The 57,671-nt window shown below is 73.9% G+C and carries 48 protein-coding genes (1 of these 48 cut by a window edge); 25 read left to right on the top strand and 23 right to left on the bottom strand.

The window, feature by feature from the left end:
- Positions 1–195: 195 nt before the first annotated feature.
- Complete coding sequence (locus C892_RS0122010; RefSeq protein WP_017558949.1) at positions 196–957, top strand: SIR2 family NAD-dependent protein deacylase; 762 nt, start codon at positions 196–198, stop codon at positions 955–957.
- 170 nt (positions 958–1,127) lie between these two features.
- Here the strand turns inward: C892_RS0122010 and C892_RS32815 are convergent, their stop codons facing one another.
- Positions 1,128–1,229 carry a hypothetical protein gene (locus C892_RS32815; RefSeq protein ID WP_394296683.1) on the bottom strand — a complete coding sequence of 34 codons (102 nt, stop codon included), beginning with the start codon at positions 1,227–1,229 and terminating at the stop codon, positions 1,128–1,130.
- Positions 1,230–1,703: 474 nt separating this feature from the next.
- Between C892_RS32815 and C892_RS0122015 the strand changes: the two genes are divergently transcribed.
- Positions 1,704–2,987, top strand: coding sequence for an MFS transporter (locus tag C892_RS0122015; RefSeq protein ID WP_017558950.1), 1,284 nt, complete (start codon positions 1,704–1,706; stop codon positions 2,985–2,987).
- A gap of 115 nt (positions 2,988–3,102) precedes the next feature.
- Here C892_RS0122015 and C892_RS0122020 read toward each other — a convergent pair whose 3' ends face one another.
- Both C892_RS0122020 and C892_RS0122025 read right to left on the bottom strand, forming a co-directional pair.
- Positions 3,103–3,768, bottom strand: a complete 666-nt coding sequence (locus tag C892_RS0122020; RefSeq protein WP_017558951.1) for a TetR/AcrR family transcriptional regulator — start codon at positions 3,766–3,768, stop codon at positions 3,103–3,105.
- A 237-nt stretch (positions 3,769–4,005) separates the two neighbouring features.
- Positions 4,006–4,560 carry a PadR family transcriptional regulator gene (locus C892_RS0122025; protein WP_017558952.1) on the bottom strand — a complete coding sequence of 185 codons (555 nt, stop codon included), beginning with the start codon at positions 4,558–4,560 and terminating at the stop codon, positions 4,006–4,008.
- Positions 4,561–4,674: 114 nt separating this feature from the next.
- Here C892_RS0122025 and C892_RS0122030 point away from each other — a divergent pair, with 114 nt between their 5' ends.
- The 6 genes from C892_RS0122030 (at position 4,675) to C892_RS0122055 (ending at position 9,772) form a co-directional block, all read left to right on the top strand.
- Complete coding sequence (locus C892_RS0122030) at positions 4,675–5,172, top strand: hypothetical protein (RefSeq protein ID WP_017558953.1); 498 nt, start codon at positions 4,675–4,677, stop codon at positions 5,170–5,172.
- 181 nt (positions 5,173–5,353) lie between these two features.
- Positions 5,354–5,437, top strand: a complete 84-nt coding sequence (locus C892_RS32820) for a cittilin family RiPP precursor (RefSeq protein ID WP_394296684.1) — start codon at positions 5,354–5,356, stop codon at positions 5,435–5,437.
- A gap of 125 nt (positions 5,438–5,562) precedes the next feature.
- Positions 5,563–6,882 carry a cytochrome P450 gene (locus C892_RS0122040; RefSeq protein WP_017558954.1) on the top strand — a complete coding sequence of 440 codons (1,320 nt, stop codon included), beginning with the start codon at positions 5,563–5,565 and terminating at the stop codon, positions 6,880–6,882.
- Positions 6,870–7,511, top strand: coding sequence for a sulfotransferase family protein (locus C892_RS0122045; RefSeq protein WP_017558955.1), 642 nt, complete (start codon positions 6,870–6,872; stop codon positions 7,509–7,511). The genes C892_RS0122040 and C892_RS0122045 overlap by 13 nt, the downstream gene beginning before the upstream one ends.
- Positions 7,512–7,645: 134 nt before the next feature.
- The gene (locus C892_RS0122050; RefSeq protein WP_017558956.1) at positions 7,646–8,773 is read left to right on the top strand and encodes a hypothetical protein; all 1,128 of its coding nucleotides are present in this window, start codon (positions 7,646–7,648) and stop codon (positions 8,771–8,773) included.
- 819 nt (positions 8,774–9,592) lie between these two features.
- A complete protein-coding gene (locus C892_RS0122055; protein WP_017558957.1) occupies positions 9,593–9,772 on the top strand; it encodes a DUF1918 domain-containing protein in 180 nt (59 codons plus the stop codon).
- A gap of 89 nt (positions 9,773–9,861) precedes the next feature.
- On the opposite strand, the gene C892_RS0122060 is transcribed toward C892_RS0122055, so the two are convergent.
- Positions 9,862–10,338: a nucleoside deaminase gene (locus C892_RS0122060; RefSeq protein ID WP_017558958.1), complete on the bottom strand. Its 477-nt coding sequence runs from the start codon at positions 10,336–10,338 to the stop codon at positions 9,862–9,864.
- Between the two features lie 322 nt (positions 10,339–10,660).
- Here C892_RS0122060 and C892_RS0122065 point away from each other — a divergent pair, with 322 nt between their 5' ends.
- Entirely contained in the window at positions 10,661–11,398 is a 738-nt protein-coding gene (locus tag C892_RS0122065; protein WP_017541697.1) for a DUF6882 domain-containing protein, read from the top strand.
- A gap of 73 nt (positions 11,399–11,471) precedes the next feature.
- On the opposite strand, the gene C892_RS0122070 is transcribed toward C892_RS0122065, so the two are convergent.
- Positions 11,472–12,470, bottom strand: coding sequence for a DUF2207 domain-containing protein (locus C892_RS0122070; protein ID WP_017558959.1), 999 nt, complete (start codon positions 12,468–12,470; stop codon positions 11,472–11,474).
- Positions 12,471–12,575: 105 nt separating this feature from the next.
- Complete coding sequence (locus C892_RS0122075) at positions 12,576–15,890, bottom strand: NACHT domain-containing protein (protein WP_017558960.1); 3,315 nt, start codon at positions 15,888–15,890, stop codon at positions 12,576–12,578.
- A 198-nt stretch (positions 15,891–16,088) separates the two neighbouring features.
- On the opposite strand from C892_RS0122075, the gene C892_RS0122080 reads away from it, so the two are divergent.
- Complete coding sequence (locus C892_RS0122080; RefSeq protein WP_017541700.1) at positions 16,089–16,487, top strand: VOC family protein; 399 nt, start codon at positions 16,089–16,091, stop codon at positions 16,485–16,487.
- A 156-nt stretch (positions 16,488–16,643) separates the two neighbouring features.
- Here C892_RS0122080 and C892_RS0122085 read toward each other — a convergent pair whose 3' ends face one another.
- Positions 16,644–17,315 (bottom strand): uracil-DNA glycosylase, encoded by a 672-nt coding sequence (locus tag C892_RS0122085; protein WP_017558961.1) that lies wholly within the window; start codon positions 17,313–17,315, stop codon positions 16,644–16,646.
- A 441-nt stretch (positions 17,316–17,756) separates the two neighbouring features.
- Between C892_RS0122085 and C892_RS0122090 the strand changes: the two genes are divergently transcribed.
- Positions 17,757–18,590: a DsbA family protein gene (locus tag C892_RS0122090; RefSeq protein ID WP_017558962.1), complete on the top strand. Its 834-nt coding sequence runs from the start codon at positions 17,757–17,759 to the stop codon at positions 18,588–18,590.
- 101 nt (positions 18,591–18,691) lie between these two features.
- Here the strand turns inward: C892_RS0122090 and C892_RS0122095 are convergent, their stop codons facing one another.
- From C892_RS0122095 to yczE, 4 genes are all read right to left on the bottom strand, one after another.
- On the bottom strand, positions 18,692–19,015 hold the full coding sequence (locus C892_RS0122095) for a hypothetical protein (RefSeq protein WP_017541703.1): 324 nt from the start codon (positions 19,013–19,015) through the stop codon (positions 18,692–18,694).
- A gap of 166 nt (positions 19,016–19,181) precedes the next feature.
- Positions 19,182–19,886: an MgtC/SapB family protein gene (locus C892_RS0122100; protein ID WP_017541704.1), complete on the bottom strand. Its 705-nt coding sequence runs from the start codon at positions 19,884–19,886 to the stop codon at positions 19,182–19,184.
- A 112-nt stretch (positions 19,887–19,998) separates the two neighbouring features.
- A complete protein-coding gene (locus C892_RS0122105) occupies positions 19,999–21,789 on the bottom strand; it encodes a glycoside hydrolase family 15 protein (protein ID WP_017541705.1) in 1,791 nt (596 codons plus the stop codon).
- A 324-nt stretch (positions 21,790–22,113) separates the two neighbouring features.
- Positions 22,114–22,779, bottom strand: coding sequence for a membrane protein YczE (gene yczE, locus C892_RS0122110; RefSeq protein WP_017558963.1), 666 nt, complete (start codon positions 22,777–22,779; stop codon positions 22,114–22,116).
- Positions 22,780–22,843: 64 nt separating this feature from the next.
- Between yczE and yczR the strand changes: the two genes are divergently transcribed.
- Together yczR and C892_RS0122120 are read left to right on the top strand one after the other, a co-directional pair.
- Positions 22,844–24,271, top strand: a complete 1,428-nt coding sequence (gene yczR / locus C892_RS0122115; RefSeq protein WP_017558964.1) for a MocR-like transcription factor YczR — start codon at positions 22,844–22,846, stop codon at positions 24,269–24,271.
- A gap of 199 nt (positions 24,272–24,470) precedes the next feature.
- Positions 24,471–26,330: an AMP-dependent synthetase/ligase gene (locus C892_RS0122120; protein WP_017558965.1), complete on the top strand. Its 1,860-nt coding sequence runs from the start codon at positions 24,471–24,473 to the stop codon at positions 26,328–26,330.
- A gap of 81 nt (positions 26,331–26,411) precedes the next feature.
- Here the strand turns inward: C892_RS0122120 and C892_RS0122125 are convergent, their stop codons facing one another.
- Entirely contained in the window at positions 26,412–27,239 is an 828-nt protein-coding gene (locus tag C892_RS0122125; protein WP_017541709.1) for an alpha/beta hydrolase, read from the bottom strand.
- A 419-nt stretch (positions 27,240–27,658) separates the two neighbouring features.
- Between C892_RS0122125 and moaA the strand changes: the two genes are divergently transcribed.
- The 3 genes from moaA (at position 27,659) to mobA (ending at position 30,631) form a co-directional block, all read left to right on the top strand.
- The gene (moaA, locus tag C892_RS0122130; protein ID WP_026124555.1) at positions 27,659–28,648 is read left to right on the top strand and encodes a GTP 3',8-cyclase MoaA; all 990 of its coding nucleotides are present in this window, start codon (positions 27,659–27,661) and stop codon (positions 28,646–28,648) included.
- 144 nt (positions 28,649–28,792) lie between these two features.
- Positions 28,793–29,980, top strand: a complete 1,188-nt coding sequence (locus C892_RS0122135; RefSeq protein ID WP_017558967.1) for an RtcB family protein — start codon at positions 28,793–28,795, stop codon at positions 29,978–29,980.
- Between the two features lie 57 nt (positions 29,981–30,037).
- Positions 30,038–30,631 (top strand): molybdenum cofactor guanylyltransferase, encoded by a 594-nt coding sequence (gene mobA, locus C892_RS0122140; protein ID WP_017558968.1) that lies wholly within the window; start codon positions 30,038–30,040, stop codon positions 30,629–30,631.
- A gap of 60 nt (positions 30,632–30,691) precedes the next feature.
- Here the strand turns inward: mobA and C892_RS31910 are convergent, their stop codons facing one another.
- Positions 30,692–30,916, bottom strand: coding sequence for a hypothetical protein (locus C892_RS31910; protein ID WP_152513448.1), 225 nt, complete (start codon positions 30,914–30,916; stop codon positions 30,692–30,694).
- Between the two features lie 453 nt (positions 30,917–31,369).
- Between C892_RS31910 and C892_RS0122150 the strand changes: the two genes are divergently transcribed.
- Positions 31,370–31,588 (top strand): dodecin, encoded by a 219-nt coding sequence (locus C892_RS0122150; protein ID WP_017558969.1) that lies wholly within the window; start codon positions 31,370–31,372, stop codon positions 31,586–31,588.
- A 42-nt stretch (positions 31,589–31,630) separates the two neighbouring features.
- On the opposite strand, the gene C892_RS0122155 is transcribed toward C892_RS0122150, so the two are convergent.
- The 5 genes from C892_RS0122155 to C892_RS0122175 form a co-directional block, all read right to left on the bottom strand.
- Positions 31,631–33,037, bottom strand: coding sequence for a metallopeptidase TldD-related protein (locus C892_RS0122155; RefSeq protein WP_017558970.1), 1,407 nt, complete (start codon positions 33,035–33,037; stop codon positions 31,631–31,633).
- The gene (locus C892_RS0122160; RefSeq protein ID WP_193374801.1) at positions 33,034–34,521 is read right to left on the bottom strand and encodes a TldD/PmbA family protein; all 1,488 of its coding nucleotides are present in this window, start codon (positions 34,519–34,521) and stop codon (positions 33,034–33,036) included. The genes C892_RS0122155 and C892_RS0122160 overlap by 4 nt, the downstream gene beginning before the upstream one ends.
- 85 nt (positions 34,522–34,606) lie before the next feature.
- Positions 34,607–35,461 carry a VldE C-terminal domain-containing protein gene (locus C892_RS0122165; RefSeq protein ID WP_017558971.1) on the bottom strand — a complete coding sequence of 285 codons (855 nt, stop codon included), beginning with the start codon at positions 35,459–35,461 and terminating at the stop codon, positions 34,607–34,609.
- A 215-nt stretch (positions 35,462–35,676) separates the two neighbouring features.
- The gene (locus tag C892_RS0122170; RefSeq protein ID WP_017558972.1) at positions 35,677–36,447 is read right to left on the bottom strand and encodes a hypothetical protein; all 771 of its coding nucleotides are present in this window, start codon (positions 36,445–36,447) and stop codon (positions 35,677–35,679) included.
- A gap of 1,856 nt (positions 36,448–38,303) precedes the next feature.
- Positions 38,304–39,857: an LCP family protein gene (locus C892_RS0122175; RefSeq protein ID WP_017558973.1), complete on the bottom strand. Its 1,554-nt coding sequence runs from the start codon at positions 39,855–39,857 to the stop codon at positions 38,304–38,306.
- A 368-nt stretch (positions 39,858–40,225) separates the two neighbouring features.
- On the opposite strand from C892_RS0122175, the gene C892_RS0122180 reads away from it, so the two are divergent.
- The 3 genes from C892_RS0122180 (at position 40,226) to C892_RS0122190 (ending at position 43,025) form a co-directional block, all read left to right on the top strand.
- Complete coding sequence (locus C892_RS0122180) at positions 40,226–41,161, top strand: Lrp/AsnC family transcriptional regulator (protein ID WP_017539266.1); 936 nt, start codon at positions 40,226–40,228, stop codon at positions 41,159–41,161.
- Entirely contained in the window at positions 41,158–42,057 is a 900-nt protein-coding gene (gene folP, locus C892_RS0122185; protein ID WP_017558974.1) for a dihydropteroate synthase, read from the top strand. Before C892_RS0122180 ends, folP begins: the two co-directional genes overlap by 4 nt.
- Positions 42,058–42,350: 293 nt before the next feature.
- Positions 42,351–43,025 carry an RraA family protein gene (locus C892_RS0122190; RefSeq protein WP_239647482.1) on the top strand — a complete coding sequence of 225 codons (675 nt, stop codon included), beginning with the start codon at positions 42,351–42,353 and terminating at the stop codon, positions 43,023–43,025.
- Between the two features lie 585 nt (positions 43,026–43,610).
- Here the strand turns inward: C892_RS0122190 and C892_RS0122195 are convergent.
- Entirely contained in the window at positions 43,611–44,285 is a 675-nt protein-coding gene (locus C892_RS0122195; RefSeq protein WP_017558976.1) for a FadR/GntR family transcriptional regulator, read from the bottom strand.
- Positions 44,286–44,440: 155 nt separating this feature from the next.
- On the opposite strand from C892_RS0122195, the gene C892_RS0122200 reads away from it, so the two are divergent.
- Positions 44,441–45,715, top strand: a complete 1,275-nt coding sequence (locus C892_RS0122200; protein WP_017558977.1) for an MFS transporter — start codon at positions 44,441–44,443, stop codon at positions 45,713–45,715.
- A gap of 26 nt (positions 45,716–45,741) precedes the next feature.
- Here C892_RS0122200 and C892_RS0122205 read toward each other — a convergent pair whose 3' ends face one another.
- Both C892_RS0122205 and aceA read right to left on the bottom strand, forming a co-directional pair.
- A complete protein-coding gene (locus C892_RS0122205; protein WP_017558978.1) occupies positions 45,742–46,617 on the bottom strand; it encodes a CPBP family intramembrane glutamic endopeptidase in 876 nt (291 codons plus the stop codon).
- 198 nt (positions 46,618–46,815) lie between these two features.
- Positions 46,816–48,114 (bottom strand): isocitrate lyase, encoded by a 1,299-nt coding sequence (gene aceA, locus C892_RS0122210; RefSeq protein ID WP_017539260.1) that lies wholly within the window; start codon positions 48,112–48,114, stop codon positions 46,816–46,818.
- A 214-nt stretch (positions 48,115–48,328) separates the two neighbouring features.
- On the opposite strand from aceA, the gene C892_RS0122215 reads away from it, so the two are divergent.
- The gene (locus tag C892_RS0122215) at positions 48,329–49,765 is read left to right on the top strand and encodes a type II toxin-antitoxin system RelB family anti-toxin (RefSeq protein ID WP_017539259.1); all 1,437 of its coding nucleotides are present in this window, start codon (positions 48,329–48,331) and stop codon (positions 49,763–49,765) included.
- 254 nt (positions 49,766–50,019) lie between these two features.
- Positions 50,020–51,252, top strand: a complete 1,233-nt coding sequence (locus C892_RS0122220) for an acyl-CoA dehydrogenase family protein (protein ID WP_017558979.1) — start codon at positions 50,020–50,022, stop codon at positions 51,250–51,252.
- 245 nt (positions 51,253–51,497) lie between these two features.
- Here the strand turns inward: C892_RS0122220 and C892_RS30135 are convergent, their stop codons facing one another.
- A complete protein-coding gene (locus tag C892_RS30135; RefSeq protein ID WP_051060587.1) occupies positions 51,498–54,587 on the bottom strand; it encodes a serine/threonine-protein kinase in 3,090 nt (1,029 codons plus the stop codon).
- 422 nt (positions 54,588–55,009) lie between these two features.
- Here C892_RS30135 and C892_RS0122230 point away from each other — a divergent pair, with 422 nt between their 5' ends.
- Complete coding sequence (locus C892_RS0122230; RefSeq protein ID WP_017558980.1) at positions 55,010–56,185, top strand: acyltransferase; 1,176 nt, start codon at positions 55,010–55,012, stop codon at positions 56,183–56,185.
- Positions 56,186–56,287: 102 nt separating this feature from the next.
- The gene (locus C892_RS0122235; protein WP_017558981.1) at positions 56,288–57,139 is read left to right on the top strand and encodes an SAM-dependent methyltransferase; all 852 of its coding nucleotides are present in this window, start codon (positions 56,288–56,290) and stop codon (positions 57,137–57,139) included.
- Between the two features lie 42 nt (positions 57,140–57,181).
- Here the strand turns inward: C892_RS0122235 and C892_RS0122240 are convergent, their stop codons facing one another.
- On the bottom strand, positions 57,182–57,671 hold the 3' portion of the coding sequence (locus C892_RS0122240; RefSeq protein ID WP_017539254.1) for a LuxR C-terminal-related transcriptional regulator. It continues 149 nt past the right edge of the window; the window shows 490 of its 639 coding nt (coding positions 150–639); its start codon lies off the right edge, out of view; its stop codon occupies positions 57,182–57,184.

A 57,671-nucleotide genomic window follows, 5' to 3' on the forward strand; every position in this document is an offset into this window, starting at 1 on the left:
GAGGCCGGCGGTGAGACGAGCGGTGAGGCGTCCGGAAGCTCTGCCGTGTCGGGGGTGAGGGCGGTCAGGGAATCCCGCACCGGCGGTCGCCGGGGCGGTGGAGCGGTGGCAGAATGGGCGCCGCCTCGGCGGCGGCCCCTCCACACGACCGCCGTTCGGGCGTCCCCGGCGTCAATCGGAAAGCGGTGGAGACCCATGGCCGACGGACCGACCCTCGCGGCGGCTGAGGCGATGATGAGCGGGGCCGAGCGGGTCGCCGTGCTCACCGGCGCGGGGATCTCCACCGACTCCGGGATCCCCGACTTCCGGGGCCCGCAGGGGGTCTGGACCAAGGACCCCGCCACGGCCGCGATGTTCGACTACGACACCTACATGTCCGACGCCGACGTCCGCCGCAAGGTGTGGCTCATGCGCCGCGACCACCCGGCCTGGGACGCCGAACCCAACGCCGCCCACCGCGCGCTGGCCGACCTCGCCGGATCGGGGCGCCTCAGCGGTCTGATCACCCAGAACATCGACGGCCTGCACCAGGCGGCGGGCGTCCCCGACGACCAGGTCGTCGAGGTCCACGGGACCATGCACCGGGTCGTCTGCACGGCCTGCGGCCTGCGGACCCCCGCCCCCGAGGTCCTGGAGCGCCTGGACGAGGAGTCCGACCCGCACTGCCTGGAGTGCGGAGGGATCCAGAAGTCGGACACCATCTCCTTCGGACAGAGGCTCGATCCGGACGTGATCGAGGAGGCGGCGAAGGCCGCCGAGGACGCCGAGGTCTTCGTCGCCGTCGGCACCTCGCTGACCGTCCATCCGGCCGCGGGCCTGTGCGACGTCGCCCTGAGCGCCGGTGCGACCCTGATCGTCGTCAACGCAGAGCCGACCCCCTATGACGAGGCGGCCTCCGCGGTCCTCCGGGACCCGATCGGCGAGGTGGTCCCGGCACTGGTGCACGCCACCACCTGAGGCCGTCGGGTCGGTCGGAACCCGCGGCGACCTCTGCGGACACGGCTCGGACGACCGGCCGAGCGCACTCGGCGTCCGTCCGGACGACGAGGTTCCCTGTCCGCCCCAGGGCGCGGCCGTTCGTGGGGCCCGGCCGTGCACGACGGCCCGCCCCGGACCGTCGGCGCCGGTCACGTACCGGCCCGGCACAGGATGGTCCTCAGCGCCGGGACCAGTCCCTCCTCAACGGTCGGGGCCGACGTCCTCCAGGCGATGAACCCGTCCGGGCGCACGAGGGGCGCGCCTTCGGCAGGGATCCCGTACAGCGAACCCCAACCGCCCCCGCGGGTCGGTCAGCGCGGCCCCTGAGCCGGGGCGCCCACCACCTCGGCGCGGAGCGGCACGCCCAGCGGCCAGGCGGCGCGTCGCCGCCCCCTCGCGCAACCATGCCCACCACCACGCGGTCGGGGGTGCGGTAGACCAGCAGCCACTCGGGCGGGACGGGCTCGGCCTCGGTTCCGTGGGCCAAGTGCGGGGACTGGCGCGCCATGGCGGACCTTGCGATCGGTCGTGAACGCTGTTCGCGGCAAGGGGGCGTGCGCACCGGCGCGTGGGAGGGGCGCAGGGGCGGGAGAGAAATAAATATACGCGTAGACAAAGTCGTCCCGCGTCACTAGCATCGGGCGGGTTCCGGAGACCTCCCTGGGAAGGGGCCTGCACCATGACAATCGCGCGACCGGCCGGCGGCGCCGGGAACGGAGTCCGCCATGGCCACTAGTCCGAAGGCCGCCGACCGCCCGAAACTCGCCGAGCAGCGGGCGATCGTGCTGGTGTGCCTGGCCGTCTTCGGCCTGATGACCGGGCAGCAGATGGTCAACCCGATCCTCGCCCCGCTCGCCCGGGAGCTGGGCTTCAGCGAGCTGGCGCTGGGGTTCGTGATGTTCGTCGGGGCGTCCGGTGTGGTGCTGGCCGGGTCGTTCTGGGGGCGCCGGGCGGTGGCCTGGGGGCACCGCACCGTCCTGCTCATCTCTCTGGTGGGGGCGACGGTGGGCCTCCTGGCGTTCGCGGTCGTCGCCCACATCGGCCTGACCGGCGCCCTCTCGGTGCCCGTGCTTTACGTGCTGGTCATCCTCACGCGCGGGGTCGTGTTCGGCCTGGCCTGGGCGGCGACCCCGGTCACCGCGCAGTCCTATGTGGCCGAGATGACCTCCGGCGAGGACGAGCGGGTCCGGGGCATGTCCATCTTCGGTGCGGCGCAGGGCATCGGCCTGGCGGTCGGGCCCGCCGTCGGGGGCCTGCTGAGCGTCGCCGGGCTGGTGCCCCCGATGTACGCGGCCCCGGCCGTCCTGGTCGTGATCACCGTCGTGGTCGCGGTCAGCGTGCCCCGGCCGCAGGTACGCCGGGAGGTCCCCGAGCCCGTCCGGATCAGTCCGTTCGACGGCCGCATGTGGCCCTTCCTCACCATCGGGTTCGGGCTGTACCTCGCCATGACCATCGTCCTGATGACGGCCGGGTTCCTGCTGCAGGACCGGCTGGGCCTCACGGCGAACGAGACCGGGACGGTGACCGGAATGGTCACGCTGGCGGGCGCGGCGATGATCGTCCTCGTCCAGGCCGTGGCCGTGCATCGGCTGGGCTGGGCGCCGCTGCGCCTCATGCGGACGGGGGCCGTCCTCATGACCGTCGGCATGCTCGTCGTGGCGGTCGCGCCGACCGGCCCGCTGATCGCCGCCGGCGTCGCCCTGCTCGGGGCCGGACTCGGCTTCGGGATGCCCGGCATCATGTCCGCACCGAGCCTGCTGGCCCCGCGGGAGGCCCAGGCGGGCGTGGCCGGGCTGGTCAACGCGACGGTCGCACTGACCTTCATGTTCGGCCCCCTGGTGGGCAACGCCCTGTACGAACTCGGCGACACCGTCCCCTACATCGCCGGCACCGTGATGCTGGCGGCCGTGGTCGTGTTCACCCTGTTCCACCGCGGCGTCCGCCAGGTGGAGGACGCCTCCTCCGCCCCGGAGCCCGCCGCACGGACCGCCGCCCCCGAGGAACGGTAGCGCCCCTCCCTGTCCCGCCTCGGCTCGCGTGTGTGAAGCGACGCTGAGCCGCTGCAACGGGGCGAGGGGCGGCCGCCGGTCAGGCGAGGCCGGGGAGCGGAGGGGACAAGGGGGGTCAGGCGCGGCGGAGCAGCCCGTCGACCACCGCTTCGAGGCCCTGGCGGTAGGTGTCCCGGCCGGTGAGCTCGGCCCAGCGGTCGGCGAGGGACGCCAGCCGCGGATAGGCGTCCCCCGACAGGGCGGCGAACTCACGGTCGCGGTGGGAGGGGCGGTCGCTCTCGGCCCGCCTGCGATCGCGGGTCACCCGGATCAGTAGCTCGCCCACGGTGTAGTACCAGATGACGCGGTAGGCGTCGACGGCCTGGTCGGGGGTGAGGCCGCATTCGACGGCGGCGTCCACGATCGCCTCGACGATCCACAGCGCGGAGACGGCCATGAGGTCGTCCGTGGCGACGACCTCGATGATCCAGGGGCACTCGGCGAGCACGTCGTGCAACAGTTCGGCCGCGGCGACCATCCGGTCGCGCGGATCCCCGGGAAGCTCCGGGCGCGGTATGCCGCGGGCATGCGCCTCCAAGAGCAGCAGCAGCAGGTCGTCCTTGTCGCGCACATGGTGGTAGAGCGCCATCGGCGTGCTGTCGAGCTCCTTGGCCAGGCGCCGCATCGACAGGCCGTCGGGGCCTTCGGCCGCGAGCAGGCGCTGCGCGGCGGAGATGATCGCCTCCTGCGACAGCCGGGGCGGACGCCCGATGCGTCCGGTGCGCTTCGATCGGGGGTGCATCCGTCCATTTTCCTCCACGTCAGGGCCGACGCTACCGCTTCCCGCGCGGTGTGGGCCGGAAGCCGGTCGCCTCTCGCCGGGCAGGTCCGGTCCCCATGGTGAACGGGCCGGGATTCGGCCTGGCGGCGTTTCGGTACGGCGGGTCCGTGGCCCTTCGGTGATCGTGCGGTCGACAACCGACCGGGGCCTGACCGGGGGCGGCGGCGCGCGCACCGGGCGCCGGACCGGGGCGCGGGGTCACCCCTTCCGGGGGCCGCCGGTGATCTCCTCGGGAAGGTCGTCGAACCAGGCCAGCACCGCGCGTTCGTAGTGGATGCCGAAGCTCAGCGTCGCGGCCGCGTACGGGTCGGACATGCCCTCGGCCTGCCCCTCGTACTCGGCGAGGCGCTCGGCGTGCAGCGCGCGGTGGTGCTCGACGGCCGCGGTGAGGTGGTCGCGCGGGATGTGCCGGCCGAGGGTGAGCATGAGCAGCAGGGGGAAGCGCACCGCCTCTTCGCCCGGCATCGCCGCGCTCCAGTCGGCGAAGGCCGTGCGGCCCGCCTCGGTGATCGCATAGGGGCGCCGGTCCCGCTTCCCGCGCTCGCCCTCTTCGACCAGCCCGGCCCGGGCCATCGTGGACAGCTCCCGGTAGACCTGGCTGCGCGTGATGGACCAGAAGTCGCCCATCAGCTGCTCGGCGGCGGCGACCAGGTCCCAGCCGGTCATCGGCCGCTCGTGCAGGAAGCCCAGGAGCGAGGCGGCCGTGTTGTTCAGCCCGTGCGGCGCGTCCTTGGCCGTCCGGCGTCCGTTCATGCGACACCCCCTTGACAGTCCACTGTGTCAGGTCCACTCTGAGGTAGCAACAGTCCACAGTGGACTGTCGCGGGAGGCCGTGCCCGCCCGCCCTTCCACCGTGCCGGGGGTCCCATGCACACGTTCCTGCTCGTCCTCCACATCGCCGCCGGCACCGTCGGCCTGGCGGCCGCCCTCACCGCCCTGACCGCGCGCAAGCGCCGCGGTCCGCACACCGTCGCCGGCCGCGTCTTCGGCGCGACCGTCGTGGCGGTGGCGGTGACCACCTACGCGCTCCTGCCGTTCGCGCCCGCGATGTGGTGGCTCGGCATCATCGCGACGGCCACCCTCGCAGCCGGGGCGGCCGGGGTGTACCTGGCCTGGCGCAGACCGGTGTGCGGCTGGTACAGGGCCCACCTCGTGCTGATGATGTCCACGGTCATCGCCTATGCGACGCCGGTCGCGGTGCAGTTCTCCGACGGCGCCGTCCTCGCCTGGGTCCTCCCCACCCTCGTGGGGTCCCCGCTGGTCGTCTACCGCTCGATGGTCGCCGCCGGCACGGTGCGCCCCCGGCACCGGGCGCTGATGCCCTGGCGCCGGTCCCCCGAGCGGCGGCCGGTCGCGGGTGCGTGAGGGGCCGGAGGCCGTCCACGAGGACAGGGGGACGCCGGACAGGCGATGCTCACCTCGCCGCCATGGCCGCGGGCGCGCCCTCCCGCGTAGGTTGTCCGCGTCGCCCGGGCGTGACGACCGCCCGAACGGCGACCGACGTCCGGATGACAAGGGAGTCCGGGCCCGAGCGAAGAGGTGTTCCGTGAAGAGAGTCGCCTACCGCGTCGCAGCCGCCCTCGGAATCGTCGACAAGCAGCGCCTCACCCGGCCCTACATCTACTACTGATCCCTCCTCACCTTCCGCTGAACCGCGGCGCGCGGGCGAGCCCGGCCCGCGCGCTCTCCGACCCCCGCGGCACGCGCCCCGCACGCACCCCGCGCTCCGTGCACCGGCCCGCAGCAGGAGGTGGGATGCCCGCCCCGCCCACACCTTCCGCACCGTCCCCGCACGACCGCCGCCCGCCGGGCCCCTCACGCGCAAGCGGCGCCGCCAACGCCGCCGACTTCGCCGTCGACCCCCTGGGGTTCCTGACCCGCTGCGCACACGAGTACGGGGACACCGTCGCGCTCACCCCGACGAACGTCCTGCTGGCCCACCCCGATGACGTCGGCCGCGTGCTGGTCGACCGCGACCGGGCCCTGGTCAAGGTGCGGCCCGGGGAGCGCCGACGGGGCGGAACCGGCTTCCCGCTGGCCATGATGAACAGCGAGGGCGAGGACTGGGAGCGCAAACGGCGCCGCCTGCAGCCCGCCTTCCGCAGCGAACGGCTGGACGGCCTCCGGGCCTGCGCCCGGGACGCCGCCGCCCGCACGGCCGACTCCTGGACCGAGGGCCAGACCGTCGACGTCCACGAGGAGATGTCCCGGCTGGCGATGCGGGTCGGAGCCGTGCACATCACCGGGCGCCCCCTCGGCGCCGACGCCGACGCGCTCGCCGACGCCGTGGCCGCCGTCATGCGCCTCACCGCCGGCGCCGTCCGGCTGCCGGCGTGGATGCCCACGCCGGTCAACCTCTCCCTGCGCCGCGCCATGCGGGCGCTGGACTCCTCCCTGCGGCGGATCGTCGGGGAGCACGAGCCCGACGGCGGCGCCACGGCCCTCGGCAGGCTCGTCGAACAGCGGCCCCGCGCGCCCTTCGCCGAGATCCGGGACGAGCTGGCCACCCTGCTGATGTCGGGGTACGAGACCACCGCCGACGCCCTGACCTGGCTGGTGCACTGCCTGGGCACCGCCCCCGAGGCCGACGCCGGCCTGGCGCGCTCCGCGCGCGGGGCGGGCGCCGACGGCTACGCCGCCGCGGCCGCCAAGGAGGCGATGCGCCTGTACCCGCCCGCGTGGGTGATCAGCAGAGTCGCGGTGCGGCCCGTCGAGTTCGGCGGGTACCGGCTCCCGGAGGGGACGGTGATCGGCCTGAGCCAGTGGGTCACCCACCGCGACGCGCGCTGGTTCCCCGAGCCCGACCGCTTCCGCCCCGAACGGTGGCTGGACGGCGCCGGACCCGCCCGCCGCTATGCCTACTTCCCCTTCGGTGCCGGGGCGCGCGGGTGCCTGGGCGCGTCCATGGCCCTGAGCGAGATCGAGGAGATCGCCATTGAACTGCGCGCCCGGGTGCGCTTCGAACCGGTCGACCCCGACGGGGTGCGGCCCCGCGCCGCCCTGGCTCTGCAGCCCAGAGGCGTGTGGGCCCGCGTGCGCAAGGAGCGTCCGGGAGGAGCGCGATGGTCGGGGTGATCGGCGCCGGGTTCGGCAGAACCGGGACGATGTCCCTGCACACCGCCCTGGCGCAGCTCGGATTCGGGCCCGTCTTCCACATGGGGGAGCTCTACGACCGCCCGGAGCGCCTGGGGGCCTGGCGTGATGCCGCGGCCGGGCGCGAATCGGTGGGCCGCGCCGTTGCGGGCTACGCCTCGACGCTCGGCTGGCCCGGCTGCGCCTTCGTCGGCGATCTGGTGCGCGCCTTTCCCCGGGCGCGTGTGGTCCTGACCGATCGCGATCCCGAGGCCTGGTACCGCAGCGCCTACCGCACTCTGTACCTGAGCCGGTTCGACGAGCAGGGGAGGCGGCGCCGCCTGGAAGGCGACACTGCACAGGTCGCCGCCTTCGCCGAAGAGCTCATCTGGGACGGCGCCTTCCACGGCCGTTTCGAGGAGCGATCCCACGCGCTGTCCGTCTTCTCCGAGCACCGGGAGCGCGTGATCGCCGCCGTTCCCGAGGACCGCCTGCTGGTGTTCCGGGCCGAGGAGGGATGGGGGCCGCTGTGCTCCTTCCTCGGAGTGCCGGTGCCCGGGACCCCCTACCCCCGGAGCAACGACGCCGCCGACTTCCACGCGCGCGTGCGGCGGCGCATCGGCCGCCGATAGAAGACGCCAGGGGGCGGGAACACCGACGAACCGGCGGATTCGGCCCGATTTTCTCACCGGCCGCGCCAACGCGTCCGGCGTGACGGGCGTCATACGTGATGATACGTATCGCCCATTGAGCGGAGAGTGAAGGAATGGCGGATTCGACCCCCCAGGTCACCAAGGCACGGCGTGCGGGGACGGCGGGGGCGGTGGCCGCCACCGCCCTGGCCGCCACCGCACTGGCGGGTCCGGCCCACGCCGACGCGGCCCAGTGGCGCCAGGTCCACGGGGCGCCCGAGGACGGCGGCTCGTTCACCGCGGTCGCGGCGGCGGGCCCCGACGCGGTGTGGGCATTCGGCGACGACAGCGCCCAGGGCCCCGGCGCCACCCGGATCCACCGGTGGGACGGCACCGAGTGGACCCCGGAGGACGTCCCCGAGGGCGCGACCGTCGAGCCGGACACCGCCGACGCGGTCGGCGGCCAGGTGTGGGCGGCCGGCACCACCCCCGGCGGGCAGGCCGTGGTCCTGCACCGCGACGGCGGCTCCTGGACCGCCCCGCGGATCGACCCCGCCCTGCACCCCACCGATCTGGCGGCCGCCGACACCGATGCGGTGTGGATGCTGTCCCGGCCGGTGGACGGCTACGACCGCGCGGTGTTCTTCGACGGCGAGATCTGGCGCGACTACCCGGCCCCTTCGGTGTCCCAGGCGGTGGCGGCCGCAGGGCCGGACGCGGTGTTCGCGGTCGGCTCCCGGGACGACGGGCAGCCCGGCGCCGAGCGGTGGGACGGCGAGCGGTGGAGCCCCATGGAGGTCCCGGAGGTGGACCTGCCCTCCGGCGAGTCCGACGCGGTCTTCACCGACGTCCTCGCCCGCTCGGCCGACGACGTCGTCGCGGTGGGCCACCTGTTCTGGAAGGACGGCGAGGACATGAACCACCACCGGCCGCTCGTCGGGCGCTACGACGGCAGGGAGTGGACGGTGGAGACCGGCGGGGAGCCCGGGTCCTACACCGCGGTGGCCGACGCCGGAGACGGCGGCCTGTGGGTGGTGGACCGCGGGTGGAACCCGGTGATGGTGCACATCGCCGCCGACGGCACCACCACCGGGCAGCCGCTGTCGGACGAGAAGTACGACCTGTCGATGGCCGCCGTGGACACCGTCCCCGGCGGGGGAGCCGTGGCCGCCGGGACCGCCTTCGAGCAGGGCGACCCGGACGTGTTCACCGACCACGGCTTCGTTTACGGTACCGGCTCCTGGAGCGCAGCAGGGGAGTGACGTTCCCCTGTTCAGGAGCAAGGGCCCGCTCCTGAGAGGGGCGGGCCTCCTGATTCGCCGTCGGTGGCGGACGGGGGAGGTGCCCGCCATCCGATACCGGCGCCGCAGGCGTCGTCCGGGAGGAGATCTCCGGGTGCGGTTCGACCGGCCGCAAGGACGGTCCTCTTCATGTCCCCGGAACGGCCGCGCACGTCCGTGCCGGACACGTTGTGGTCTTCGACGGCGATTCCCCCCGGGGCCAGGCGGGTCGGAGATCCTCGGGTCCTGCTCGCCCAGGCTCCGCCGGTAGATTCCCAGGGCGCGGTGGCAGTGCTCCGGGGACGGCTCTAGGCCCAGGCAGGGGGGCGGGCGGGGGCAGGTCGGCGATGGGCGGCCCTGAGGAGAGGAGCTCGCGGATGTTGCGCACCCGCCGCCGAGGCGGTGGGACCCGACGAGCCCCTGCTGCTCGTAGTACCGCAGTACCGCAGCGACCCGCGGCTGAACCCGATACGGGCCGAAGGGTCTCCGGTCTTCACCGAATCGACGTACATACCTGGGGGCCCTGGGAGTTGACACGGGTGTCAGATTCAACCCCGGGCCGCGCGCATGTGGCGTGGGGCACATCCTGGGTAGGGGAGGGGCACCGGTCGGCCGAACGGTGACCCCTGACGAACCCCGTCGGGAGTTCCCAGGGGCCCGGGCGCCGGATACTCTTCGCCGCACGGCGCCGGCGTGTGACGGCGCCCGACAGTGCGTGACGGTGCGCGCCGAGCGGGAGGAGTGCGCCGTGCGTGCAGCGCGCGGTGCCCGGCGAAGCACGGCAGAGGCGGAGGTTCCCGTATGCAGGCCAACGTCGGCGACAGGATCCTTATCCAGGGCAAGACCGTCGGACAGGCGGGACAGGCCGGCGAGATCATCGAAGTGCGCGGCTCCGAGGGCGAACCGCCCTACCTCGTCCGCTTCGAGGACGGGCACGAGAGTCTCATCTTCCCCGGCCCGGACTGCATGATCGAGGACTGACGGCCTCCAGGAGCGGATCGGGCGGCGCTGGAGCGGGTTCCCTGCCCTCGCGGCACGGGAACCCGCCCGACCCCGAGCCTCAGGCGGCCTCAGGCGCGTCCGTGGTAGCGCAGGTGCAGCCGGTGCACCCGCTCGGAGAGCTCGGGGGAGGGCCCTTCCACGGCCACTCCGGGCGCGACCTCCCGGATGGGCAGCGGCCGGACCGGGGGAGCGGGGAGGCCGAGTCCGGACAGCCACCCGGTGAGCTGCTCGCTCGAGGAGGCGTAGACGATCCGCCCCAGCCCCACCCACGCGTGCGCGGCCGAGCACATCGGGCAGTGTTCACCGGAGGTGTAGACGGTCGCGGCGGGGCGGTCCTCAGGCCGCATCCTCTCGGCGGCCCAGCGCGCGAGGGCGAACTCCGGATGGCGGGTGCTGTCGCCGCCGGCGATGCGGTTGCGGTCCTCGGCCAGGACGACGCCGTCGCCGGACACCAGGACCGACCCGAACGGCTCGTCTCCGGCGTCCAGTGCCTCTTCGGCCAGGTCCACACAGCGGCGCAGGTGCCCGAGGTCGGTGGCGTCCATGGATGACCGCCTCTCGTCAGGGGCCGCTCGGTGCGGCCCGATTGCCAGAACAGCAGGAGAACAGCGATAGGGACAGGGAGTCAGGGGGCATTCTGCCGCAGAAGGCGGCGTCGGTGCCGGACGGCGGCCCCGACGGCGGGAACGGGTCACGGCGGACGTGGGGCGGAATCAGGGGCGGACGCGGAGCTCCGGACCGGACACAGGGCCCCGGACACAGGGCCCCGATCGCGGAGCCGCGGTCCAGCCGCGGTCGCAGGGCGGCGGGCATCACGGGCGGGATGTCCGATTCGACGCTGTCACAGGCGCCCCCTAGTCTCGCGGCGTGTCGAAATCCTCGTCTCCTTCCTTCGCCGACCTCCTCGACGACGCGGCCTTCCTCTCCCTGGAGCACCAGCTGCGGCTGGAGGACGTGGTCGGGCAGCACGACTGGCACGTCGACCTGCAGCAGCCGCGGTTCCGGTTCACCGGGGCCCAGGAGCTGGCCTGCACCGGGGTGCACCTGCTGGGCAGCGCCGCCCCGGGCCCCGGCTCCTGGCTCTGGGCCTGGGCCAACCCGTCCGGCTACCCCGAGGCGGTCACCGCGCTGAGCGCGGCCGTGCGCGACTTCGGCCGCGAGCACGGGATCCCCGAGCTGGCCGAGCCCGAGGTGCCGTTCGGGGCGCTCCCGGGGGCGCCCGACCACCCACGGGTGGTCGCCGCCCTGATGACCGAGGCCGCGAAGGCCGTCGCGGGCCGCTGGACCTCCTACACCGCCGAGGTCGGCTCGGGGACGCACGCCTCGTTCATGATCGAGCACCCCGACTTCGCGCTCCCGGCCGCGGAGGGCCCACGGGTCATGCGGGTGATCCAGGAGGGCCTGTCCGGGCTCCCGCTGCGCGACGTGCGGCGCGCCCTGTACTCCTACGGCGTGCGGCGCGGGCTCACCGCCGAGTTCGACCCGTCGGGGAGCCGGCTCGACCTCTCGGGGACGGCCTTCCAGGCCACCGTCGGCTTCGACGAGCAGGGCCGGGTGTCGACCATCGACGGCAAGATGTCGGGCGGTGAGGCGGAGCAGGCCTGACGGCCCGCCCGCCGGAACCGCCCCCTGAAGCCGCTCGGCGAACGTGCATGCGGCCCCGGGGTGGCGGCGGGGGTCAGTCCCCGCCGCCACCCCCTCCTCCGTCGCCCGCACCGCCGTCTCCGTCCCCGCCTCCTCCGATGCCGCCGTGGCCCCAGGTGCCGCCGCCACCGCCCACGTGCGAGCGGCCGCCGAAGACGATGAAGGCCAGGGCCAGGCCGACCGCGCCCAGCCCGAAGGCGTAGAGCGGCCACAGCCCGTCCAGGGAGGAGTCGGCCTCCTGCAGGGTGGGCAGCTCCGTGTCGACGGCGCTCTCGGGCAGCACCAGGTCGACGCTCATCGCCTGCCCCGGACGCACCTCGTCCTGGGTGAACGACGCGCCCGCGCCGCCGGTGTCGGAGGAGGAGCAGGGGGAGGTGCTGCCGAGCACCCCGGCGTAGCAGTCGACGCCCTCGGGCCGTTCGGGCAGGTCGATCTCCACGGTGACGTCCCGGACCGGGAGCGACCACTCGCTGCCGACCGCGTTGAGGAACAGGCGGGGACTGTCGTCGTCCCGGCGGACCATCACGCTCTCGTAGGTATAGGCGACGGCGAAGGTGCGGGTACCGCTGAAGGGTTCGTCGCGCTCGCCGATGACGACCTCCGTCGCGTTGTTCCGCTCGTCGACCTCGATGGAGCGCACACCGTCGGTGTCCACCACCTGCACATCGCGCAGCCCGAGGTCGATCTCCCGTGAGCCGGCGATGCTCCCCCGGTGCGGGAGCCGTCGGCGCACGGGTGAGCCGTCGTCGCCGAAGTCGTAGGTCAGGCGCTCGGTGATGCGGACGGCCGCGTCCCGGCCGACGCGCACGTCCACGTCCAAGGCGACGATGGAGCGCTCTCCAGAGGCGCCGTCGGCCGCGTTCTCGTCCGAGGCCAGCGCCGGGGCGGCGGGCAGCGATGCGAACGAGGCGACCACGGCCCCGCACAGGGCGGTGGCGGTGACCGCCCGACGCGCGGAGCGCCGGGAGGCCGGGGCCGCGGCGGGTGCGAGGGGAGGGACACCGGTACGGACACGGGGGAGAGTGGAGTCCATGCCTCCTTAGATGCCCGGAAAGGCGTCCAGGTTGCGTGCTCCGCAGGCACCATCTCCCCGTGCTCCGTGTCGCGGCCTGGTAGCGCCCGGAAGCACGCCCCGGCGCTACCAGGCCCCGGAGTTGGCGTTCATGCCCGAGTACGACCTCTCGCTCTCGGGGAATCTGCTGCTGAAGCGGCGTGAGTCTCTTCTCCCTGGCCTTACCCACCTATTGCGCTGCGGCTCCTGGTCGGATTCACCTCGGTCCTGGTTGTGTTCTGCGTTCGCGATCAGCTGACGGCAGTCTTCCCTGAATGCCGGTCCTCCGATGTGCGAATCGAGCCTTTCGAAGACCAGGTTCAACTCCTCTGGTGCGAGCCTCGGTCCGGGGACCACGGAACGAACGTTCTCAAGGAATTGATGGACGATGTGGGAGAGGGCTCCCGGAAACTCCGTCTCCAGCGAAAGCCTGCCAGACGCGTCGGCGTCGAGGTCTTCGGCGGCCTGCTGCAACGTCAAGAGCTCAATGCGGCCCAGCTCCTGCGTCGAGAGGAGCCTCTGGTAGGCGTTCAGGCGTCCGAACCCGTCGTCCCCGACCGGTTCTAGGCGGAGACGCAGGACGTCATGGGTCTCGCTCCACGTCCGTATGGACTCCTCCGGGTCCGCGTACCAGTTCAGCGCCTCTTCGTTCACGTGTCTGAGCAGCGGCGTCAGCATCAGCATCATGCGTGCCGCCGTTCCGTTCGCGCGAACGGCGATGCCTCGCAGAAGCTTGGACGTCACCCCGTCGTACGGGACCGTGATCCCGTACGGATCGATGATGTCGAGATCTCCCGGACCTTCGGGGCTGATCTCGAAGCCCAGGCACTCCCCGACGACCACCGGTTCGCCGCGCTCACGCTCCAACGTGCTCGTCGTCGCGCGCGTCAGGTCGCCCATGTGCCGGATGCGGACCGTGTCCACGAACCCGTGCCACTCCTCGTCCATGAGCCCGCGCCAGTACGTCGCCGCTCTCCGCCAGCCGTGCCAGGGCATCCGGTCCTCCTCCGGGAACAGCTCTGCCAGGTCCAGCTCCTCGCCGCAGCATGCCAGCAGCACCACGAGGTTCATCGAGTAGGCGGCCTGCCGGTACATGACCGTCGCGCGCCAGGGCTCGTACCCCTCGAACTCCTGGGAGGGGCGTGCGTAGGGCGCCTCGTGGAAGAGCATCAGCAGCAGGTCGATGTACTCCGAGCGCTCGCCCGGCTCTTCCCTGAAACGCTGTTCCAAGAGGTCGTCCAGGAACTCCACCACCGCCGCCCGCGAGGTGAACGCCGCATAGGAGGTGATGGCGTACAGCTCCCCGTGGTCCAGCGGACGCGAAGTCCGTCGCCGTCTGGAGCGCTTCCGCTCCTCCCGCCGGTCCTCGACCAGCCCCTCCAGCACGGCGGCCAGGTACCGCGCCACGAGATACTCGCCGAACGTGGCGTGCAGGAACTCGTAGACGCTCGCCGTGCGGTCCCGGGCCTCCGCACGCGACTCGTGGACGAAGAAGAACCGCCCGAGCACCTGGTCCGCGTCGCTCAGCGCGCCGTGGAGACCGGTCTCCTCAGGACGGAGGCCGGCGTCCGGGAACAGCGCTTCCAGGTCCTTGTCCAGCTCCTCCGAGGAGATGGTCTGGCGGTGCCGGGTGAACATGGCCAGCGCCACGACCTCCAGGCGGCGCAGTTCGCCTTCCACGGCCTGGTGCGCCTCGTCGTCGGTGAGGTTGGACCGGTGCTTGTCCACCTCCCGGTCGGCGAACATGCGCAGCAGTTCCTCGTACAGGGCCGAGCGCGACAGCGCCCCCTCCTTGCCCTGGAGGGCGTTGGTGTCCGAGTCGTAGATGAGCAGCATCATCAGCAGCAGCGGCTGCTCGGCCAGCTCGCGGTAGGCCAGCACCGACTCCAGCGGGGTCGGGGACAGGCCGCGCGCCGCGAGGGACTGCTCGTGCGCGTCGTTCCAGATCTCCAGCATCCGCCCGATCTGCGCGCTGCTGAACGGTTCGAGTTTGATCACCGGGCAGCCCTCCGGGACCCGCATGCGGTCGGCGACCACCGTCCGGCTGGTGACGATCACCGCCACCGGCTGCCCCAGGGCCTCCTGGCGCCGCTGGAACTCCTGCACCTGCTCCAGGTAGTCCGACCGGTCCACCCCGGTGGCCTGCAGGAGCTCGTCGAACCCGTCGAGGATCACGACCGGGAGCGCGCCGTCGGCGCCGTCGGCCAGGTCCCGCCAGGACACCCCGGTGTGCAGGGACGCGCGCAGGCCGTCGTCGATCTGGTCGTGGATCGGCGCGTTCGCCCGCACCCCGCGCAGCTCCACGCGGACCGCCAGGAAGTCCGAGGGCGGCAGCTGCGCGGCGATCATCTCGGTCAGCTTGGACTTGCCCGCCCCCGGGTGGCCGAGGACGGTGATCGGGTACCGCGTGGCCACCCTCTGCGTCAGCAGACCGGCGAGGACGAGCTGCACGTCGTCGTGCGCGCCGGCGTGCTGCCGCCACCACTGCTCCGACGACAGCTTCGCCTCCACGACGTTCCACGTGAACCTCCCCCGGGGAGAGAGGTAGGCCTCGGCGGACGTGGGCACCCCGGCCCCCGGGGCGGCCGTGCGCAGGATCGGGCGGTCGAGCACCGCCCGGTAGAGCGCGGCCAGCTCCTCCCGCCGCCGCCCGGGGGCGGGGCCGGAGGAGACCTGCTCCAGGATGCCGCGCAGCGCGGCCAGGCCGGTCTCGATCCGCTCCACGCCCGCGTCGGTGCGCCGCTGGGCCTGCATCTGGGCCCAGATACGCACCTCGGGGACGTCCGCGGCGAGCCCGAGGAGGCTGTCGGCGTACCCGGCGGCCGTCTTCGGCGCGATCGCGTCGACGTCCAGCCGGGAGCGCACCGCCTCGCGCCCGGCCTCGTCCAGCGCTGCGAACGCCTCGGTCCCCTCCACGTGGGCGCGCAGGGAGCGGACGGTCCGCCGGTGGGGCCCGTAGGCCAGGAGGGACGCGCTCTCCTCGGACACCGCCAGCACGCCGTCCTCCATCCGCAGGACGTCCCCGTCCAAGGGGCGCACGCCGTCGGCGATCTCCAGCTGGGACTCACGGGTGAGCCGCAGGTCCTTCAGGGACAGCGGGCAGTCGGGGGTGTCCAGGACCTCGTCCACCGCAGAGAAGAACGCCTCGACCGCGATGATCTTCAGGGCGGCCTCGATCCGCTCCATCCGGGTCATCCGGTCGACGCCGGTGATCTTCTCGCGCAGCGGCCGCAGCGCCTCGCGCCCCTTCTTGACCAGCTCGCTGCGCACCCCGAACAGGTCCGGGACGCCCAGCGCCCCCAGTCCCCCGTCGACGAGCTTCTCGGCGAAGTCCAGGATGGCGGGCTCGTCCTTGCCGAGGACCTTCAGCGCGTCCGCGTAGCTGAGCTGCCTTTTGGCCATGGGGGGTGGTCTCTCCTCGCGTTCGGGCGGCGGCCGGGCCGGGGGCGGCCGAGCGCGGGGGCGCTCGGCGGGGGCCCGAATCCGGTTCCGTCCTCGTGTCCGGTGATGCGAGGATGCCACGGAAAAGCCCTGAGCCGCAGGGGCTGCGGGCGCCGCCGGGCCCCGGCGCCCGGCGGCGCGACACTCCCCGGAGGCCGGATGACGTCCTATATCCGCTCGGTCACCTTCGATTGCGCCGATCCGTACACCCTGGCCCGCTTCTGGGCCGAGGCCGTCGGCGGGGAGGTGCACCCCGACGGCGTCCCCGGCGGGGACGAGGCGTTCGTGGCCGGCGCCGACGGGCGCCCCGAACTGCTCTTCCTGCGGGTTCCCGAGGGCAAGTCCGCCAAGAACCGGGTCCACCTGGACCTGGGACCGCGCGGCACCCGGCGCGACGAGGAGATGCGGCGCCTGGTCGGCCTGGGCGCGACGGTCCTGCAGGACCTGCGGCGGGAGGGCGGGGCCGGGTTCTGGCTCATGGCCGACCCCGAGGGCAACGAGTTCTGCATCGAGATCAGCGACGAGGAGATCCCCGAGGTCACCGGCCGCGAGGCGTGAACAGGCGGCCGGGGCGGCGTGGGACGGTGCCCCGGAGGAGCAGGACCGCAAGGGCGGAACGATGGGGCGGGCCGATAGGACGGACCGCTCCGCCCCGCCCTGCGGGCGCCGCTCCGGGCGGCCGCCCGCTCGCCGGAGGGCATCCGCGGAACGGCCCTAGGGCAGGCGCCAGTCCACCGGGTCCGCGCCCTGCTCCTGAAGCATCGCGTTGGCCCGGCTGAAGGGGCGCGAGCCGAAGAAGCCGTTCTTGGCCGACATCGGGCTGGGGTGGGTCGACTCCACGCACGGCACGTCCGGCATCAGCGGCCGCAGGTTGCGGGCGTCGCGGCCCCACAGGATCGCCACCATCGGCGTGTTCCGCGCCGCGAGCGCGCGGATGGCCTGGTCGGTGACCTCCTCCCAGCCCTTGCCCCGGTGCGAGGCGGGCTTGCGCGGCATCACCGTCAGCGCCCTGTTCAGCAGCAGCACACCCTGCTTGGTCCACGGCGTGAGGTCGCCGTTGCTCGGCATCGGCAGCCCCAGGTCGTCGGCGTACTCCTGGAAGATGTTGCGCAGGCTGCCCGGCAGGCGGACGTCGGGGGCCACGGCGAAGCTCAGCCCGATGGCGTGTCCGGGGGTGGGGTAGGGGTCCTGGCCCACGATCAGCACGCGCACGTCCTCGAAGGGCTGCTGGAAGGCGCGCAGCACGTGCTCCCCGGAAGGCAGGTAGGTGCGCCCGGCGGCCACCTCCTGGCGCAGGAAGTCGCCCATCTCCTCGATCTTCCCCGCAACCGGCTCCAGGGCTTGGGCCCAGCCCTTGTCCATGATCTCGTTCAGCGGTCGTCCCATGACGACAAACCTAGCGACGCCCAGGGACCGAATCGGACGGATCCGCCGAACTCCCGGGGGATCCTGCGCTCCCGCCGGAGCCGCGTCGCCGGCCGGGCGGAGCGGTTATCGTGTCCACGCGGCCCCAGCGGGCCGCTCCCAGCGACCCCGGAGCATTGCGAGCAGCACGTGAACCAGCAGCCCGACGGCGACCGGCCCCCTCGGCATCCGCAGCACGGACCTGCTCCGGCCGGCCCACCCCAGGGACCCCCGCCGGGACCGGTGGGCCGCCCCGTCCCCGGGCCTCCGGGCGGCCCGCCTCAGGGGCCGCCTCCGGGAACGCCTTACGGCCCGCCGCCCGGGTACCCGGGACAGCCCGCGCATTTCGGCGCGCCTTACGGCCCGGGGCCCGGTGGGCCCCCGCAGCCGCCGTACCCGCCGCAGGGGCACCCCGGAGGCCCGGTGCCCTATCCGCAGCCCGGTCCGGGCGGGCCGCCGCCCAAGAAGTCCACGGCCGGCCTGGTCATCGGACTCGTGGCGGGTGGCCTGGTGCTCGTGCTCGTGGCCGCCGTCGGCGGCTTCCTCCTCCTGCGCGGCGGGGGCCAGGGCCCGTCCGGCACCGGGGCGCCCGAAGGCGCGGGGCCGGGGGTGTCGCCCGACGGGCTGCAGGTCCTGCAGGACGACGGCAGCCTCGTGCACGCCGACCCCGGCGCCGAGGCCCCCGTGGTGGAGGTCTACATCGACTTCCAGTGCCCGGCCTGCCGGGAGTTCCACACCGAGCGGCAGGGCCTGCTGGAGGAGATGGGCGAGTCCGGCGAGGCGATCGTGCACTACCGGCCCGTCAGCGTCTTCGCCAAGCGCGGGGGCGTCCTGGCGGAGAACTCGGTCCGGGCCGGGGCCGCGGCGATCGTCGCCGCCGAGTACGGGCACTACCTGGAGTACCAGGACCTGCTGTTCGAGCGGCAGCCCGCCGAGGGCGAGGAGGGGTTCACCCCTGAGGAGCTGGCCGGCCTGGGCGCGCAGGCGGGCATCGACGACCCGGGGTTCCCCGACCGCCTCCAGGAGGAGATGGACGCCGCCGACGCCGAGGTGAACGGCCCCGGCGCGGGGAGCGGCGCCGCGTACGCCCTGATCAAGGCGACCGACGGCGTGATGAACAGGTACGGCGGCGCGGACGCTTTCGCCGGCACTCCGGGGGTCTACATCAACGGCGAGTCCGTCGACCCGTACACCGCCGACCTGCGGGCCCGCATTCTCGACGCCGATCCCGGCGAGGTCACCACCGCCCCGCGGTAGCGGGCGCGGTACCGGCCCGGTCGGACGGTGCGGCCGACGGTCGGGGGCGCCCGCGAGGGGACGGCGCCCCGGACCGCCCACGGGTTGCGCCCCGCCCCCGTTCACAGGGCCCGGATCTGGGTGATCTGCAGGACCCGGACCGTGAAGTGGGAGACGGCGCTGCCGCCGTGGACGTAGACGCGGTAGCAGTCCTCCCCGGACCGGGTGATGATGCGCCCCCGCGGCGAGAGCGGCCCCGGGAGAGCGTGCGTGCGGGCCAGCTCCAGCGCCGCCGCCCGGGCGGCGTCCCGGTCCTCATAGGTCCAGTGGAGCGTCTCGGCCACGACGCGCTCGCCCCGGCCCAGCGACTCCTCGACCACGGCCAGCCAGCGGCCCGCGCGCTCGGGCCGGTCCTCCCGGCCGTCCTGCCGCGTCGTCGGATGCATGCCCGTGCCTCCTGCCCCCGCTCGCGCCCGGCACCGTGACGGACCACTGTGGCAGGCCGTCCCGAACGAGCGTGATCCTTACCCTGAACGCCGCATGGCGGAAGGGTCCGCCCAGGTCAAAGGCGTCTCCCCGGGCGGATCCGGGCGCCGCGGGGCGCACCGCGGCTCACCCCTCCACGTCGTCCGGGTCGGCGGTGTGCACCGACACCACCCCCTCCAGCCCGGCGAGCGCCGCGGTGAGGCCGGACACCTCGCCCCGCCCGACCAGGGTCAGCACCAGCCCGATGAGGGCGCCGCCGTCGTCGCCGCGCCGGGTGCGCACGTCGTGCACGTCGAACCCGCGCGCGGTCGCCTCGGCCAGGATCCCGCGCAGCGCCCCGTGCCGGTCCCGGTACTCGATCTCGAACACCGTGGTGTCCGGCGCCGACCGGGTGAGGCGCCGGGTCAGGACGGGGTAGCCGTAGGCGACCAGGAAGTGCACGGCGGTCACCGCGGCGGCCAGCAGCCACAGCCCCGCCCCGGCGGCGGTGCCCACGGCCGCGACCACCCACACGGTGGCGGCCGTGGTCAGGCCGCGCACCACGTCCCGGCGGACGAAGATCAGCCCCGCGCCGATGAAGCCCACGCCCGACACGATCTGCGCCGCCAGCCGGGAGGGGTCCAGCGCGACGTCGTCCCGGTCCAGTACGTCGCCGAAGCCCCACTTGCTCACCAGCATGAACAGGGCCGCGCCGATGCCCACCAGGGTGTGCGTGCGCAGCCCGGCGCTCTTGTTGCGCAACTGGCGTTCGAGGCCGATGAGGGAGCACAGCACCAGCGCCGTGAGCAGGGCGAGGAGCTGCTCCCAGCCTTGGTCGGACACGTCGAGCATGGGGGTGCACTACCCGCACAGGGGCGAGCACCACCCCAGCGCGCCCCCAAACACGGGTCAGGCGCGCACCCCGCGGGGCGCGCGCCCGACCGTGTTCTGGAGGCGTCCCGCCTCAGCGGCAGCGCCGCAGCCCGTCGTGCTTGGACAGGTTGAGCGCGGTGGTCACCATCGGCACGTGGCTGAAGGCCTGCGGGAAGTTGCCGACCTGCCGCCCGGCCTTGGGATCCCACTCCTCGGCCAGCAGGCCCACATCGTTGCGGAGCGAGAGCAGCCGCTCGAACAGCTCCCGTGCGTCGGCCTCGCGCCCGATGCGCAGCAGCGCGTTGGCCATCCAGAAGCTGCACGCCAGGAACGCGCCCTCGTCCCCGGGGAGCTTGTCGGCGGTTCCGGCGCGGTCGGTGCGGTAGCGCATGACGAACCCGTCGACCATCAGGTCGTCGCGGACGGCCTCGATGGTGCCGATCACGCGCGGATCGTCGTAGGGCAGGAATCCCAGCTCGGGGATGAGCAGGAGCGCGGCGTCCAGCTCCTTGCTGCCGTAGTACTGGGTGAAGGTGTTGCGGTCGGCGTCGAAGCCGTACTCGCACACCTCGGCGTGGATGGTGTCGCGCAGGGCCCGCCAGCGCTCGATGGGCCCCTCCATGCCGAACTCCTCGACCGTGCGCACGGCGCGGTCGGCGGCGACCCAGGCCATCACCTTGGAGTGCACGAAGTGCTGGCGCGGACCGCGCACCTCCCACAGACCCTCGTCGGGCTCCTGCCAGCACCACTCCAGGAAGTTCACCAGGGAGCGCTGCATGCCCCACACGTGCTCCTCGCGCGGCAGCCCGGAGCGGCGGGCCAGGTGCAGCACGTCCATGACCTCGCCGTAGACGTCGAGCTGGTACTGGTGCACGGCGGCGTTGCCGATGCGCACCGGGCGCGAGCCCTCGTAGCCGGGCAGCCAGTCGGCCTCCCACTCGGCCAGCCGCCGCTCGCCGCGGATGCCGTACATGATCTGCATCTGCTGGGGCTCGCCGGCCACGGCGCGCACCAGCCACTCGCGCCAGGCCTCTGCCTCGTCGGTGTAGCCGCTGCGGATCAGCGCCTCAAGGGTGATGGTGGCGTCCCGCAGCCAGCAGTAGCGGTAGTCCCAGTTGCGGATCCCGCCGATCTCCTCGGGCAGGGAGGTGGTGGGCGCGGCGACGATGCCGCCGGTGGGGGCGAAGGTGAGCGCCTTGAGCGTGATCAGCGAGCGCACCACCGCCTCGCGGTAGATCCCGTCGTAGCTGCACCGGCCCACCCAGCCGCGCCAGAAGCGCTCGGTGCGCGAGAGCGACTTCTCGGCGTCGAGGTGCTCGGACTCCTCCACGTGGGAGGGGTGCCAGGTCATCACGAACGGGACCCGCTGCCCGGCGGTGACGGTGAACTCGGCGTCGTGGGCGAAGTTGTGCCCGTCCAGGGGGACGGCGGTGCTGATCCACACCGAGTCCGGCCCGGCGACGGCGGCCAGCTCCGAGCCGCTGCGGCGCACCCACGGCACCACGTTCCCGTAGTCGAAGCGCAGCCGCAGCGCGGTGGACATGCGCACGGTGCCGCTGACCCCCTCGACGATGCGCACCAGGTGGGGGGCGCCGCCGCGCGGCGGCATGAAGTCGATGACCCGGACCGTGCCCTCGCCGGTCTCCCACTCGGTCTCCAGGACGAGCGTCTCGGGCCGGTAGCGGCGGCGGGTGGCGGTGGAAGGGCCGCCGGCGGGCCCGATCCGCCAGTTGCCGTTCTGCTCGTCGCCGAGGAGTGCGCTGAAGCAGGCGGGGGAGTCGAAGTGCGGGAGGCAGAGCCAGTCCACGGAGCCGTCGCGCCCCACCAGTGCGGCCGTCTGCATGTCGCCGATCAGCGCATAGTCCTCGATCCAGCCGGACACGCGGCTCACCCCCTGGTGTGTAATGAAGATCACATCCTGCGCGGACGTACCGTATCCGACTCCGAAGGGGGTCGGGGGCGCTTGACCGGAGCCTCGGTCACCTCTGCCCTCCGCCGGGTCCGCGGCGGACGGGGCCACCTCCCCCTCGGTGCCGGGGGACGGGTCTTCACCGGTGTTCCTGCAACGCTACTGCGCCAGGCCCCCCGTGCCCCGGTCCCGCGCGGGGCGTGGGCCGGGGGGTCGGCACGGGGACGGGACCGATGATCCGCGCCGTCACCGTCCGTCCGGGACAGCGTACCGGCGCCGAAGCGCCCCCGGGAGCTTTCATTCGCAATGGGATCCGGGGCATTGGCGTTCGGGCACTTGCATGCGCGGGATGCACACCTGGGCCAGCGGGCCGATGGCCAGGGCGAAGAGGAGCGTGCCCGGCCCCACGGTCCCGCCGAGCAGGGCGCCGGCGGCGACGACGGCCACCTCGATCCCGGTGCGCGCCGCGCGCAGGGACAGGCCGCGCTCGGCGAGCCCGGTCATCAGGCCGTCGCGCGGCCCGGGGCCCAGCCGGGCGCCGATGTAGCAACCGGTGGCCGCCCCTGTGACCGCGGTGCCGACGGCCAGGTAGGCGATGCGCAGCGGCAGCGTGTGCGGGTCGGGCAGCCACAGCAGGGTCAGGTCGACCGAGAGCCCTACGAGCACCACGTTGCTCACCGTGCCCAGGCCCGGGCGCTGGCGCAGCGGGATCCACAGCAGCATCAGCAGCGCGCCCACGATGATGCTCCAGGTGCCCACGCTCAGGCCGGTGCGCAGGGCCAGGCCCTGGTGGAGCACGTCCCAGGGCGTGGCCCCCAGGTCGGCCGCGAGCAGCAGGGCGCCGCCGACGCCGTACAGGTGCAGGCCGACCAGGAGCCGGACCAGCCGTTGCGGCCGGGGCGGCGGGACCAGGGCGGCGAGCAGGGCGGCGGGCGGGCGCGGGGAGTGGAGAGAACGGGGCATGTGCGTAATATTGGCCCCATGCATTACGCGAGTAACAGTGCCAATTCACGAAAGTGGACCGGCCATGGCCGGTGAGCGGCGGATCAACGGGCGGCTATTGGCCCGACTGGTCGGTGACGGGGCCCAGGGGCGGCCCTACTACCTGGCGGTGGGACGGGCCATCGGCGGCCTCATCCTGGACGGCCGGGTGCCCACCCACACCCGGCTGCCGGCCGAGCGCGACCTGGCCGCCGCGCTGGGGGTCAGCCGCAACACCGTCACCGCCGCCTACTCCTGGCTGCGCGACAACGGCTACCTGGACAGCCGGCAGGGCGCCGGCAGCTGGACGGTGCTGCCCGAGTCCGGCGGCAGCGGGGGCGCCCCCTTCGTCCCCCAGGCCGAGCACATCGACCTGGGCGTGGCCGCCTCGCCCGCGGTCGACGGCCTCCAGGACGCCGCCCGCCAGGCCGTGGAGCAGCTCTCCGCGCACGTGGGCAAGCTCGGCTACACCCCGCGCGGCCTGCCCGAGCTGCGGCACGCCATCGCCCGGCGGTACGTCGAGCGGGGCCTGCCCACCACGCCCGACCAGATCTTCGTCACCAACGGGGCCCAGCACGGCGTCGCGCTGCTGACCGACCTGCTGGTGGAGCCGGGCGACACGATGCTGGTGGAGTCGCCCACCTACCCGCACGCCCTGGAGTGCGCCCGGCGCGCCGAGGCCCGCATCCGCACGCTCGCGGTGACCTCCGACGGCTGGGACATGGAGTCGGCCGCCGACGCCTTCCGCCAGTGGCGCCCCAAGGCCGCCTACCTCATCCCGGACTTCCAGAACCCCACCGGCGCCCTGATGGACGACGACGAGCGCGCGGTGATGGTGCGCGAGGCCAAGCGCGCGGGGAGCTCGATCATCGTCGACGAGACCGTGGCCGAACTCGCCATCGACTCCGGGGACCAGCCCGCACCCATGGCCGCCTACGACACCGACGGCAGGGTGTTCACCGTGGGATCGGTCTCCAAGCTGCTGTGGGGCGGGTTGCGCGTGGGGTGGGTGCGCACCACGCCGCCGATGGTGGAGCGCCTCATGGCGGCGCGCCAGCGCGTGGACATCAGCAGCCCGCTCATCGACCAGCTCATCGTCACCCGGCTGCTGGCCGACGTCACCCGCATCCGGGCCGAGCGCAGCACCGGGCTCCGCCGCGGCCGCGACGCTCTGGTGTCCCTCCTGCGCGAACGCCTGCCGGGGTGGAGGTTCACCACGCCCAGTGGAGGACTGGTGCTGTGGGTCACCCTGCCCCAGCCCATCGCGGGCGCGCTGTGCGAGGCCGCGCTCCGGCACGGGGTCCACCCGGCGGCGGGTCCGGTCTTCGGCACGGAGGGGACGCTGGAGCGCTATGTGCGGCTGGCCTACACCCAGCCCCCCGAGGTGCTGGAGGAGGTGGTCGACCGGCTCTTCGAGGCCTACGGCGAGGCCATGGCGCGCCCGGCCCCGGTGCACGGGGAGCTGTACCTGTGACCGCTCGTCCGTGATCCGCGCGTGAACCGTGCCCGAGGCGCCCGAGGCGCCCGAGGCGCCCGACGGGTTCGGCCCTCCCGCCTCGCCCGCCCCGTCGGCGTCACAGGATCATCCGCGGTCTTGCCCTTGTTCGCCTAACCGTGTTCGGATATGCGGGCGGGGGTGACGTGCATCACGTTCGAGAGGCGGGAGGGCGGCTGTGGACGTAGAGCAGACCCTGCGCGAGCGCGCGGAGGTGGAGGCCGAGATCAAGGGCCGGACCCTGGTGGACTGGCTGCGGCACACGGCGGAGGAGGAGGGCGAGGCTCCCGCCCTCTCCGACCGCGTCGGCGACGGCTGGAGGACCCTCACCTGGGCGCAGTACCGCAATGCGGCCCTGGAGGCCGCGGCGGCCTTCATCGGGGCCGGGATCGGGCCGGGCGAGGTGGTGGCCCTCATGCTGCCCAACCGGTCCGAGCACCTCATCGCGGACATGGGCGCCGTGCACGCCGGCGCGGTGCCCTTCACCGTGTACGCGACCTTCGCCCCCGAACAGGTCGCCTTCGTGGCCCAGGACTGCGGCGTGCGCATGGCGGTCCTGGAGGGCGCGCAGGAGCTGGAGCGGTGGCGAACGGCCCTGGACCGCCTGGAGAGCCTGCACACGGTCGTGCTGCTGGACCCGGACGCGGTTCCGGACGCCCCCGGGGACGGCCGCAGGTACGTCTCCTGGGCCGACTTCACCGCCGAGGGCGCGCGCCTGCACGCGGCCGAGCCCGGCCGGGTCGAAGAGCGCGCCGCGGCCCTGACCCCCGGCGACAACGCGACCCTGCTGTACACCTCGGGCACCACCGGCAACCCCAAGGGCGTGTTCGAGACGCACCACCAGGTCCTGTTCCAGTGCGTCATCACCCTGAGGGCCAACGCCACACCGCACCGGGCGGTCAGCATCTCCTACCTGCCCATGGCCCACATCGCCGAGCGCGTGCTGAGCGCCTACCTGCCCATCAGGGTGGCCGGGCACCTGTACTTCTGCCCGGAGCTCCCGCGCCTGGGCGAGTACCTGGCACTGGTCCGGCCGCACGGGCTGTTCGGGGTGCCCCGGGTGTGGGAGAAGCTCCAGTCCGGCCTCACCGCCGCCCTGGCGGCCGCCCCCGAGGACCGGCGCAAGGCGGTCGAGGAGGCCTCGGGGATCGCCCGCGCCTACATGGAGCAGGGACAGTACGGGCGCGAGCGCGAGCCCGGACTGGCCGAGCGGTTCGCCGAGGCCGACGCCCAGGTGCTCGCGCCCATCCGCGCGCTGATCGGGCTGGACCGCGTCGTCTACTGCGTCACCGCCGCCGCCCCCATGCCCGAGGAGACCGTGCGCTTCTTCAGCGGCCTGGGGGTGCTCATCCGGGACGTGTACGGGATGACCGAGAACTGCGGGGCCGTGACCGTCAACCGGCCGGACCGGTACCGGTTCGGGAGCGTGGGCGTGCCCTCCGACGGCATGGAGGTGCGCACGGCCGAGGACGGAGAGATCCTCGTGCGCGGCCCCGTCAACGCGTCGGGCTACCACAACCGGCCCGAGGAGAGCGCCGCGCTCGTCGACGGCGACGGGTGGCTGCACACCGGCGACGTGGGCAGCATCGACCAGGACGGCTTCGTCTACGTGGTGGACCGCAAGAAGGAACTGTTCATCACCTCGGGAGGGGAGAACATCGCCCCGGCCTCCATCGAGAGCCGCCTCAAGGAGCACCCCCTGGTCGGCCAGGCGCTGGCCTACGGCGACCGGCGCCCCTACCCGGTCGCGCTGCTCACGCTCGACCCCGAGGTCGCCCCCGGCTGGGCGGCGGCCCGCGGGATCGAAGGCGCGGACCCGGCCGTCCTGGCCCGGGACCCGCGCATCCTGGAGGAGGTCGGCCGGGCCGTCGAGGCGGCCAACGAGGGCCTGGCCCAGGTGCAGAAGGTCAAGCGCTGGCGGCTGCTCGCCGACGAGTGGAGCGTGGAGAGCGAGGAGCTGACGCCCTCGCTCAAGCTCAAGCGGCGCGTCATCCACCGCAAGTTCGCCGACGCCATCGACGGGCTCTACGGCGACTGAGTCCCGCCCCGCGAGCGGGGCCGTCGACACCGCCCCCGCGCTGCGCCGACGGTCCCCTCCGGTGCAGCGCGGGGGTCGGGCTCACGCCTGTGGGGCGAAGCGCGCGGCGAAGCGCGCGACCTCCTCCAGGGCCGTCTCCCGGTCGGTCTCGTTGAAGACCTCGTGCTGGGCGCCGGGCAGGATGCGCGCCGTGACGTCGTCCCCGGCCAGGGTGAGGATCCCCTCCGCCGTGCCGTCGACCGGGACGATGCGGTCGTCCGCCCCGTGGATCCACAGCAGCGGCAGCGTGCCGATGCTCCCGTCCGCCGCGGCCCTCTTGAGCTCGGTGGCGATCGCCTCCAGCGTGGGCCGCTTGAAGGGGCCGTGCCAGACCAGCTCGTCGGCGGCGTAGGCCTCGCCCACCGCCGGGTCCCGCGACAGCGCCGCCGGGTCGATCGGCACGTCCGGGATCTCCTCGTGGGCCAGCAGCGCGGGCACGAAGTCGCAGCGGCCCAGCAGCGGCCCCGACAGCGCCAGCGCGGTGAGCTCCCCGGGGTGGGCCTGGGCGTACCGCGCGGCGATCAGCCCGCCCATCGAGTGGCCCACCATCACCAGCGGCAGGCGCGCGTAGGCGCTGCGGGCCTGGGTGACGAGCCGGTGCACGTCCTCCACCGCGCCCGCGAAGTCCTCGATGAGCACGCGCTCGCCCTCCGAGCGCCCGTGCCCGCGGTGGTCGAGCCCGTAGACCGCGGCGCCCCGGGCGCACAGGTACTCGGCCACGTGCTCGTAGCGGCCGATGTGCTCGCCGTAGCCGTGCACCAGGACCGCCAGCCAGGCGGGTTCGGCGCCGCCGGCCGCCCAGGCCCGCGCGTGCAGCCGCTGCGCCCCTCCAGGCCCGCCGGGCAGGCCCCACTCACGCGATACGACCATCGAGGCTCCTTCCGTTGTCGTCCCCCGAAGGTAGCGTGCGGCGTGCGGGTGGACACGGGGGCGGGTGGTGCCGCCGCTCCGGGCCGCGCGGAGGTGCCCGCCGGTCCGGGGCGGGCGTGGTGCACTCGTGGGAGGGCGCCCGAGGGCGGCTGTGGCATCGGCCGAATCTCGGGCGCGGGGGAGAGGAGGTTTTGTGCCGGGAGACGGAAAACCGACCGAAACCCGGCCGGAAAACGTCCCGAAGTGGACGGAGTTGCGCAAGAACGGCCCGTCCGGCACCACGGGACGAACCACGCGTCTTTTAGGGTGGCGTGTGTCGGGAAGCACCAAGGTGATGCGGTCCCGGCCCCCACAGTGCCGCACACCGCCGCGGGCGGTCACCCGACCGGTCCCCGCGACGAACATGGGAGGTGACGCCCGTGCTGGCTGATTCCTACGGGAGAGTGGCCACCGACCTGAGGGTCTCCCTCACCGACCGGTGCAATCTTCGCTGCACGTACTGCATGCCTCCGGAGGGGCTCGAATGGCTGCCCAAACCGGAGCTGCTCACCGACGACGAACTCCACCGCCTGATCCGTATCGGTGTCACGATGCTGGGGATCACGGAAGTCCGTTTCACCGGGGGCGAGCCGCTCCTGCGGCGCGGGCTCCCCGGCATCATCGCCGCCGCCACGTCCCTGGAGCCCCGGCCCACGACCGCGCTGACCACCAACGGCATCGGCCTGGCCCGGACGGCCCCGGCCCTGGCCGAGGCGGGCCTGGACCGGGTCAACGTCTCCCTGGACACCCTCCGGCCGGACGTCTTCGAACAACTGGCCCGGCGCCGCCGCCTGCCCGACGTGCTGGACGGGCTCGAGGCCGCGGCCGAGGCCGGGCTGACGCCGGTCAAGGTCAACGCCGTCCTCATGCGCGGAGTCAACGACGACGAGGCGCCCGACCTGCTCGCCTACTGCCTGGAGCGCGGCTATGAGCTGCGGTTCATCGAGCAGATGCCGCTGGACGCCCAGCACGGCTGGCGGCGCGACACCATGATCACCGCCGACGAGATCCTCGGCCTGCTCGGCACCCGCTACGACCTGGCGCCCGACGAGGCGGAGGAGCGCGGCAGCGCCCCGGCGGAGCGGTTCACGGTCGACGGCGGCCCGGCCACCGTCGGCGTCATCGGCTCGGTCACCCGGCCCTTCTGCGGTGCCTGCGACCGGGTCCGGCTCACCGCCGACGGCCAGATCCGCAACTGCCTGTTCGCCCGAGAGGAGTCCGACCTGCGCCCGCTGCTGCGCGACGGCGGCACCGACGCCGAGATCGCCGAGCGCTGGCGCGCGGCGGTCGCCCGCAAGATGCCCGGCCACGGCATCGACGACACAGGCTTCCTCCAGCCCGCGCGCCCCATGTCGGCGATCGGGGGCTGAGCCCGGGGCGGACCGGTCCCGGGGGCGGGCGCGCACGGAAATCCCGTTGCCGCGGCGGGCCCGCCCCTGGTCTGATCTCCAGGCGTCCGGGCCCCGCGGGGCCCGGACGGACCGACCCGCCCGACAGGAGGAGGATGAGGAGCCGTGCCCTACACGGAGGCGCCCGGTGCGCGCGTGCCCATTCGGATGTGGACCGATCCGGAGCGCGTCGAACCGGCCGCCATGGACCAGCTCCGCAACGTCACCCGCATGCCCTGGGTGCACGGACTGGCGGTGATGCCCGACGTGCACTACGGCAAGGGGGCCACCGTCGGCTCGGTGATCGCGATGCGCGACGCCGTCTCCCCGGCGGCCGTGGGCGTGGACATCGGCTGCGGGATGACCGCGGTCAAGACCTCGCTCACGGCCGAGGAGCTGCCCGACGACCTGCGCCGGCTGCGCTCGGACCTGGAGGCGGCCGTCCCGGTCGGCTTCGCGATGCACCGGGCTCCGGTGGACGTGCGGCGCGTGCACGGCCTCGCCTCCGCTGGCTGGGTCCGGCTCTGGGACCGCTTCGACGACCTCACCCCGGCCGTGCACTCCCGCCGGAGCCGCGCCGAGCGCCAGATGGGCACTCTGGGCGGCGGCAACCACTTCCTGGAGGTCTGCCTCGACGACGCGGGCTCCGTGTGGGCCGTGCTGCACTCCGGCTCGCGCAACATCGGCAAGGAGCTGGCCGAGCACCACATCGGGAAGGCCCGCCGGCTCCCGCACAACCAGGACCTGCCCGACCGCGACCTGGCGGTGTTCGTCTCGGGAACCCCGGAGATGGACGCCTACCGCCGCGACCTGTTCTGGGCGCAGGAGTACGCGCGCCGCAACCGCGACGTCATGATGGGCCTGGCCTGCGACGTGCTGCGCCGGTCCTTCCCCGGCGTGCGGTTCGAGCCGTGGATCTCCTGCCACCACAACTACGTCGCCGAGGAGCGCTACGACGGCGTCGACGTCCTGGTCACCCGCAAGGGCGCGATCCGCGCCGCCGCCGGCGACCTCGGCATCATCCCGGGCAGCATGGCCACCGGCACCTACATCGTGCGCGGGCTGGGCAACGAGTCCTCGTTCAACTCCGCCTCGCACGGGGCGGGGCGGAGGATGAGCCGTAACAAGGCCCGCAAGACCTTCAGCGAGGCCGACCTGGCCGAGCAGACCCGCGGCGTCGAGTGCCGCAAGGACACCGGCGTCGTGGACGAGATCCCCGGCGCCTACAAGGACATCGAGGAAGTGGTCTCGGCCCAGACCGACCTCGTCGAGGTCGTGGCGCACCTGCGGCAGGTGGTGTGCGTCAAGGGCTGAGCAGGCGGTAAGGGCTGAGCAGGCGGCCCGGCGGCCGCGAGACCGAGGGGAGGGGCCGTGGAGCGGCTCGAGGGCTGTGACAGCGTCATCCTGGCCGGCGGCCGCGCGCGCCGCATGGGCGGCGCCGACAAGCCCGGCCTGGAGGCCGGGGGAGCCACCCTGCTGGAGCGGGTGGCCGCGGCGGCCCCCGGGCGCGTGGTGGTCGTGGGGCCGCCCCGGGAGCGGCCCCGGGCCGAGTACGTGCGCGAGGACCCGCCCGGGGCCGGCCCGGTGCCCGCGCTGCGCGCAGGCGCGGCGCGGGTCGCGGAGCCCTGGACGGCCGTCCTGGCCGGGGACCTGCCGTTCCTGCGCCCCGAGGACGTCTCGGCGCTGCGGGCGGCGGCCCGGGGGCGGCACGGGGCCGTCATGGTCGACGCCGACGGCCGCGAGCAGTGGCTGCTGGGCGTCTGGCGCACCGAGAGGCTGCGCGCGGCCCTGGAGGCCTACCCGGGGGCGTCCCTGCGGGGCCTGTTCTCCTCCCCGGGCGACGTCCGGGCGTTCGACTTCGCCCGGGTGCCGCTCGGGGAGGGCGCCGAGCTGGCCGCCTTCGACTGCGACACCCCCGAGGAACTGGACCGCGCCCGGGAGCTGCTGCGGCGCCGGTCGCCCTGACCGCCGGGACGCGGCCCGCACCGGGACGGGCCGACAGGACAGGGGTGCCAGGACGGGGGGTCAGCCCTCGAACTCCTCGAAGGGCACCGTCTCGCGCAGGAAGCCGCGCACGTCGAGGAATTCGGCCAGGTACGCACGGTGCTCGCCGCAGGCGAGCCAGGTCTTGCGGCGGTCCGGGGTGTGCACCTTGGGGTTGTTCCACACCAGCACCCACTGCGCCGGTTCGCGGCACGCCCTCCGCGAGCAGACGGGCGGTTCGGCGGCTGCGGGGTCGCTCGGGCTCAACGGCGGTGCTTCCTGGTCGCTTCGGCGGCCCGGCCGGTCGGACGCCGCGGTGCGGCGCCGGCCGGGGAGAGAAAAAGGCGACGCCGGGTGGCTACGGGGGCAAACCACCCGACGTCGCGCGCGGTGTTCCGACGGGGGCTCGAAACACCGGCCCAGCGCTCCGACGGGGGACCGAAGCGCTGTCCCCCAATGTACACCGCCGCTCCCGGGGGTACGTCAAGACTCAGTTACGACGTGATCTCGGGAGAGTCCCGCGGACCTGCTGTTTCTCCAACTAATGGCGAATTATCCGGAACGGGACCAATGGTGGAGGGGCGGAACCCGTAAAGGGTCGGGAAAGCGGCGGCGAAGACGGGATTGCCCGTTCGGCCCCCCGGGAAGGGAGCCGGGGAATGTGCGATGGAACACACTCGCCGGGTCCCGAGGGGACGCGGCGGAGGCGGGAGGAAGGCCATGAGCGAGCACACCTACCGGGTCACCGAGATCGTCGGCACCTCGCACGAAGGCGTCGACCAGGCCATACGCAACGGCATCGAGCGGGCCGGGCAGACCCTGCGCGGCCTGGACTGGTTCGAGGTCACCCAGGTGCGCGGCCACCTGGAGGACGGACGCATCGCCCACTACCAGGTGGGGCTCAAGCTGGGCTTCCGCCTGGAGGGGAACCAGGAGTGAACGGGGCGCGGGGAGCGGATGCGACCGCTCCCCGCGCGGCCCTCACGAGGCCCTGCTGACCGTCGACATGTTGAAGTCGGGGATTCGCAGCGGAGGCATCGCCGTGCGGGGGAAAATGCTCCCGGCCTCCCTGGACAGCGCGGGAACCGACGCCCCGGCCTCAGTGGCGCGCCGCAGCAGACCCAGGGGCGACTCGTTGAACCGGAAGTTGTTCACCGCCCCGGTGACCCGCCCGTCCTCCACCAGGTACACGCCGTCGCGCGTCAGCCCGGTCTGCAGCATCGTCTGCGGGTCCACCGAGCGGATGTACCACAGGCAGGTCAGCAGCAGCCCGCGCTCGGTGCGCTCCACCATCTCCTGCACGCCGTCCGTCGCCCCCGGCATCTCCAGCGCCAGGTTGTCGATGAAGCCCGTCGCCTTCATACCGGTCGTGCGGGCCGTCGCCCGCGTCTGGCCCAGCGCGCGCAGCACGCCCTCGGAGATCCACTCGGTGCGGCGCAGGGGCATTCCGTTGTCGAAGGCGCTGACGTCGCGCCCGGGACTGCCGGTGACGGTGAAGGGCGCGCACTCCAGGCCCGGGTACCGCGGATCGCTCAGCAGGTCCAGCGGCAGTCCGGCGATGCGCTCGCCGAGGCGCGTCCCGCCCCCGCCGTCGGAGGACGACAAGGCCGAGCGCCCCTCGTAGGCGTCGCGCGCACCGGAGTCGAAGTACAGCGGCACCATCATGTCGGCCACCGCCTCGGGCGGCATGACCACCTCGTGGCGCCCGGCCGGCAGGTCCACCTGGCGCGAGGCCCACTCGGCCCGCCGCGCCAGCTCGGCGTCGAGCGCCTCGGGGTCCACGTCGGTGAAGTCCCGCGTGCCCCGCCCGACCCAGGCCGAGCGCGGGTCGGCGCCCTCGCCCCGGGTGTTCATCTCGATGGTGCCCTCGGGCTGGTCGTGGCGGAGCCGGAGCCCGGTCGAGGACCCCAGGTAGGTGGTGACCATGCTGTGCTGGGCGAAGCCGTAGTGCAGCCGCCCCGACCCGCCGGAGGCGCCGAACACGCGCCCCAGGCCGCGGGCCGTCTCGGTGAACACCTCCACGCCGGTGGCCGCCGGGGGCGCGTCCCAGTCGCCGCCCGAGCCCGCCTCGCCCGGCCCGACCAGCGGGACGGCCTCCTCGGTGGGGATGGCCGAGGAGGCGGCGGCCTCGGCGGCGCGCACCAGCTCCTCCAGCTCCTCGTCGCGCAGGCCGCCGCGCTCGACCACGCCGACCTGGGTGCCGCCGGGGCCCTCGGCCACCGCCACCACCGTCACCGACCGCGAGCGGGCGGCGCCGTTGGTGGTCAGCGAGCCGCCCGCCCAGCGCAGGTCGGTCCGGCTGCGCTCGCGGACCAGCACCATGCACGCGTGCGCGCGGGACAGCCCCAGGGCGCGCTCGACGAGGTCCTGCGGGGTGGACGTGGTCACTCTCCTGCCTCCTGCACGGTGTTGAGGACGCGGACGCCGGTGAAGGCCGCCGCCGGGCAGCCGTGGCTGACCGCCGCCACCTGGCCGGGCTGTCCCTTGCCGCAGCGGAAGGTGCCGCCCAGCACGTAGGTGGAGGGCCCGCCCACGGCGGCCATCGCGTTCCAGAAGTCGGTGGTGGTGGCCTGGTAGGCGACGTCGCGCAGCATGCCGTCCAGGCGCCCGTTGCGGATCCGGTAGAAGCGCTGCCCGGTGAACTGGAAGTTGTACCGCTGCATGTCGATGGACCAGCTGCGGTCGCCGACGATGTACACGCCGTCCTCCACGCCGGCGATGAGCCCCTCGGTGCTGGGGCCCTCGGGGTCGGGGGCCAGCGACACGTTGGCCATCCGCTGGATCGGCATGGTGGAGGGGGAGTCGGCGAAGGCGCACCCGTTGGAGGGGCCCTGGCCGGTCAGCCGGGAGATGCGGCGGTCGCGCTGGTAGCCGGCCAGCACCCCGTCGCGGATCAGGTCGAAGGAGCAGGCGGCCACCCCCTCGTCGTCGTAGCCGACGGTGGCCAGGCCGTGTTCGGCCGTCCGGTCGCCCCTCACCTGCATCGACGGCGCCCCGTAGCGCAGGGTGCCCAGGTGGTCGGGGGTGGCGAAGGAGGTGCCGGCGTAGGCGGCCTCGTAGCCGAGCGCGCGGTCGAGCTCGGTGGCGTGGCCGATGCTCTCGTGGATGGTCAGCCACAGCTGCGAGGGGTCGACCACCAGGTCGTACAGGCCGGGCTCGACCGACGGCGCGCGCAGCTTCTCCTCCAGCAGCGCGGGCAGCGCGTGCAGCTCGGCCTCGACCCGGGAGGTGTACTCCCAGCCGCGGCCCGCCGGGGGCGAGAGCGTGCGCATGCTGTCCATGAGTCCGCCCCGGTGGGCGAACACCTCCACCTCGGGGGCGATGCGCACCCGCTGCTGGGTGGTGGAGGTCCCGGCGCTGTCGGCGTAGAACTTCTGCTCCTTGGCCTGGAGCAGCGTGGCGTCCACGTGGTCGACCCGGTGGTCCTCCTGCAGGCGGCGGGACCAGCTCGACAGCATCGAGGCCTGCTGGCGCACGGTGACGGCGAAGGGGTCGCTCTCGTAGGAGGAGACCCACACCTTGTCGGCGTGGACGGGTTCGGGGGCGAGTTCGATGCGCTCGGCCGTCAGCGGGGCGGCGACGCGGGCCATGCCCACGGCGCGCTCGGCGGCCTCGGCGGCGGCGCCGGGTTCGAGGACGTCGCCGGAGGCGAAGCCCCACACGCCGTCGTGCACCACGCGCACGGCGAAGCCCAGGGTGTCGGAGTCGGCGGCGGTGTCGACCGAGCCGTCGGAGAGCGACAGCACCCGGCCGCGCACCCGTTCCAGGCGGAAGTCGGCATGCTCGGCGCCGAGCGCGCCGGCCCGCTCGAGGGCGGCGTCGGCGAGCTCGCGCAGGGGCAGTGCGAGGAAGTCCGAATCGATGTCAGGCACGCCGGACAACCTACTCGGCGGGCCCACCCGCCGACCAGGGGCCGCACCAGGGGCTCCGCGCCGGGGCGGGGGCGCTCCGCCCCCCTCACCCGCCGCGCTGGACGTCGACGTGCACGTGGTCCAGGTGGCGCAGGATCTCGTTGTCGGGGTCGGGCGAGCGGTAGTCCCACCAGCCCCCGGCCGAGCCGCGTGCGTTCCAGATCTTGTCGTCGAAGATCACGTTGGCCACGTGCAGCTCCTCGGCGTGGGCGACCAGCCAGTGCGCCAGCAGCCACCCTTCGCGGCGGTTCTCCTCGTTCACGGGCCGGTAGAACACGTCGATGGCGCGGCCGTCGTAGTGGGCCGAGTCGCCGCCGTGGCCGCTGTCCACCCCGCCGGGCTCGTAGCCGCCCAGGCTCTGCTCACCGAAGACCTCGCCCATGGCCTCCAGGACGTTCTCGGCGCGCGGGGTCAGGCCCGACTCGGCCAGATCCTCGCGCTCGAGGCCCGAAGCGGGGGAGGCGCGGCAGGTCAGGCTGGGGCCGGCGTCGTCCGGCGGCCCCTCGGCGAGGCGCTCCAGGGCCGCCGGGTCGATCCCGGAGGTGTCCGGCGCCTCGGCGCCGCGCGCGCTGAGCGCGACGGCGGTGGTGGCCAGCTGCGCCTCCTCGGCCGTCAGGCCGACGCTGCCGTCCTCGGTGTGCACGGCGCACTCGGGACCCCAGGGGAGTGCTGTGCGGTCCTTCCCGGCTGCGTCCAGGAGCCTGGGCGCGGCCAGCGCCAGACCGCCGGCCAGCAGCGCCAGAACGGCGAGGCCGATCAGGAGGCGGACGAGGCAGCCGCCGCGCCTGCGCCTGTGCGGCCGGGCGCCGCCGGTTCCGCGACCGGCGCCGGTGTCCCGGGGCCGTGGGGCGGAGGGGGAACGGGGGTCGTCGGAGGCGCCTTGACGGGGATCGGTGCTCACGGCCCGTATGACGACCGGACCCAGGGGATGGTTCCTGAACGGCGCCGTGATGCGGCCTGTGCGGACGACGCAGGGAGGCCACGCCGCGGGAGACCAAGCACGGAGACGACGCCGGGACAGGAGCCGACCGGGGCGGCGACCCTGCGGACCCTGCGGTCGTCCGGCGATGAGGCCGGGGGAGACGCCGGGGCATGGTGACGGGGGACGGGGTCGGCTCAGGCGAAGGCCGACCAGGCCGCGTAGGCGCCGCCCCCGATCAGCACGAAGGCCCAGACGCGGTCCATGTTCACCCAGCGAAGCCGCATGGCGTGCACGCCCAGGAAGTCGTAGGCGATGAGGGCGACCACGCCCGCGGCGGCGAACATGGCGAGCGTATGGATCCCCGTGGCGAACAGGCCGACGGCGGTCGCGTCGAGCAGGCTCCAGGAGGCGTCCGCGGCCCCGGCCGCACCCGTCTCGGCGACGGTGCCGCCCTGATCCGCGGAGGCCGCCTGCCCGGCGGCGGCCGCGTCGGCGCTCGGCCCGGCCGAAGCGTGGGCGTGCCCGGCCGCACCGTGCCGGTGCCCGGTCCCGGAGCCGCCCTCGGCGATCTCGCCCGCCAGCACAGGAAGCACCATCAGGCCCGCACCGTGCATGGACGCCATGAAGAAGGACCACGCCCCGATCTGCGGCAGGGACATGCGCACGTCGGCCCAGTGGAAGTGCCGCCGCGCCAGCAGCGTCCACAGGCCGGCCGCGACGAGCAGGGCGCCGCCGACCACGGTGAACCAGTGGGAGGCGGTCATCGACCCGGTGACGGTGATGACCACCGCGACCGCCGCGATGGAGGCCGCGTGGCCCAGCGCCAGCGGCGGCAGCGACCGCAGCAGCGCCGCCCTGCTGCCCTCTTGGAGCCCGCGTGAGACGGCCAGGAGCCACCCCATCGCAGGGTTGGCGCCGTGGAAGACGCCGAGGCCGATCAGGGTCCACAGCTGGGCTGAGGTCATCGCCGCCCACCGTTCCCGTCCGCAGGTCGCGCCGCCGGTGCCCCGACGCGAGCGTCACACGGGGCGACCGTGCGATCAACGCTCAGCAGCGATTATGGCCGGGAGCGGCCATGGCCCCGGAGCGGCGGTTCGCGCCGGGGAGGGAGGGGAAGCGACGCGGCCGGACGCCGCGGGGGAGGGGCCGGACGAGGGGCGTCGAAGACGCGGTCGGAGGCGGGGGCGCGGGACCGGGGGACCGGGGGACCGCGATTCGCGGTTCCTGCGTGCTCCGGGGGCGTCCCTGCGCGATCGAGGGGCGGCAGCGGGCAGGGCACCTGGGGCCGAGGTCCGATTCCAGAGGCGGGGCCCTGCACGCAGGCGCGACCCCGCGATCGCCTGTTCCACTCGGATCCCCCTCGGAGGAGATGCTCCACCTCCAGCCAGGTGAGGAATTCGGCGCGCGGCCTAGAGGCGGGGTCCTTCGATGCAGGGGAGGAGCGGCGATGGGACAGCCGGTTCCCCGCTCCGGGCTGCTTGCCGGGCGGCGGGCCGTCGGGGTGCAAGGGAGATGGCGGCGACGAGGAAGCGTGGTGGTTCCCCGGGGTTGGCGGTCGGCTGTCGGGCTTCTCGCGGTCCGGGGACAGCGGCGACGACGGCGCGGGCGGTGCCCCGCTCACGCCCGTCGGCCGGGCGGCGGGTCCTCGGAGTGCCGGGGGAGGGCGGCGACGACGAAGCAGGGCGGTTTCCCGGGCCCGGCAGTCGGCCGCCCGGCCTCTCGCGGTCCCGGAACAGCAGCAACGACGGCACAGCAGGTGCCCCGCTCACGGCTGCTTGCCGACCGCGGGGTCGTCGGGGTGCAAGGGAGACGGCGGCAACGACGAAGCGTGGTGATTCCCCGGGCTTGGCGGTCGGCCGCCGGGCTTCTCGCGGCCCGGGCCGGGTGCGCGGTGGGCCCGGGACTCGCCCGCCCGCGCCCGCGGCGCCCCTCCCTGGCCCGCGCCCGGCGCCGCTCCATTCAGAGGGCCCCTTGTGACCTGGGTGAATACGCACCGTCATAGGGGTGGGGCAAGCGGGGGCGCGCTGATCGGCGCCCCGCGGCGGCTCCCGGGTGCGATCCCGGCCAGACCAGAACGGGGTTCGGTGCCACTGTGCCCGTATTGCCCCTGTTCGTCCGCCCGCCGGCGGGGAGGGGGCGGCGAGGCAGGGGTGGGGCGCCCGCCCGGGGCCGGGCCCCGTGTCGGTGTCGCCCCGCCCCCGGTCACCCGGGGTGACCGAGAGCGTCGCAATCGGGTCCGGTGTGCCGGTAGAAGGGGTCTCGGGCACCGAATCCCGTTCTGGTCTGGCTGTCACCGTGCACCCGCCCGGTCCCGGGGGCCGCTCCGGGGGTGCGCGGGGCCCGCACCCCCGTCAGATCCGGACAAACGGGACGCCCCTCGGGCCTGATTCGCCGGAGATCGCCTCGGAGGGGGGCGTTCTCCAACGTGAGTGGTGATACCGCCACCCGATTGCACATTGCGTGGCGATATCACCACTCTCGATGCCCGAGCAGCGCCGCACGCGCCCGGTATGCCCGGAACGCGTAAAGGGAGGGGCCTCTCCAAGGCCGAGGCGGCAGGCCACCCGGCAGCCGACCGCCAGGCCCCGGGGAACCGCCCCTGCTTCGTCGTCGCTGCCCTCTCCCCTGCACTCCGGTGGCCCGCCGCCCGGCCGGGGGCCGTGAGCGGGGCACCTGCCGTGCCGTCGTTGCTGCTGTTCCCGGACCGCGAGAGGCTCGGCAGCCGACCGCCAGGCCCCGGGGAACCGCCCCTGCTTCTTCGTCGCCGCCTGCCCTGTGCTCTCAGGCCGCGCGGTCCGTCCGCGCCGCGGTCACTCCGGCCTCAGGGGCACAGGGCGTCCAGGGAGCCGGCGTCGTCGCCGACCTGGCGCCCGGGCGTGGTCGGCGAGGGGTCGTCCAGGCCGGTGTACTCCTGCCACTCGGTCTCGTCGCCGCCGTTCTGGTCCTGCCCCTGCTCCTGTCCGCCGTCGGCGCCCTCGCCGGTCGGGGCGTCGGAGGCGGAGGGGGAGGGGTCCGGGCCGGGGGCCGCGTCGGCGCCGTCGCCCTGTTCCCGCTCCTGCTCCTCCACCGCGTCGGCCACCATCGCCCGGATCTCCTTCCAGTCCGGGTAGGCCGGGTCCACCTGGGGCGGGGTGAGCTGCAGGGTCCTCATCGCGCCCTCCTCGTCCACGAGGTCGGCCAGTTCGACGAAGGCGGGCGCCTTGGTCTGCGGGATGTCGGTGCGCAGGGTGCGCTTGGCGGCGCCGGCCAGGTCCTGGTAGCCGCTGAGGACGGCGGCCGGGTCGGCCTGCTCGGCCACGTACTTGATCAGGCAGCCCTGGCGGCCCATGCGGGTGTAGTCGTCGCTGTTCACCCGGCTGCGGCCGTACCAGAGGGCCTGGTTGCCGTCGAGGTGCTGCTGGCCGGCCTCCAGGACGTCGCCCTCCAGACCGTAAGGAATGGGGTCCTCGAGGTAGACGTCGATGCCGCCGATGGCGTCGATGATGCCCTCGAAGCCCTTCATGTCCACCAGGGCGTAGTACTCGGGGTCCAGCCCGGTGATGTAGCCGACGACCGACTTGAGGGTGTCGGCGGCGGGGTCGTCCGCGGCGGGGTTCTCGGCCAGCTGCTCGGGGTGCTCGGCGACCCGCTGGTAGATGTCGTTGAACAGGTTGTCGTACCCGGCCGGGGGCGGGTAGGCCTCGGCCAGCTTGGACCCCTTGGGGAACTGGACGTCCTCCAGGTTGCGGGGGATGCCGATGAGCACGGTGTCGCCGGTGTGCACGTCGATGCTGGCGACCATCGTGGAGTCGTTGCGCATCCCGTAGCGGTTGCTTCCCGAGTCCCCGCCGATCAGCAGCACCTCGATGCGGTCGCGGTCGTTCCAGGGGTTGGCGGCGTCGTGCGGCGGGTCGTCCAGGGGGTCCTCGGAGCCGAAGACGGTCGACAGCGTCGAGTAGGTGACGTAGGAGGTGTGCATGACGGCGGCGGCGGGGGCGGCCACCACCAGGCACAGCAGGACGACCAGGGCTCCGCCGGCGGTCGCGGCGCCCGCGCCGGAGGGGCGCGGGCGGGTGATGGCCCACGAGTGCACCACAACGGCCATCCAGACCACCGCCCCGGCGAAGGCCGCTGCGGAGGCGGTGAGCAGCCAGCGGCCCTGGACCGCCATGGTGGCGCCGCGCGCCATGTCGCCCAGGACCAGGACGCCGACGGCGATACCCGCAGCCATCAGCGCGGCGTACCCGCTGAGCAGTACGATGCCGGCGGTCCGCCGACCGCTGCGCAGGTGGGCGATACCGGGGAGGACGAGCGAGGCCGCGGTCAGCAGCAGTGCCCGTCCCAGCCCGGAGGGGCGGCCCGCCGCCTCCTGCCGTTCATCCCCTGGTGATGCCATCGGGGTCCCTTCTAGATGCCCTCGCCCTGTCGGTCGGGGACGGTTCCGGCTCTCCGGTCCGCCAATGCGGTCCGGGCATGTCCTCACCTGTGGGCCTACCGCATCCGGCGGCGAACATGCCGGAGGACAGTGTCTCGCTTTGCCGGAGTCGTCCGCACGCGGGGACGCGACACGGCACGTTAGCCATCTGTCCGTCATGTCGCAAAGACGGGTCGTATGTCTGGTCTCTCGGGCATGCATCGCCGAATACGTGCTTGTTTCTTCCGTGATCTGTAGTTAAGGAACGCCGCAACTGCCATGATCTGGCCGCAGGAGGGGGCGGCGTCCGGGGGGAATGGGCGCCGTCGAAGGAACGAAAGGCGAAAATCGTGCTCGATGCGGTCGACGCTGCGCTCATGCGGGCGCTTCAGGGGGACGGAAGAGCGACCTATCAGGCCCTCGCCGACGGGGTGGGGCTGTCGCGCACGGCGGTGCGCGCCCGCGTGCGCCGCCTGGTGGCGCTGGGGGCGATCAGGATCGTGGGGGTGCTCCACGCGGGGGTCCTGGGCCGGGAAGTGTTCGCCCACGTTTCATTCACCGTTTCCGGTCCGGTGGGCCCGCTCCTGGGCGAACTGGCCGAGCGGGAGGCGGTCACCTTCGCCGCGCAGACGGCGGGGCGCTTCCCCGCCGTGGCGCAGGTGCGGGTGCGCGACGACGCGGCGCTGGCCGAGGAGGTCGCGGCCATGCGGGCGCTGCCCGGGGTGGGGGGAGCCGAGGTCTTCCGGGCGGGGAACGTGGTCAAGGACGCCGACAGCGGCGCCCGCGAGCTCAAGGGCATCGCCATCGACCCGCTCGACTGGCGGCTGGTGCGCCACCTGCAGCAGGACGGGCGCGCCTCCTACGCCGAGCTGGCGCGGCGGGTGGGGCTCTCGCAGGCGGCGGCGCGCTCGCGGGTGGTCCGCCTGATCGAGGCCGGGGTGGTGCACGTGACCGCGATCGTCGAGCCCGCCGTGGTGGGCAGCGACGAGCGCCTGGGGTTCGGCGTGCGCTGCCGGGGGGACGCCGCGGCGCTGGCGGCGCGCCTGGCCGCGGTGCCGGGGGTCGGCTTCCTGGCCGTGGGATTCGGCCGGTACGACCTGGTGGGCGCGGCCGCGGCGCCGGACCGCACGGCCCTGGTCGAGGCGGTCGAGGCGATCCGGGGCTGCCCCGACGTGGGACGGCTGGAGACGTGGGAGCATTTGCGCGTGGCCAAGGAGCGGCTCCGCGGCGACGGGGGACCGGCCCCGGCGGCGGTGCCCCGAGCGAGGAAGGGCGTGGCGGCGTGAGCACGGCGGGGGCGGGCGCGGCCCGGGAGGGGGCGGCGGACGCGCCGCCGCGGGTCCTGCGCCTGGGCGGGCGCTCCTTCGCCCCCGGTGAGCACGCGGTGATGGCGGTGGTCAACCGGACCCCGGACTCCTTCTTCGACCGCGGCGCCACCTTCGCCTTCGACGCCGCGCTCCGGGCCGCCGACGCGGCCGTGGAACGCGGCGCCGACATCATCGACGTCGGCGGGGTCAAGGCCGGCCACGGCGCCCAGGTGGACCCGGACGAGGAGACCGGGCGCACCGCCCCCTTCATCGCCGAGCTGCGGCGCCGCCACCCCGGGGTGGTCATCTCGGTGGACACCTGGCGGGCGCGGGTGGGCGAGGAGTGCGTGCGCGCCGGAGCCGATCTGATCAACGACACCTGGGCCGGCGCCGACCCCGACCTGGCGCGGGTGGCCGCCGCCACCGGCGCGGGCCTGGTGTGCAGCCACACGGGGGGCCTGGGGCCGCGCACCGACCCGCACCGCGCGGCCTACGGCGACGTGGCGGCGGACGTGGCGGCCACGGTCGCCCGGCTCGCCGAGCGCGCCGTGGACCTGGGCGTGCGCCCGGAGGGGATCCTGGTGGACCCCACCCACGACTTCGGCAAGAACACCTACCACTCGCTGGAGCTCACCCGCAGGCTGGGCGGGCTCGCGGCGGGCGGGTGGCCGGTGCTGGTGGCGGTCTCCAACAAGGACTTCATCGGGGAGTCCCTGGACGTCCCGCTCACCGACCGCCTGGCGGGCACGCTGGCGGTGCTGGCGGTGTCGGCCTGGGAGGGGGCGCGGGTGTTCCGCGTCCACGACGCCGGCGCGGCCCGGACGGCCCTGGACACCGTCGCGGCGGTCCGCGCCGCGGAGGGCCGCCGGGCGTGACCGGCCGGGCGGTCCGTCGGCGGAGCCTCGCCGGTGCCCCGCCCCTCCATGGTTCCCCCGGGTCGTGCGTCCTGGGCCGCCGACCGGCCACGGGGCGGGCGGAGGAACGCCTGGGGCGGGCGATACCGCAGGCCTGAACGTGTAACCGGCGGTAGCGTTTTTTGTCGATTCCTGGCCGAACGTCTTGCGCTGCAGGGAAGTTACCCGTGAGTATGTGGGGATCGGGCCGCCGCCTGACCTCCGGGTCGGCCGCGGCGCGCCCGCTCAGGCGCGGTGCATTCGGGGAGGTCGACGTGGCGCTTGCGGATACCTTGACGGCGGTCGGAACGGCGGCGCTGACCAGGAGCGGGGCCCTGCCCTTGGGGGCGCACCTCTTCCCGGTCCAGCCGGGGGAGGGGCTGGCGGCCACGGTCCTACCGGTCCGCTGCGCCCCCGGTGACAACCTCGCGCTGCACGCCGCGGTCGCCCAGGCGGCCCCGGGGAGCGCGCTGGTGGTGGACGCCTCCGCGGACCCCGAGTACGGCTACGTCGACGAGATCCTCGCCGTCGCCGCGCGCATGCGCCGCGTCGCCGGCATCGTGATCGACGGGTGCGTCCGCGACATCGGCGCCATCGCCCGCACCGGCCTTCCGGTGGTCAGCGCCGGGGTCTCCCCGCGCGGGACCTCCCACGAGTCCGGGGGTGCGGTGGGCCGCGAGATCACCCTGAACACCGGCGCCGCTCCGGTGACGGTCCGCCGCGGGGACTGGGTGGCCGCCGACGACGACGGCGTGGTGTGCCTGCCCAGGGGCAAGGCGGCGGACATCGTGGCCGACGCACTGCGGGCCGCCACCATGGACCGCGAACTCGTCGAGGCCGTGTGCGCGGGGGAGAGCACCATCGAACTGCTCGACCTCGACCCCACCCGGGTCGCCGGCTGGGAGGGCGGCCTCGGCCGCTTCGAGGCCGCCCCCGCGGCCGAGCGCTGAGCACGCCGACGCTCGGGTCCTCAGCGCCGGTCGGCGGTCGCCGGCGGTCGCCGGCGTGTGCACGCCGCTGGTGACCCCCTGCTCCTCCCTGACGCCCCGGCGACCGACGTGTGCGCCCCCGCCCCGGCATGGACGTCGCGGGTCCCGTAGACCGGCTCACGGCGGCCGCGGCCGCCGAAGCGGTGCCGGCCCATCGGCCCGGTCGGACCCCGGCGCTCGTGGCGGTCCCTGCATAGCTCGAAGCGGAAGGGCGTACCGCTTCGAGGAAGGGATTCACGGGGCCTTTTCGGGGCGCGGTGCTGTCACCGGAACGCCTGTCTCCGGCGCCACCGGACGCTTCTCGCACACCAGAGCCCGAACGGCGCCTCAAGGGCGCGCCGTGGCCGGTGCCCCGAGAGGGCGGCCCCGGCCAACGGCTCGGTCCTCCGAGCCGGACCTCGGGGAGCACTGAGCCGGTGGGCGCGGAAACGGGATCCCGCGCCTGCAAACGCCGTCCTGCGCGGGGCCGCGCGCCGACCGTGAACCCCGCCTCCTCCGATCACTCGGTGAGGCGGGCCTCGCGGCCGGCGCGCGGAACCCGCGCCCTCAGTCGTCCGCCCGGGCCAGGAGCTCGTCCAGGTAGCAGGCGGCCTCGCGCAGCGCGCGCGCCTGGTCGCCCTCGCGGATGGCCTCTCCCAGCCGCGCGTGGTCGAGGTCCTCCGGGGAGGCCTGGAGCAGGGCCGACTGGGCGATGCTGTCGTAGACGACGGAGGCGATGTCGTCGTAGAGCTCGATCAGCAGCGGGTTGTGGGTGGCGTTGACCACGGCCCGGTGGAAGGTGAAGTCGGCCTCGACGAAGGAGGACATGTCGCGCTCGCGCCATGCGCTGTCGCGCAGGGCCAGGGCGCGGTCGATGTCGGCCAGGTCCTCGTCGGTGCGCCGGAGCGCGGCCAGGCGCGCCGCCTCCATCTCCAGGGCGCGCCGCACCTCCAGGTTCTCGCGGATGCGCGAGCGCTCTAGGCGGCGCCGCAGCGCGCCCCCGAGCTCGCTGGAGGCGCGCACGAAGGTGCCCGCCCCCTGGCGGATCTCGAGAAGTCCCGCGTGGGCCAGGGCGCGTACCGCCTCCCTGACGGTGTTGCGGCCCACCTCCAGTTGATCGGAGAGTTCCGACTCGGTGGGGATGCGGTCGCCGACACCCCACTCGCCAGAGTCGATCTGGGCTCTGAGCTGGCTGATGACCTGGTCGACCAGGCCGGTCCGGCGCGTCGAGGCGAGGGGCACGCGGTTACCTCCTAGGAGTGTCGGCCCTTGGGGGCCACATCGTGAGGGGCGGTTAAGGCCGGAGCTTAGACCAGGCCGAGCAGGGAACAGGCCGTCCCTGCGAATGCGTTACGCTGTCGATGTAGATCCTGTCATCCTATGAATAAGGGGGGCGTGTGACAAGCGCCACAGTCGAGCGCGTCCTTGGGGGCGGACCGGAGGCGGGCCGAGGCCGCCGCCGGCACGTCGCCTGGCTGCTGATCGCCGGGGTCGCCCTGGCCGCGATCAACCTGCGCACCGCCATCACCAGCGTGGGGCCGCTGCTCGATGAGGTGTCCGCGGGGCTGGGCATGTCCACCACGCTCGCCGGGGTGCTGACCACCCTGCCGGTGCTGTGCTTCGCCGCCTTCGGTGCCGCCACGCCCGCACTCATCCGCCGCTTCGGCGAGCACCACGTGCTCGTGGCCGCCCTGGGCGCGCTCACCGTCGGGCTGGCCGCGCGCGTGCTGGTCGACGACCCCTGGACCTTCCTGGCGCTGAGCGCGATCGCCCTCAGCGGCGGCGCGGTCGGCAACGTGCTCCTGCCGACCCTGGTCAAGCAGCACTTCCCGGACCGTGTCGGGGCGATGACGACCCTGTACACCACCGCGCTGGCGGCCGGCACCACCATGGCGGCCGCGGCCACCGTCCCGGTGTTCGGCGCCACCGGGAGCTGGCGCACCGCCCTGGGCCTGTACGCCGTCTTCGGCCTCATCGCCGCCGTCCCGTGGGTGCTGGTGCTGCGCCACGAGCCCGCCCGGCAGGACCCCGCGCAGGCCACGTCGCTGCGCACGGTTCTGGGCACGGCCATGGGATGGCAGTCGGTGCTCTTCTTCGGTACGCAGTCCACGGTCGCCTACATCATGTTCGGCTGGTACGCCCAGATGCTGCGCGACCAGGGCATGAGCGCCGGCAGTGCGGGCCTGGCCCTGTCGCTGCTGACCGCCTTGGCGGTGCCCACCTCGCTGGTGCTGCCGGGGCTGATGGCCCGGGCCCGCGACCACCGCGGCTACGTGCTGTTCTTCTTCGTCTGCTACGCCCTCGGCCTGACCGGCATCTGGATCGCCCCGACCGGCGGCGTGTGGCTGTGGACCGTGCTCATCGGCATGGGTATGGGCACCTTCACCCTGGCGCTCACCTTCTTCGCCGTGCGCACGCGCACCTCGGCCGCCACCGCGGCCATGTCGGCCTCCAGTCAGAGCCTGGGCTACCTGATGGGCGGCGTGGGCCCGTTCCTCTTCGGCTTCCTGCACGATCTCTCCGGCGGCTGGCACGCTCCGCTGGCCCTGGTGGGGCTCCTGGTGACCGGGAACATGGTCGTCGGCATGTTCCTGGGGCGCCCGCGCTTCCTGGAGGACGCCCTGGAGCGCAAGGCCGCGCGCGCGGCCGACCGGGCGGCGGCGGCCTCCTAGCCGGCCGCCCGGCCCCTCATGCGTCCTCATGCGCCGGGAAGCCAGTCCACCTTTCCGAGCAGCAGGACCGACCCGGCGAAGGCGACGATGTCGATCAGGGAGTGCGCGACGACGAGCGGCATCACCCGGCCCCAGCGCCTGTAGGCCCAGCAGAACACCAGCCCCATCACCAGGTTGCCGAAGAACATCCCCACACCCTGGTAGAGGTGGTAGAAGGCGCGCAGCACGGAGCTGAACAGGATGGCGCGCACCGGCGACCAGCCCAGCTGCTCGAACCGCAGCAGCAGGTAGCCGACGACGATGACCTCCTCCAGCACGCCGTTCTTGACGGCCTGCAGGACCAGCACCGGGTACTGCCACCAGTGCTGCTCCAGCGCACTGGGCGCCACGGTGACCGTCAGCCCCAGGCGCCAGGAGACCAGGTAGACCACCAGGCCGCCGCATCCGATGGCCGCGGCCAGCGCCGCACCGCCCGCCAGGTCCGTACCGGGGCGGCGCAGGTCGAAGCCGATCGTGGCGGCGGACTCGCGGCTGCGGTGCAGCAGGTACACCACGAGGGCCACCGGAGCGAAGGCGAACACCAGCGAGGCCGCCTGACGGGACAGGTCCAGCCAGGGGCGCTCGGCCCCGGCGCGCGGCCCGACCAGGCTGGCGGTCTGGTCGGAGAGCGACCCCGGGGCGGTCAGGGCGCCGGTGAAGGAGATCACCGCCGACACCGCGGCCGCGCCCAGGGACAGCGCCAGCACGCAGGCCACCTCCCCGCCGATCATCCGGCGGGTGAGCGGTGCTGGCTCGGGCAGGGCGGGCGCCGGCCGCGCCCGCTCCGCGCCGGGGGAGCGGGCCTCCTCCGGAGGGGGAGGCGGAGGCGGCGCTGAGGTGGACTCGGACATGGGGCCGATCATCGCACGCCCGGGATCCGCCGGACCCCCGCCCTCGGGCGGCGCGGGAGCGGTGTCGGGAGCGGCGTGGGGCGGCATGAAGGTGCCGCCGGTCCCACGGGTGACACGAGGCCGTGGGACCGGCGGCGAGGGGACGGCCCGCCCGCCGCGCCCCAGCCACGAAAGCGGGGCGGACGGCCCGTCAGGGACGAGGAGCCAGTATCAGTGAGCCGCTGAGAACTGGTCCTCTTCAGTGGAGCCGGTGAGCGCGGTGGTGGAGGCGTCCGGGCTGATCGCCGTGGAGATCAGGTCGAAGTACCCGGTGCCGACCTCGCGCTGGTGGCGGGTGGCGGTGTAGCCGGCCGCCTCGGAGGCGAACTCGGCCTCCTGGAGCTCGACGTAGGCGCTCATGCCGCCCTGGGCGTACCCCTTGGCCAGGTCGAACATCGAGTGGTTCAGGCTGTGGAAGCCGGCCAGGGTGATGAACTGGAACTTGTAGCCCATGTGGCCCAGCTCGCGCTGGAACTTGGCGATGGTCGCGTCGTCCAGGTGCTTCTTCCAGTTGAAGGACGGCGAGCAGTTGTAGGCCAGCATCTGGTCGGGGTACTCGGCCTTGATCCGCTCGGCGAACTGGCGGGCGACCTCCAGGTCGGGGGTGGAGGTCTCCATCCACAGCAGGTCCGAGTGGGGCGCGTAGGCCAGGCCGCGGGCGACGCAGGCCTCCAGGCCGTTGCGGACCCGGTAGAAGCCCTCGGAGGTGCGCTCGCCGGTGATGAAGGCGCGGTCGCGCTCGTCCACGTCGCTGGTGATCAGCGTGGCGGCCTGGGCGTCGGTGCGCGCCACGACCAGCGAGGGGACGCCGGCGACGTCGGCGGCCAGGCGGGCGGCGTTCAGCGTCTTGACGTGCTGGCCGGTCGGGATGAGGACCTTGCCGCCCAGGTGGCCGCACTTCTTCTCGGAGGCGAGCTGGTCCTCCCAGTGCACGCCCGCGGCGCCGGCCGCGATCATGCCCTTCATCAGCTCGTAGGCGTTGAGCACCCCGCCGAAGCCCGCCTCGGCGTCGGCGACGATCGGCGCGAGCCAGTGCGGGGCGTCGTCGTCGCCCTCGGCCCAGGTGATCTGGTCGGCGCGGAGCAGGGCGTTGTTGATCCGGCGGACGACCTGCGGCACCGAGTTGGCCGGGTACAGGCTCTGGTCGGGGTAGGTCTGGCCGGCCTGGTTGGCGTCGGCGGCGACCTGCCAGCCCGACAGGTAGATCGCCTTGAGCCCGGCGCGGACCTGCTGGACCGCCTGGTTGCCGGTGAGCGCGCCGAGGGTGTTCACGTAGTCCTCAGAGTGCAGCAGCTTCCAGAGCCGCTCGGCGCCCTGGCGGGCGAGGGTGTTCTCCTCGGTGACGGACCCGCGCAGGCGGACCACGTCGGCGGCGGAGTAGGTGCGCTCGATGCCGGCCCAGCGGGGGTCGGTGTCCCACTCCCGCTGGAGGGCCGCGGCGGCTTCCTGCTGTCGGCCGGTGATGCTCATGTGATCTTCCCGCCTTCTTCTTTCCCCTGGACGACGTACCGGCTGGAGACCCGCTCCCGCGGGCCGTGGGCCCTCGGGGGCGGTGTGTTCCCCGCCTGTGCCTACGATTCTTCGCAAAGTTCCAGGGTTTTTCGAGCCGATTCGGTGTGAAGATCTGAGAATCTTTCCTTAGTATGAACCCATGACGTACTTTGGTACCGAAGAAATCCCGTCTTTGCCGGGTGACCTGGATCTCGTCACCTTCGGCCAGCGGCTGCGCCACCTGCGGCGCGCGCGCGGGATGACCCTCGCCGACCTGGGTGAACGCGTGGGCCGGGCCCCCTCCCAGCTCTCCCTGCTGGAGAACGGCAAGCGCGAGCCCAAGCTGTCCCTGCTGACCTCCCTGGCCCAGGCGCTGGGCGTGTCGGTGGAGGAGCTGCTCTCCCGCCAGCCCCCCAGCCGCCGGGCGCAGCTGGAGATCGCCCTGGAGGAGGCCCAGCGCGACCCGGTCTACCAGAGCCTCAACCTGCCGCACCTCAAGGTCGGCAAGCGCGTGCCCAACGACGTGCTCGAACACATCGTCGGCCTCTACGACGAGCTGCGCCGGCGCAGCGTCAAGCCGACGGCCACCCCTGAGGAGGCGCGCCGCGCCAACGCCGACCTGCGCCGGCAGATGCGCGAGCGCGGCAACTACTTCGCGGGGATCGAGAAGGCGGCCCAGGAGACGCTGGACGCCGTCGGGTACAGCGGGGGCGCGCTCTCCCAAGGGCAGATCCTGTCGATCGTCACCCACCACGGGTTCACCCTGCGCTACGTGCAGGACCTGCCCCGGTCGGTGCGGTCGGTGACCGACACCCGCAACCGCCGCCTCTACCTCAAGCGCGAATCCCTGGGCATGCACAGCCCCCGCACGATCCTCCTGCAGACCCTCGGGCACTTCGTCCTGGGGCACCAGCAGCCCCGCGACTACGCCGACTTCCTCAGACAGAGGGTGGAGGCCAACTACTACGCGGCCGCCGTCCTCATCCCCGAGACCGCCGTCGTCCCCTACCTCCAGGAGGCCAAGAAGGCGCGGGACCTGTCGGTGGAGGACCTCAGGGACGTCTTCTCCGTCTCCTACGAGATGGCGGCCCACAGGTTCACCAACCTGGCCAACCGCCACCTCGACCTCGTCTGCCACTTCATCCGCAACGACGAGACCGGCATCATCTACAAGGCCTATGAGAACGACGGCCTCGTCTTCCCCACGGACGAGAGCGGCGCGATCGAGGGCCAGCGCATGTGCCGGTACTGGTCGGGGCGCCAGGTGTTCGCCTCCCCGGACCGGTACTCGATCTACTACCAGTACACCGACAAGCCCAACGGCACGCACTGGTGCGTCGCCCACGTCGACCCCAGCCGGGAGCGGAACTTCGCGATCACCCTGGGGGTGCCCTACAAGGAGTCGCGCTGGTTCCGGGGCAGGGAGACCACCAACCGCACCAAGTCGAACTGCCCGTCGGGGGAGTGCTGCGTGCAGCCCCCGGCCGACCTCGCCTCGCGCTGGGAGGGCAACGTCTGGCCGTCGGCGCGCGCGCACTCCCATGTGCTGTCGGCGCTGCCGTCCGGGACCTTCCCCGGCGTGGACGAGACCGACGTCTACACCTTCCTGGAGCGCCACGAGGCGGACTGAACGCGGCGCGGCAGGTGCGACGCAAGCATGGGCGCGGCCGGACTCCCTGCACAGGGAGTCCGGCCGCGCCCATGTGCGGCCCCCTGCATCGTCGGAACGTCCGGCGCGGCCCGCCGCCGTCCCCTTCCGGCGTGCCCCGGCCGCGTGTTACCTTCGGTAACACCAGGGTGGGCGGCGCCCTCCGCCGCCCGTGCCCGCCCCGACCCGACTCCCGTCTCCCGGCCCGCGCCGGGACGACCGAAGGACGTGTGCACATGACCGATTCCGCAGGCGCCCCCGCGTTCAGCATGGAGCTCGGCGAGGACGTCCGCGACGTCCGCGACTGGGTCCACGGCTTCGCGCGCGACGTGATCCGCCCCGCCGCCGCCGAGTGGGACGAGCGCGAGGAGACCCCGTGGCCGATCCTGCAGGAGGCGGCCAAGATCGGCCTGTACTCGCTGGACTTCTTCGCGAACCAGTGGCTGGAGCCCAGCGGGGTGGGCATCCCCGCCGCCTTCGAGGAGCTCTACTGGGGCGACCCGGGCATCGCCCTGTCGCTGACCGGCACCGGCCTGGCGGCGGTGGCCGTCGCCGGCAACGGCACCCAGGAGCAGCTGTTCGAGTGGGTGCCGCAGATGTTCGGCACCGCCGACGACATCAAGCTCGGCGCGTTCTGCTCCTCCGAGCCGGACGCCGGCAGCGACGTCTCGGCCATCCGCACCCGCGCCGTCTACGACGAGGCCAAGGACGAGTGGGTGCTCAACGGCACCAAGACCTGGGCCACCAACGGCGGCATCGCCGACGTGCACGTGGTCGTCGCCTCGGTCGACCCCGAGCTGGGCTCGCGCGGGCAGGCCAGCTTCATCGTCCCTCCGGGCACCCCGGGGCTCTCGCAAGGGCAGAAGTTCGCCAAGCACGGCATCCGCGCCTCGCACACCGCCGAGGTGATCCTGGACGACGTCCGGGTCCCGGGCTCGTGCCTGCTGGGCGGAAAGGAGAAGCTCGACGAGCGCCTCGCCCGCGCACGCGAAGGGCGGCGCTCGGGCGGCCAGGCCGCGATGAAGACCTTCGAGGCGTCGCGCCCCACCGTGGGCGCCATGGCCGTGGGATGCGCCCGCGCCGCCTACGAGTACGCGCGCGACTACGCGGGCCAGCGCGAGCAGTTCGGCCGCCCCATCGGGGAGAACCAGTCGGTGGCCTTCACCCTTGCGGACATGGCCACCCGCATCGACGCCGCACGGCTGCTGGTGTGGCGGGCGGCCTGGATGGCCCGCAACGACAAGGACTTCGCCCAGGCGGAAGGGTCGATGAGCAAGCTCTTCGCCAGCGAGACGGCCACCTGGGTCACGCAGAACGCGATCCGCATCCTGGGCGGGAACGGCTACACCCGGGAGTACCCCGTGGAGCGGTGGCACCGCGACGCGACCATCTTCACGATCTTCGAGGGCGCCAGCGAGATCCAGCGCCTCATCATCGGCCGCGCCGTGACGGGCCTGCCGGTGAAGTGAGGTTTCGGCCGCTCTGAAGCGGTCCCTCCGCGTTCGGATTCCGTGCGCCTGCAGACGTTGAAGGGGTGGGAAGGGCCTGGGCCCTTCCCACCCCTTTCCCGGTTCACCGGGGCTCTTCGGGGCTCGCCGGGGGAGCCCCTGTGTGGGCGCCTCCGGTCCCGTCATCGGGAGAGGCGGTGTGCCACCGCTGTCCGGAGCGGCGGGGCGCACCTTTCGACGCCCCGGGCCGAGAGGGCCGATCGGGATCAGCCCCGGGGGTCCTCGGGCGCCCGGGGCGTCACCTCGGTCGGCGCCTCTACGGACCCCTCGATGCGTCCCTCGGTGGGCGCTTCGTCGGGCGGGGGCGGCGAGGTCCGCTCCACCGGCGCGCCGGCCGGCGGTGCCACCCGTGTGGGCGGTTCCGCCGGCGCGGGCGGCGTCACCCGGGTCGGCGCCTCGCCCCCGGTCGGGGCGACGCGGGTGGGCGCGGCCTCGGGGGCGCCCGTCGGCGGCGGGCCCATGGGCGGTGGGGTCATCGGCGGCGCGGACATCGGAGGCGGGCCGACCGGGTGGCCGGGGACCGGTGCCGCGACCGGACCGGTTCCGTACCAGGGCTGCGGTGCCGGGCCGCCGTAGGGGTGCGCCGCCCGGTACGGGGCGCCGTAGGCGGTGCTGCGGGGCCTGCGGTAGCGCAGGCGCTCGCTGAGCCGGGCCCCGGCGAGGTAGGAGGCGGGGAGCAGGACGAACAGTGCCGTCCACGCGCTGTTCTCGGGGCCGTCGGCGACGAGGCCCTCGGTCAGGGAGCCGGCCCAGGGGAAGGCGGGCATGCCCTCCGCCGGGAGCGCACCGGGCAGGAACAGCGCCACCGCCGCGGTGCCGATCCAGAGCAGGTGGCCGCCGGTCCACCGCCACAGCGCGTAGGCGAGCCCGCCGACCGCCGCCGCGGCGAAGGGCAGCAGCGTGAACAGCGCCATGGCCTCCGGCTCGCGGATCTCCGAGGGCGGTGCGCCGTCCGCGGCGGTGGTCCACCCGGCGGTGAGCAGGAAGACCGACCACAGGGCCAGCCACACGACCGCGGTCAGGCCGGCGAGGGCCGCCGCGGTGCGCACCCATGGGCGGGCGTTGGGCAGCAGCGGGACGGGGGCGGTCATCGGCCCTGCCGCCACCAGGGCGGCCAGGGTCCAGATGAAGAAGGCCAGTGTCGCCGTCCCGCCGAGGAAGACCCCGGCGGCCAGGGCGGTGGGGAAGGCGCCGATCCCGTCGGCGGCCCCGACCGCGGGCGCCGCCGCGGTGAACAGCGGCAGCGGGAACCCGTCCATGAACACCGAGGCGGTGTGCATCAGCGTCAGCAGAGCGGTGCCGAACACGAACGCGCCCAGCCGCCGCCAGGCCGGGGCCAGGGCGACCGGCAGGGCGGCCGCGGCGGCCACCGGCCAGATCTGCATCTGCAGGGCGAAGGTCCCGCCGAACGGGGTCTCGACCGCCAGCGACGGGTGCGAGGCGGGGACCCCATCGGCGAGGGCGTGCACCATGGCCTGCATGGTCAGCATCAGCCACCAGAAGACCAGGACCTGGACGAAGGCCCGCAGGGCACCGTTGCGGGCGCGCTCGCGCAGCACCGGCAGCGGGTTCGCGCGGCGCCGCCACTCGGCGCCCGAGGCCCGGCGCGCGGCCGGGGCGAGCAGCCGGGCCGCGACCAGCAGGGCGCGCCCCTCGTCGGTGCCCGGATCGGCGGCCGCGGCCTCGGACAGCAGCCTCCGCCACCACGGCAGGACGATGCCCGGCCACCCGCGCAGCGCCTCGCGGCGCACGTCGGCGCGGACGTCGCCGGAGGCGTCCGGCCGGGCGGAGGAGTCGATCACGCCGACGGCCAGGGCCACGGCCCGGTTGCGCTCGGCCGGCCCGGCGCGCATGCCCAGCGCGTCGGCCTTGAGCAGCGCGCCGTCGATGACGGTGCGGGCGTGCAGGCCGACGTTCTCCAGCCGGGTGCAGCGCCGCCCGCAGGCGGGGTGGCCGCACCGGTGGGCGGCGGTGATCAGGGAGATCTCGTTGATGACGATCTCGGCGAGCAGTCCGTGGCCCTCGGGCCCCTGCTCGGCGAGGGCGTGCAGCCCCTCGATGCCCGCGTCGCGGCCGCGGTAGGAGGGGCGGTCGCCGGGGCGGAAGGCGGCGATGAACGCGGTGGCGGCGATGGCGGCCTGCTCGGCGCTGAGGATGCCGGTGAGGTGGTCGCGGTCGTAGGCGGTGTCGCCCACCTCCTCCAGCCAGCCCCGCAGCCGGGCCGCGCCGTCGCGGCGCAGCCAGTCCTCGGTGCGCCCGGGGTGCCGGTGGAACAGCGCGGCCAGGTCCGCGGGGGCGTGCACGGCCACCCCGGCGAAGGTGATCGGGCGGACCCCGCCGGTGGTGCGCAGCGGGGTGCTGGGCAGGTCGGCCGAGTCGTCGGCGACCGGGAGGGACCAGTCGGCGTCGATGACCCGCGTCGCCACCCGCGTGGCGTGCTCGTGGCCGTCGTCGTCAGGGATGCGCGACTCGCCGGTGACGGCGGCCAGCACGTCGAGCGCGTCGGGGCGCTCGGCGGGGTCCCGGCTCAGGGCGGCGGCCACGGGTCCGGCGAGGGCGCCGGGCAGCTCCTCGGCCGCGCCGTCGGGGTCCTCGTTGACCGTGCGGTAGCGCAGGACCTCGACCGGCCCCGCCCCGTAGGGCGGGCGGCCGCTGGCGGCGTAGGCGACCAGCTCGCCCCAGCAGAACATGTCGGAGGCGGGCCCGGCCCTCTCTCCGGCGTAGCGCTCGGGGCTGATCCAGCCGGGGGTGCCCACGACCATGTCGGTGTGGGTCATGGAGGACTCGTCGAGCGCCTGGGCGATGCCGAAGTCGAGGACCTTGGGGCCGTCCGGGGCGAGGATGATGTTGTCCGGCTTGAGGTCGCGGTGGACGATCCCCTCGCGGTGGATCGCGGCCAGCGCCTCGGCCAGCCCGACGGCGAAGGCGACCAGGGCGCCGCCGGACGGCGGACCGTTCTCGGCGATGTAGGTGCGCAGCGTGGGCCCGGAGACGTAGGAGACGGCGACCCAGGGGTGCGCGGCGCCGGTGTCGGCGTCCAGCACCGGCGCGACGCAGCGGCCGCGGACCCGGCGGGCGAGGTCGACCTCGCGTGCGAAGCGGGAGCGGTAGCCGGGGTCGGCGGCGTACTCGGAGCGCACCGTCTTGACCGCGGCCGGAAGCCCCGCCCGGTCGCGGCCCATGTAGACGACGCCCATGCCGCCGGCGCCGAGCCGCCCCATGAGGCGGAAGGCGCCGATCTCGGCGGGATCGTCGGCCTTCAGCGGCGCTATTCGGGCGTGGGGGGCGTCGGACATGCGCCGGTCTTCCCTTTTCGGTGGGGGTTTCGTCACCACCGGTTATACCGAAGCGGGACGACCGATCCGAATCGGGCGATCCGCTCCGCCCCGGGCGCCGGCGTCCCCGCGCGCCGCGGCCGGCGCGTGTGTGCACGGAAGAGCGGCTGCACGGAAGAGCGGCTGCGCAGAGCCCGGGCGGCGGCCGGACCGGCGCTCACCAGGACACCGGGAAGCTCTCGGCCGAGCGGACGAAGCGCTCCTCGTTCCGGCGCAGCTCCTCCAGTGGGCCTCGGCGAGGGCGGCGGGGAAGGGGAGCGCGGCGGCTCCGGCCATGTTCGGTCGCCCCCTTCACGCGGGAGGGCGGACCGGGGTGCCGGACCGGGCGGCCCGGTCGGCGGGGTTGACGCGTTCTTTATGTAACGGTCTGATATCGGTTGGACATGGACGTCGACGAGATCCGCGCAGCGCCCGCCGCCTCCGCTCCCGCCTCCGGCGCCGGTGCGGCGGACGGGGGCCGTGCGGCCCCCGCGCCGACCGCGGACCCCGGCGGGCCGTCCCGTCCGCACCCCGCGCCGTCCACCGCCTGGATCGACCTCGCCCGGGTGGCGGCGATGGTCGCCGTCGTGCTCGTCCACGCCTACTCGCCGCTGGTCACCGAGGTCTACGCGGATCAGGGCAGCACCTCGTGGTGGACGGCCACGGCCGCGGACGCCGCGCTCCGCTGGTGCGTGCCGCTGTTCATCATGATCAGCGGCGCCCTGCTCCTGGGCCGCAGGGACGAGCCGTCCGCGGACTTCTACCGCAAGCGCTGGCTGCGCATCGGCCCCCCGCTGCTCGTGTGGACCGTGGCCTACCTGGGCTGGGAGATGTGGCGCTCAGGCCTGACACTGGCCGAGGCCGCCGTGCAGGCCGCCTCCGGCTCTCCCGGCATCCACCTGTACTTCCTCTACGTCATCGCGGGCCTCTACCTCTTCACGCCCTTCCTGCGCACGCTCGTCTCCGCCTCCTCGCGCAACGCCCTGTGGTGGTTCGCCGGCATCGCCGTCGCCCTGGGCGCCGCGAACCAGGCCCTCGGGGTGATCGACGGCGTCGGCGGCACCACCGCCGTCGACCGCTTCCTCCCGTTCGTCGGCTACTACGTGCTGGGGTGGCTGCTCTTCCACACCGGGCCCGGCGCCCGCGCGCTGCGCCTGGGGCTCACCCTCCTGATCACCGGGAGCGCTGCCGCGGCGGTCGGGGCCGGCGTGGCGGCCGGTCTGGCCGGGGAGTGGGGGACCGGGGCCGACTACGTCTTCGACTTCCTCTCGCCTCCGGTCGTCCTCGCCTCCGCAGGGGCCTTCCTGGTCCTCAGGGAGGCCGGCCTGCGCCTGGCCTCGTCCGCCCGCCCGGCGGCCGGGCTCCTGGCGCGCGGTGCGCGCTGGGCCGCTGCCCCCAGCTTCGGCGTCTACCTGGTGCACGTGATGGTGCTGTTCTCCCTGAGGGACCTCCTCGGCATGCCGGCCCAAGGGCCCCTGGCCATTGCGGCGGCCACCGGCTACGCCGCGGCGACCCTCGTGGTCAGCCTCGCCGTGGTCGAAGTGCTGCGGCGCCTCCCAATGGCGCGCACGGTTCTCTAGGTGCGGTCGGCCCGAATCCCCGAATCGGTGGTACGCATCACAGCCGCGACGTACGATGACGCCGAACTGTCCCCTCCCCCCGACCAGGTAAGGGCACCGCCGATGACCGACACCGACGGAAACCCGAAGGCCTCCGACTGGGCGCCGACGAGTCCGCCTCAGATCCAGACCACGGAGCCGACCATCGCCCGCGTGTACGACGCGCTCCTGGGAGGGAAGGACAACTTCCAGGTCGACCGCGACGGCGCCGCCCTCTATGTCAAGTACGTCCCGCTCGCGAGCCAGTGCGCCGTGGACAACCGCGCCGCGCTCGTCCGCGGCGTGCAGTACCTCGCGCGCACCGCCGGCCTCGACCAGTTCCTGGACATCGGCAGCGGGCTGCCCACCGTCAAGAACACCCACCAGGCCGCCCAGGAGATCAACCCCAACGCGCGCGTGGTCTACGTCGACAACGACCCCATCGTCCTGGCGCACGGCAGGGCCCTGCTCGCCGAGAACAACACCACGACCGTGGTCACCGCCGACTTCCGCAACCCCCAGGAGATCCTCGACAACCCCGACGTGCGCGCGCTCCTGGACTTCGACCGCCCCATCGCCCTCATGGTGGTCGGGCTGCTCATGCACTTCCACGACGACGAGCTTCCCGACGAGTGGATCCGCACCCTGCTCGACGCCATGCCCTCGGGGAGCCACCTGTTCATCACCGACTTCGTCGACACCGGCGAGGACCTGCAGAAGGCCATGGAGCGGGCCGGCCTGGAGAGCCTGGGCAACGGCTGGATCCGCACGCCCGAGCGCATCCGCGAGCACTTCCTCGGCCTGCCCCTGGTCCCGCCGGGCCTGGACTTCCTTGAGCGCTGGTACCCCGAGGACCCGGACGCCGAAGTGCCCGCGGTCGAGGACCTCGAACCCCACCAGCGCATCCTCATGGGCGCGATCGCCTACAAGCCCTGAAGAGCGCCGGGGAGGGCGCCCGAACGCCCGCCCCCGGCAGGCTCAGGATCCGAGGTAGGCCAGCACGGCCCGGACACGGCGGTGCCCGCCGTCGTCCGGGCCCAGGTCCAGCTTGGTGAAGATGTTTCCGATGTGCTTGAGCACCGCGCGTTCGGTGACCACCAGCCGATCGGCGATCTCCCGGTTGCCCAGCCCCTCGGCCATCAGTCCCAGCACCTCGCGCTCGCGCGGGGTGAGCCGCTCCAGCGGGTCGGTGCGCCGCGCCAGCAGCTGGGCCACCGCCTCGGGGTCGATGACGGTTCCGCCGGCGGCCACCCTCCGCAGCGCGTCCAGGAAGTCGTCGACCCGCGACACCCGGTCCTTGAGCAGGTAGCCCACGCCGCCCTCCCCGTCGGCCAGCAGCTCGCGCGCGTACACCTGCTCCACGTACTGCGAGAAGACCAGCACGGGCAGGCCCGGCAGCTCCGCGCGCGCGGCCAGCGCCGCCTGCAGCCCCTCGTCGGTGAACGAGGGCGGCAGCCGGACGTCGACC

The sequence above is a fragment of the Nocardiopsis baichengensis YIM 90130 genome, assembly GCF_000341205.1.
In the GTDB taxonomy this organism is placed as follows: Bacteria; Actinomycetota; Actinomycetes; order Streptosporangiales; family Streptosporangiaceae; genus Nocardiopsis_A; species Nocardiopsis_A halophila.

Excerpts from the sequence above, each read along its gene's own strand:
- C892_RS0122205 (WP_017558978.1), bottom strand. The coding sequence starts at position 46,617 with ATGATCGGCCCCATGTCCGAGTCCACCTCAGCGCCGCCTCCGCCTCCC.
- C892_RS0122235 (WP_017558981.1), top strand. The coding sequence starts at position 56,288 with ATGACCGACACCGACGGAAACCCGAAGGCCTCCGACTGGGCGCCGACG.
- C892_RS0122095 (WP_017541703.1), bottom strand. The coding sequence starts at position 19,015 with ATGCATCCGACGACGCGGCAGGACGGCCGGGAGGACCGGCCCGAGCGC.
- C892_RS30135 (WP_051060587.1), bottom strand. The coding sequence starts at position 54,587 with ATGTCCGACGCCCCCCACGCCCGAATAGCGCCGCTGAAGGCCGACGAT.
- C892_RS0122075 (WP_017558960.1), bottom strand. The coding sequence starts at position 15,890 with ATGGCCAAAAGGCAGCTCAGCTACGCGGACGCGCTGAAGGTCCTCGGC.
- C892_RS0122045 (WP_017558955.1), top strand. The coding sequence starts at position 6,870 with ATGGTCGGGGTGATCGGCGCCGGGTTCGGCAGAACCGGGACGATGTCC.
- C892_RS0122050 (WP_017558956.1), top strand. The coding sequence starts at position 7,646 with ATGGCGGATTCGACCCCCCAGGTCACCAAGGCACGGCGTGCGGGGACG.
- C892_RS0122025 (WP_017558952.1), bottom strand. The coding sequence starts at position 4,560 with ATGAACGGACGCCGGACGGCCAAGGACGCGCCGCACGGGCTGAACAAC.
- yczR (WP_017558964.1), top strand. The coding sequence starts at position 22,844 with ATGGCCGGTGAGCGGCGGATCAACGGGCGGCTATTGGCCCGACTGGTC.
- C892_RS0122220 (WP_017558979.1), top strand. The coding sequence starts at position 50,020 with ATGACCGATTCCGCAGGCGCCCCCGCGTTCAGCATGGAGCTCGGCGAG.
- C892_RS0122085 (WP_017558961.1), bottom strand. The coding sequence starts at position 17,315 with ATGGGACGACCGCTGAACGAGATCATGGACAAGGGCTGGGCCCAAGCC.
- C892_RS0122060 (WP_017558958.1), bottom strand. The coding sequence starts at position 10,338 with ATGGACGCCACCGACCTCGGGCACCTGCGCCGCTGTGTGGACCTGGCC.
- C892_RS0122125 (WP_017541709.1), bottom strand. The coding sequence starts at position 27,239 with ATGGTCGTATCGCGTGAGTGGGGCCTGCCCGGCGGGCCTGGAGGGGCG.
- C892_RS0122055 (WP_017558957.1), top strand. The coding sequence starts at position 9,593 with ATGCAGGCCAACGTCGGCGACAGGATCCTTATCCAGGGCAAGACCGTC.
- C892_RS0122010 (WP_017558949.1), top strand. The coding sequence starts at position 196 with ATGGCCGACGGACCGACCCTCGCGGCGGCTGAGGCGATGATGAGCGGG.
- aceA (WP_017539260.1), bottom strand. The coding sequence starts at position 48,114 with ATGAGCATCACCGGCCGACAGCAGGAAGCCGCCGCGGCCCTCCAGCGG.
- C892_RS0122100 (WP_017541704.1), bottom strand. The coding sequence starts at position 19,886 with ATGCTCGACGTGTCCGACCAAGGCTGGGAGCAGCTCCTCGCCCTGCTC.
- C892_RS0122070 (WP_017558959.1), bottom strand. The coding sequence starts at position 12,470 with ATGGACTCCACTCTCCCCCGTGTCCGTACCGGTGTCCCTCCCCTCGCA.
- C892_RS0122175 (WP_017558973.1), bottom strand. The coding sequence starts at position 39,857 with ATGGCATCACCAGGGGATGAACGGCAGGAGGCGGCGGGCCGCCCCTCC.
- C892_RS0122170 (WP_017558972.1), bottom strand. The coding sequence starts at position 36,447 with ATGACCTCAGCCCAGCTGTGGACCCTGATCGGCCTCGGCGTCTTCCAC.
- yczE (WP_017558963.1), bottom strand. The coding sequence starts at position 22,779 with ATGCCCCGTTCTCTCCACTCCCCGCGCCCGCCCGCCGCCCTGCTCGCC.
- C892_RS0122020 (WP_017558951.1), bottom strand. The coding sequence starts at position 3,768 with ATGCACCCCCGATCGAAGCGCACCGGACGCATCGGGCGTCCGCCCCGG.
- C892_RS0122080 (WP_017541700.1), top strand. The coding sequence starts at position 16,089 with ATGACGTCCTATATCCGCTCGGTCACCTTCGATTGCGCCGATCCGTAC.
- C892_RS0122030 (WP_017558953.1), top strand. The coding sequence starts at position 4,675 with ATGCACACGTTCCTGCTCGTCCTCCACATCGCCGCCGGCACCGTCGGC.
- C892_RS0122015 (WP_017558950.1), top strand. The coding sequence starts at position 1,704 with ATGGCCACTAGTCCGAAGGCCGCCGACCGCCCGAAACTCGCCGAGCAG.
- C892_RS0122230 (WP_017558980.1), top strand. The coding sequence starts at position 55,010 with ATGGACGTCGACGAGATCCGCGCAGCGCCCGCCGCCTCCGCTCCCGCC.
- C892_RS0122040 (WP_017558954.1), top strand. The coding sequence starts at position 5,563 with ATGCCCGCCCCGCCCACACCTTCCGCACCGTCCCCGCACGACCGCCGC.
- C892_RS0122150 (WP_017558969.1), top strand. The coding sequence starts at position 31,370 with ATGAGCGAGCACACCTACCGGGTCACCGAGATCGTCGGCACCTCGCAC.